The organism is Fibrobacter sp. UWH5 (genome assembly GCF_900142505.1).
GTDB lineage: Bacteria > Fibrobacterota > Fibrobacteria > Fibrobacterales > Fibrobacteraceae > Fibrobacter.
Window position 1 is genome coordinate 1 of record NZ_FRBB01000004.1, and the last position, 57,671, is coordinate 57,671.

Annotated in this window: 49 protein-coding genes (1 of these 49 running past the window's edge); 37 read left to right on the forward strand and 12 right to left on the reverse strand. The window is 49.9% G+C overall.

Going from position 1 to position 57,671, the window contains the following annotated elements; genetic code table 11:
- Positions 1 to 211: 211 nt before the first annotated feature.
- Together BUB38_RS05035 and BUB38_RS05040 are read left to right on the forward strand one after the other, a co-directional pair.
- The gene (locus tag BUB38_RS05035) at positions 212 to 1,561 is read left to right on the forward strand and encodes an ATP-binding protein (protein WP_073157969.1); all 1,350 of its coding nucleotides are present in this window, start codon (positions 212 to 214) and stop codon (positions 1,559 to 1,561) included.
- 281 nt (positions 1,562 to 1,842) lie between these two features.
- Complete coding sequence (locus BUB38_RS05040; protein ID WP_073157972.1) at positions 1,843 to 3,105, forward strand: ATP-binding protein; 1,263 nt, start codon at positions 1,843 to 1,845, stop codon at positions 3,103 to 3,105.
- A gap of 102 nt (positions 3,106 to 3,207) precedes the next feature.
- On the opposite strand, the gene BUB38_RS05045 is transcribed toward BUB38_RS05040, so the two are convergent.
- A complete protein-coding gene (locus BUB38_RS05045) occupies positions 3,208 to 3,774 on the reverse strand; it encodes a hypothetical protein (protein ID WP_073157975.1) in 567 nt (188 codons plus the stop codon).
- Positions 3,771 to 4,259: a hypothetical protein gene (locus tag BUB38_RS05050; RefSeq protein ID WP_139258253.1), complete on the reverse strand. Its 489-nt coding sequence runs from the start codon at positions 4,257 to 4,259 to the stop codon at positions 3,771 to 3,773. The genes BUB38_RS05045 and BUB38_RS05050 overlap by 4 nt, the downstream gene beginning before the upstream one ends.
- A gap of 148 nt (positions 4,260 to 4,407) precedes the next feature.
- Here BUB38_RS05050 and BUB38_RS05055 point away from each other — a divergent pair, with 148 nt between their 5' ends.
- Together BUB38_RS05055 and BUB38_RS05060 are read left to right on the forward strand one after the other, a co-directional pair.
- The gene (locus tag BUB38_RS05055; protein ID WP_073157981.1) at positions 4,408 to 4,731 is read left to right on the forward strand and encodes a type II toxin-antitoxin system RelB/DinJ family antitoxin; all 324 of its coding nucleotides are present in this window, start codon (positions 4,408 to 4,410) and stop codon (positions 4,729 to 4,731) included.
- Entirely contained in the window at positions 4,716 to 5,303 is a 588-nt protein-coding gene (locus BUB38_RS05060) for a PIN domain-containing protein (protein WP_073157984.1), read from the forward strand. Before BUB38_RS05055 ends, BUB38_RS05060 begins: the two co-directional genes overlap by 16 nt.
- Positions 5,304 to 5,407: 104 nt before the next feature.
- Here the strand turns inward: BUB38_RS05060 and BUB38_RS05065 are convergent, their stop codons facing one another.
- Positions 5,408 to 7,051, reverse strand: coding sequence for a bifunctional indole-3-glycerol phosphate synthase/phosphoribosylanthranilate isomerase (locus BUB38_RS05065; protein ID WP_073157987.1), 1,644 nt, complete (start codon positions 7,049 to 7,051; stop codon positions 5,408 to 5,410).
- Positions 7,052 to 7,446: 395 nt separating this feature from the next.
- On the opposite strand from BUB38_RS05065, the gene BUB38_RS16730 reads away from it, so the two are divergent.
- The 4 genes from BUB38_RS16730 to BUB38_RS05085 all read left to right on the forward strand — a co-directional run bounded on the left by BUB38_RS16730 (position 7,447) and on the right by BUB38_RS05085 (position 13,423).
- The gene (locus BUB38_RS16730) at positions 7,447 to 9,579 is read left to right on the forward strand and encodes a fibrobacter succinogenes major paralogous domain-containing protein (RefSeq protein ID WP_073157993.1); all 2,133 of its coding nucleotides are present in this window, start codon (positions 7,447 to 7,449) and stop codon (positions 9,577 to 9,579) included.
- Positions 9,580 to 10,121: 542 nt separating this feature from the next.
- Positions 10,122 to 11,324 carry an ATP-binding protein gene (locus BUB38_RS05075; RefSeq protein ID WP_073157998.1) on the forward strand — a complete coding sequence of 401 codons (1,203 nt, stop codon included), beginning with the start codon at positions 10,122 to 10,124 and terminating at the stop codon, positions 11,322 to 11,324.
- A 39-nt stretch (positions 11,325 to 11,363) separates the two neighbouring features.
- Positions 11,364 to 12,254 carry a fibrobacter succinogenes major paralogous domain-containing protein gene (locus BUB38_RS05080; protein ID WP_073158002.1) on the forward strand — a complete coding sequence of 297 codons (891 nt, stop codon included), beginning with the start codon at positions 11,364 to 11,366 and terminating at the stop codon, positions 12,252 to 12,254.
- 95 nt (positions 12,255 to 12,349) lie between these two features.
- Positions 12,350 to 13,423, forward strand: coding sequence for a Fic family protein (locus tag BUB38_RS05085; protein ID WP_073158440.1), 1,074 nt, complete (start codon positions 12,350 to 12,352; stop codon positions 13,421 to 13,423).
- Positions 13,424 to 13,542: 119 nt separating this feature from the next.
- Here BUB38_RS05085 and BUB38_RS05090 read toward each other — a convergent pair whose 3' ends face one another.
- Complete coding sequence (locus BUB38_RS05090; RefSeq protein WP_073158009.1) at positions 13,543 to 15,138, reverse strand: bifunctional anthranilate synthase component II/anthranilate phosphoribosyltransferase; 1,596 nt, start codon at positions 15,136 to 15,138, stop codon at positions 13,543 to 13,545.
- A 166-nt stretch (positions 15,139 to 15,304) separates the two neighbouring features.
- Positions 15,305 to 16,717, reverse strand: a complete 1,413-nt coding sequence (locus tag BUB38_RS05095; RefSeq protein ID WP_073158014.1) for an anthranilate synthase component I family protein — start codon at positions 16,715 to 16,717, stop codon at positions 15,305 to 15,307.
- 628 nt (positions 16,718 to 17,345) lie between these two features.
- On the opposite strand from BUB38_RS05095, the gene BUB38_RS05100 reads away from it, so the two are divergent.
- The 5 genes from BUB38_RS05100 (at position 17,346) to BUB38_RS16950 (ending at position 21,496) form a co-directional block, all read left to right on the forward strand.
- Positions 17,346 to 19,052 (forward strand): type II and III secretion system protein, encoded by a 1,707-nt coding sequence (locus BUB38_RS05100; protein ID WP_254794884.1) that lies wholly within the window; start codon positions 17,346 to 17,348, stop codon positions 19,050 to 19,052.
- Positions 19,049 to 20,113, forward strand: a complete 1,065-nt coding sequence (locus BUB38_RS05105; protein WP_073158023.1) for a hypothetical protein — start codon at positions 19,049 to 19,051, stop codon at positions 20,111 to 20,113. Before BUB38_RS05100 ends, BUB38_RS05105 begins: the two co-directional genes overlap by 4 nt.
- An 86-nt stretch (positions 20,114 to 20,199) precedes the next feature.
- Positions 20,200 to 20,967: a hypothetical protein gene (locus tag BUB38_RS05110; RefSeq protein WP_139258257.1), complete on the forward strand. Its 768-nt coding sequence runs from the start codon at positions 20,200 to 20,202 to the stop codon at positions 20,965 to 20,967.
- Positions 20,964 to 21,278 (forward strand): type IV pilus modification PilV family protein, encoded by a 315-nt coding sequence (locus BUB38_RS05115; RefSeq protein WP_073158030.1) that lies wholly within the window; start codon positions 20,964 to 20,966, stop codon positions 21,276 to 21,278. Before BUB38_RS05110 ends, BUB38_RS05115 begins: the two co-directional genes overlap by 4 nt.
- Complete coding sequence (locus tag BUB38_RS16950) at positions 21,266 to 21,496, forward strand: prepilin-type N-terminal cleavage/methylation domain-containing protein (RefSeq protein ID WP_073158033.1); 231 nt, start codon at positions 21,266 to 21,268, stop codon at positions 21,494 to 21,496. Before BUB38_RS05115 ends, BUB38_RS16950 begins: the two co-directional genes overlap by 13 nt.
- Positions 21,497 to 21,564: 68 nt before the next feature.
- Here the strand turns inward: BUB38_RS16950 and BUB38_RS05125 are convergent, their stop codons facing one another.
- Positions 21,565 to 23,136, reverse strand: coding sequence for a glycosyltransferase (locus tag BUB38_RS05125; protein WP_170932275.1), 1,572 nt, complete (start codon positions 23,134 to 23,136; stop codon positions 21,565 to 21,567).
- A 160-nt stretch (positions 23,137 to 23,296) separates the two neighbouring features.
- On the opposite strand from BUB38_RS05125, the gene BUB38_RS05130 reads away from it, so the two are divergent.
- The 13 genes from BUB38_RS05130 (at position 23,297) to BUB38_RS05185 (ending at position 33,665) form a co-directional block, all read left to right on the forward strand.
- Entirely contained in the window at positions 23,297 to 23,797 is a 501-nt protein-coding gene (locus BUB38_RS05130; RefSeq protein ID WP_249269312.1) for a sulfurtransferase TusA family protein, read from the forward strand.
- 10 nt (positions 23,798 to 23,807) lie between these two features.
- Positions 23,808 to 24,392: a hypothetical protein gene (locus BUB38_RS05135; RefSeq protein WP_073158038.1), complete on the forward strand. Its 585-nt coding sequence runs from the start codon at positions 23,808 to 23,810 to the stop codon at positions 24,390 to 24,392.
- Between the two features lie 14 nt (positions 24,393 to 24,406).
- Positions 24,407 to 24,682: a hypothetical protein gene (locus tag BUB38_RS05140; RefSeq protein ID WP_073158041.1), complete on the forward strand. Its 276-nt coding sequence runs from the start codon at positions 24,407 to 24,409 to the stop codon at positions 24,680 to 24,682.
- Between the two features lie 88 nt (positions 24,683 to 24,770).
- The gene (locus BUB38_RS05145; protein WP_073158044.1) at positions 24,771 to 26,660 is read left to right on the forward strand and encodes a SulP family inorganic anion transporter; all 1,890 of its coding nucleotides are present in this window, start codon (positions 24,771 to 24,773) and stop codon (positions 26,658 to 26,660) included.
- A 202-nt stretch (positions 26,661 to 26,862) separates the two neighbouring features.
- The gene (locus BUB38_RS16855; RefSeq protein WP_254917597.1) at positions 26,863 to 26,997 is read left to right on the forward strand and encodes a hypothetical protein; all 135 of its coding nucleotides are present in this window, start codon (positions 26,863 to 26,865) and stop codon (positions 26,995 to 26,997) included.
- Between the two features lie 64 nt (positions 26,998 to 27,061).
- Positions 27,062 to 27,652, forward strand: a complete 591-nt coding sequence (purN, locus tag BUB38_RS05150) for a phosphoribosylglycinamide formyltransferase (RefSeq protein ID WP_073158047.1) — start codon at positions 27,062 to 27,064, stop codon at positions 27,650 to 27,652.
- Between the two features lie 100 nt (positions 27,653 to 27,752).
- On the forward strand, positions 27,753 to 28,484 hold the full coding sequence (locus tag BUB38_RS05155; RefSeq protein WP_073158049.1) for a ribonuclease HII: 732 nt from the start codon (positions 27,753 to 27,755) through the stop codon (positions 28,482 to 28,484).
- 233 nt (positions 28,485 to 28,717) lie between these two features.
- Positions 28,718 to 29,410 carry a MotA/TolQ/ExbB proton channel family protein gene (locus BUB38_RS05160; protein ID WP_139258260.1) on the forward strand — a complete coding sequence of 231 codons (693 nt, stop codon included), beginning with the start codon at positions 28,718 to 28,720 and terminating at the stop codon, positions 29,408 to 29,410.
- Positions 29,411 to 29,418: 8 nt separating this feature from the next.
- Complete coding sequence (locus tag BUB38_RS05165) at positions 29,419 to 29,829, forward strand: ExbD/TolR family protein (RefSeq protein ID WP_073158055.1); 411 nt, start codon at positions 29,419 to 29,421, stop codon at positions 29,827 to 29,829.
- An 11-nt stretch (positions 29,830 to 29,840) separates the two neighbouring features.
- Positions 29,841 to 30,617, forward strand: a complete 777-nt coding sequence (locus BUB38_RS05170) for an energy transducer TonB (RefSeq protein WP_254793676.1) — start codon at positions 29,841 to 29,843, stop codon at positions 30,615 to 30,617.
- Positions 30,618 to 30,636: 19 nt separating this feature from the next.
- Entirely contained in the window at positions 30,637 to 31,947 is a 1,311-nt protein-coding gene (locus BUB38_RS05175) for a translocation protein TolB (RefSeq protein ID WP_249269310.1), read from the forward strand.
- Between the two features lie 17 nt (positions 31,948 to 31,964).
- A complete protein-coding gene (locus tag BUB38_RS05180) occupies positions 31,965 to 32,564 on the forward strand; it encodes an OmpA family protein (RefSeq protein ID WP_073158058.1) in 600 nt (199 codons plus the stop codon).
- A 99-nt stretch (positions 32,565 to 32,663) separates the two neighbouring features.
- Entirely contained in the window at positions 32,664 to 33,665 is a 1,002-nt protein-coding gene (locus BUB38_RS05185) for a tetratricopeptide repeat protein (RefSeq protein WP_249505810.1), read from the forward strand.
- 392 nt (positions 33,666 to 34,057) lie between these two features.
- Here BUB38_RS05185 and murA read toward each other — a convergent pair whose 3' ends face one another.
- Positions 34,058 to 35,341: a UDP-N-acetylglucosamine 1-carboxyvinyltransferase gene (gene murA, locus BUB38_RS05190; protein ID WP_073158062.1), complete on the reverse strand. Its 1,284-nt coding sequence runs from the start codon at positions 35,339 to 35,341 to the stop codon at positions 34,058 to 34,060.
- Between the two features lie 5 nt (positions 35,342 to 35,346).
- Positions 35,347 to 36,183: an RDD family protein gene (locus BUB38_RS05195; protein ID WP_073158065.1), complete on the reverse strand. Its 837-nt coding sequence runs from the start codon at positions 36,181 to 36,183 to the stop codon at positions 35,347 to 35,349.
- 86 nt (positions 36,184 to 36,269) lie between these two features.
- Here BUB38_RS05195 and rapA point away from each other — a divergent pair, with 86 nt between their 5' ends.
- From rapA to BUB38_RS05220, 5 genes are all read left to right on the forward strand, one after another.
- Entirely contained in the window at positions 36,270 to 39,257 is a 2,988-nt protein-coding gene (rapA, locus tag BUB38_RS05200; protein ID WP_073158068.1) for an RNA polymerase-associated protein RapA, read from the forward strand.
- Positions 39,258 to 39,443: 186 nt separating this feature from the next.
- Entirely contained in the window at positions 39,444 to 40,583 is a 1,140-nt protein-coding gene (gene proB, locus BUB38_RS05205) for a glutamate 5-kinase (protein WP_073158072.1), read from the forward strand.
- A 15-nt stretch (positions 40,584 to 40,598) separates the two neighbouring features.
- Positions 40,599 to 41,306, forward strand: coding sequence for an SMC-Scp complex subunit ScpB (scpB, locus tag BUB38_RS05210; protein WP_073158075.1), 708 nt, complete (start codon positions 40,599 to 40,601; stop codon positions 41,304 to 41,306).
- A gap of 17 nt (positions 41,307 to 41,323) precedes the next feature.
- Complete coding sequence (gene mutS, locus BUB38_RS05215; RefSeq protein WP_175547645.1) at positions 41,324 to 43,957, forward strand: DNA mismatch repair protein MutS; 2,634 nt, start codon at positions 41,324 to 41,326, stop codon at positions 43,955 to 43,957.
- 105 nt (positions 43,958 to 44,062) lie between these two features.
- Complete coding sequence (locus BUB38_RS05220; RefSeq protein ID WP_073158081.1) at positions 44,063 to 44,566, forward strand: HD domain-containing protein; 504 nt, start codon at positions 44,063 to 44,065, stop codon at positions 44,564 to 44,566.
- Here BUB38_RS05220 and BUB38_RS05225 read toward each other — a convergent pair whose 3' ends face one another.
- The 3 genes from BUB38_RS05225 to BUB38_RS05235 form a co-directional block, all read right to left on the reverse strand.
- Positions 44,567 to 45,073 carry a RidA family protein gene (locus BUB38_RS05225; protein ID WP_073158084.1) on the reverse strand — a complete coding sequence of 169 codons (507 nt, stop codon included), beginning with the start codon at positions 45,071 to 45,073 and terminating at the stop codon, positions 44,567 to 44,569.
- 177 nt (positions 45,074 to 45,250) lie between these two features.
- The gene (locus BUB38_RS05230; protein WP_083541945.1) at positions 45,251 to 48,643 is read right to left on the reverse strand and encodes an MFS transporter; all 3,393 of its coding nucleotides are present in this window, start codon (positions 48,641 to 48,643) and stop codon (positions 45,251 to 45,253) included.
- 123 nt (positions 48,644 to 48,766) lie between these two features.
- Positions 48,767 to 50,440, reverse strand: coding sequence for a sodium-dependent transporter (locus tag BUB38_RS05235; RefSeq protein ID WP_073158086.1), 1,674 nt, complete (start codon positions 50,438 to 50,440; stop codon positions 48,767 to 48,769).
- A 228-nt stretch (positions 50,441 to 50,668) separates the two neighbouring features.
- Between BUB38_RS05235 and BUB38_RS05240 the strand changes: the two genes are divergently transcribed.
- The 4 genes from BUB38_RS05240 to radA all read left to right on the forward strand — a co-directional run bounded on the left by BUB38_RS05240 (position 50,669) and on the right by radA (position 54,654).
- Positions 50,669 to 51,403, forward strand: coding sequence for an SDR family NAD(P)-dependent oxidoreductase (locus BUB38_RS05240; RefSeq protein WP_073158089.1), 735 nt, complete (start codon positions 50,669 to 50,671; stop codon positions 51,401 to 51,403).
- A gap of 159 nt (positions 51,404 to 51,562) precedes the next feature.
- Positions 51,563 to 52,126, forward strand: a complete 564-nt coding sequence (locus BUB38_RS05245; RefSeq protein ID WP_073158092.1) for a deoxycytidylate deaminase — start codon at positions 51,563 to 51,565, stop codon at positions 52,124 to 52,126.
- 28 nt (positions 52,127 to 52,154) lie between these two features.
- On the forward strand, positions 52,155 to 53,033 hold the full coding sequence (locus BUB38_RS05250; protein ID WP_073158095.1) for a hypothetical protein: 879 nt from the start codon (positions 52,155 to 52,157) through the stop codon (positions 53,031 to 53,033).
- Between the two features lie 223 nt (positions 53,034 to 53,256).
- Positions 53,257 to 54,654, forward strand: a complete 1,398-nt coding sequence (radA, locus tag BUB38_RS05255) for a DNA repair protein RadA (protein WP_073158098.1) — start codon at positions 53,257 to 53,259, stop codon at positions 54,652 to 54,654.
- Between the two features lie 111 nt (positions 54,655 to 54,765).
- Here radA and BUB38_RS05260 read toward each other — a convergent pair whose 3' ends face one another.
- A complete protein-coding gene (locus tag BUB38_RS05260) occupies positions 54,766 to 56,178 on the reverse strand; it encodes a pentapeptide repeat-containing protein (RefSeq protein ID WP_083541948.1) in 1,413 nt (470 codons plus the stop codon).
- Positions 56,179 to 56,298: 120 nt separating this feature from the next.
- Here BUB38_RS05260 and BUB38_RS05265 point away from each other — a divergent pair, with 120 nt between their 5' ends.
- Positions 56,299 to 57,507 (forward strand): NAD(P)/FAD-dependent oxidoreductase, encoded by a 1,209-nt coding sequence (locus BUB38_RS05265; RefSeq protein WP_073158100.1) that lies wholly within the window; start codon positions 56,299 to 56,301, stop codon positions 57,505 to 57,507.
- 6 nt (positions 57,508 to 57,513) lie between these two features.
- Positions 57,514 to 57,671: the 5' end (the start) of a SufE family protein gene (locus BUB38_RS05270; protein WP_073158103.1), read on the forward strand. The gene runs 289 nt beyond the window's last position; 158 of the gene's 447 nt are visible here — the first part of the coding sequence; the start codon lies at positions 57,514 to 57,516; its stop codon lies beyond the right edge, outside the window.

Genomic DNA, 57,671 nt, shown 5'->3' on the forward strand with positions numbered 1-57,671 from the left:
TGATACCGAGGGAAAGGTGTAAACCATATCAGTGAAACTGTCAACTCGGTCAGTAAAAACACCCCAAAAGTGTCAACCTTTTTTAGGGAAGGTCATATCAAACCGATAAAAATAGGAAGAAGGTTGGAAAAATGGATAAAAAACTTGACAAATGAGTTGGAAAAACGGACAAAAGATGTTATTTTTAGGTTGGAAAAGGTAAAATTATCCCATGATAAACCGTAAAATTGATTCAATCCTGAAGAAACATTTCGAAAATAGTCGCAACGCATTGTTACTGACTGGAGCCCGGCAAATCGGCAAGACAAGTTCTATTAGAGCTTTTGGCCGTGCTGCGTTCAAGAATTTTGTAGAAATCAACTTCATCGAGTCCCCGGACGCCGCGGCGATTTTCATTGGTGCGTCCAATGCGCAGGATATTCTATTAAGGCTGAGCGCCTATACGCAGGTCCCATTAGAAAAAAACAAGACACTCGTGTTTCTCGATGAAATTCAGGCTTGCCCCGAAGCCATTACTGCCATAAAATTCCTCGTGGAAGAAGGGAACTTCCGCTATATTTTAAGCGGTTCACTCCTGGGCGTAGAATTGAAGGACGTACGCTCCATTCCTGTAGGTTTTTTGACCATTCAACAAATGTATCCCCTTAGCCTGGAGGAGTTTTACAGAGCCGTCGGCGTGCAAGATCTGGTATTGGATTCTCTTAAAGATTCTTTCAGGAACGGGCGTGAGGTCGATCCTTTCGTCCACAAAAAGATGATGGAAATTTTCAGGCTCTACCTGGTTGTCGGAGGCATGCCTGCCGTCGTGAACGAATATCTGAAAACGAACAACCTGCAGAACGTGCTTTCTATACAGCAAAGCATTATCGCCATGTATAAAAAGGACATTGCCAAGTATGACCCAAGGAACAAGCTGTATCTTGAAGAAATTTTCAACCTTATCCCTGCCGAACTGAACGCTCAGAATAAACGATTTATTCTAAAGAATCTCAATGAAAATATGAAATTCTCCCGTTACGAGAACAGCTTTATCTGGCTTAAGGAAGTTGGTGTTGCCATTCCCGTGTATAATGTTGACGAACCGAAAATTCCTTTGCTGCTTTCTCGCTCCCGGAACCTTTTTAAACTGTTCCAGAATGATGTCGGACTGCTTGCCTGCCAGTATGCAAGTGGAGTACAACTTAAAATTTTGAGCGGAGACGAGGCTATCAACTACGGATCCATTTATGAAAACGTGGTTGCCCAGGAACTGCTTTATCAGGGCTACGAACTATATTATTTTAACAATAAAAAACTTGGCGAGCTGGATTTTGTCATTCAGCGCGGCGGAACGGTGCTCCCTCTGGAAATCAAATCCGGCAAGGATTACAAGCGCCACAACGCACTCTCCAATGTTCTACGCACAGAGAACAATGGCATTGAAAAAGCCATGGTCTTCTGCAACGGCAACATAAAAAACGAAAGCGGAATTTGTTACATGCCCATCTACATGCTTATGTTCATGGAACAAGAGCAACAAAAAATGGGTACGTACAAAATAAATCTAGATGGACTAAGTTGATAATGCTTTAGGTGTTCCTTTCCCTCGCAAACTCCAACAACGGCACCCACTGCGCTGATGCCCGTGACCTGTTTTTTTTCTTTGGAGGAAAATCTGAAGAATAATAAAATCCTTGGCGTTGGACTGGCTTTTGGGGCACCTTAGTAAAGCCGAATTGATTGTAGATTGGCTTTGGCAGATTGGTACAAGCGCGTTGCTTTTTTATGCTTGATGAATAAATGCTAATTTTCCTACTGAAAACTTTTGTATATTTTAGAAAAAGTTTTCAGTAGAGGTTTTGAGTGATTTTAAGAGAAAAGTACATTGTTCCGATTCGTGACTTTTATAAATCTGATTTGATTAAGATTATCACAGGGATTCGCCGCTGCGGAAAGTCTGTGATTCTTAAGCAAGTTATGGATGAAATTTCAGTCAAGTCATCCAACTTGATTTATCTTAATTTTGAAAACGCAGTCAATGTTCCGGACATAAAGAACGGCAATGACTTGATTGATTACGTTCTGAAAAAGAAAAAACGCGGGCTTTGCTACGTTTTTCTGGATGAAGCGCAAACCATCGATGGATGGCAACTTGCGTGCAAGACCTTGCGCCTGAATCAATGTTCCGTATTCATTACAGGTTCAAATTCAAAACTTCTTTCAAGTGAATTTACCAAGGAACTAAGTGGCCGTTATGTTTCATTCCGGATTCGTCCCTTTGTTTACAAGGAAATTTTAAAGATTGCCAAGGAAAAGAGGAAAAAGGTTCCCATTTCCGATTACTTGATTTGGGGTGGTTTCCCAAATCGGTTCTACATGAAAAATCAAGAGGCTCAAGACTTATATCTTAATGACCTTAAGGAAACTATTGTCGTTAATGACCTGGTAAACCGCTACGGCATCAGAAAACGCTCACTCTTTGAAAGCCTTGTTACTTTTATACTGCGTTCCAATAGTCGCATTTTCTCGGCCAAGGCGATTCGTGATTACGTGAAACAGGAACATGATAAGTGCTCTGTCAACACAATCATGAAGTATATCGCTTACCTGAAGGACGCATACGTCATTTGTGGATTGCCACAATATTCCACCAAGGTAAAACGTGAACTTTCATTCTACGAGAAAATCTACAATGAAGATGTTGCCCTCAATTCTATCCATGCCTCCGCGGGTCGCTACGACATTACCCACAACCTGGAGAACATTGTCTACAATGAACTAATCTATATGGGCTACGAATTGTTTGTGTACAACAACAAGGGAAAAGAAATTGATTTCCTTGCCCAAAAGGGTAACAAAAGATACTTGATACAAGTTGCCTACAGCGTCACCGAAGAAAAGGCTTATGCTAGGGAGTTTGATGCTTTTAATGGAGTAGAAGGTGATTTTCAGAAAATCATTATCACAAACGATGATGTAGATTATTCCTCAAGCACCGTAAGGCATATCATGCTCAAGGATTTTTTGATGATGGATTCTCTGGATGTGATACCCAAGGCGGTGACTTTGGCAGAAGCGCAAGCCGCCTACAACGTGTGGTTGCAATACAAAAAAGAGCATTCCTAGAATGGAACGCTCTTTAGTAAATTGAAATTCCTACTGAAAACTTTTACTTGATTTTGAAAAAGTTTTCAGTAAAAAATGCCGTTCTTAAAAATTCGTGTGTTTCTACTTTTCAGTTTCTCGGCATTTGGGATTGTCTTTAAATATCGTAAACCATTCACTCTCTGGCTGGCGGTTGTCTGGCATGTGAATATGAATTCGTGAATCCCTGATTACGATATAATTGTTTAAGCACAATTCTTGCTTTCCATTCCAAAAGGCTTTAAAGGAAACGATATCCCCTTTCTTTATCGCATATTCGATATTCAAGGTTTGGTAAGGAACTCCTTTATTGTACCACACGATTTCGGTTGCCGGGTCGAATTCGTCTATAAGAACTTCGTAAGAGGGTATTGGATTCTTAAAGTCGAATCCTCCCGTTTTTAATGTGTATCTATAATCAAAATAATATTTGTAAGGAACGACGCTTTTGACAGGAGTATTTTTGTAAGCGACGATCTGGAAATCCTTTGGGGACACTCCTTCAGGAAAATCACCGACAACAACAAAAAATGGCTCAATCTCAATTTTTGAGGGTAGCCTATCTACATCTACATAGGACGATGAATCTGAGTTAAAGATCCCTCCACAAGAAGCAAGAAGAAATAGTGCTAATAAGAGTAAGGCTTTCATTTTACTTCAACCACCCATTCATCTCGTGATTTCAGAAAAGTTACATGCGTTGTTTTGTCAATAATGTTCTTTACAACGAACTCTTTTTTTTCTGCATCGCAATATGCCTGTATTCCGCGGTAGGCAATTCCTTCTCTGTACCAAATTACATAATAGTTGTAACCGCGATATCCTTCCCAAAGTTCATCGGGATTGCATGTCATTCGCCCGTATCGTGTAAATTGGATTTGCCTTACATTTTTATAAATCGTTGCGCTATGCCATTCCACATCCTTGTCGCTTAGAGGACAATCCCCAGGGCAGTCCTCTTGTGCGTAAACAACGACGGATTCTTTTTCTATGGTTGCATTTTTCGGCAGGGATTCGTTAATGCGGATTAGGTGTGATGGAGGCTGACAACCCATCAGGCTAAAACAGAGGAACATCCATAAAAGCGGTGGTATGAATTTTGGCATGTTGATGTTTTTAATTAAGCGGCGAAGCAACTCTTATAAAACTAGAAATTTTCAATATGGTTTAAGAATAGGTGCGTTTTTTTTGCCTTTTTTATACTGCGATAAAAATAAGTGTTTTATGATTACAATACATTGACAAATATATGCTATTATTATATATTCTATAATGAGGTTAAATATGGCGACGTCGTTATTACAAATTCGAATGGATGAAGATTTGAAAAACCAGGCCGCAGAATTGTTCGAAAGTCTCGGCATGGACATCCCTACTGCAATTCGTGTATTTTTCAAGCGTGCCCTTGTTGAAAAAGGATTGCCCTTTGATGTCAAAACCACTTCGTCAAAAGAGGCTGATGATCCAATGGGGCTTTTGTCTTCACTTCAGGCGTTGAATGCTAATGCTCAAAAAAATGGGACTATAGGCATGAGCGAAGAAGAAATTGAGGAAGAAATCAAGCAGATGCATGCTGAAAGAAGGAAGAAAAAATGCTCTACGCGGTAATAGACACCAATGTTCTTGTATCTGCAGCTTTAGCGAGAAATCAAATAGAATCTGTTCCTTATTTGATTTTGTTGGAAATTTTGAAAAAATCTTTTATCCCTATAGTTGATGAATCGATCGTTGAAGAATATAAAGAAGTTTTGTTTAGAACGAAATTTGGCTTTATTCACAAAGAAGCAGAAAATGTAATTGAAATCATCTTAAAGAATGCGCTCAAGGTTTCCATTCCATCGACCGGGAAGATTTTACCCGATATGGATGACGTCATCTTTTATGATGTTGCTTTTGCCAATCAGGACAAGGGTGCTTACATCGTAACCGGAAATACAAAGCATTTCCCTGATTGCGAATTTGCAGTAACTCCAAGGACTTTTTTGAACATGATTAATCCAACTATTCCATTGGTGGTAAACGACAACGGTGCTATTTACGATCCGACAGGATTGCTAGCGGCCTTCAAGGCTGCAAATGAAAATGCTCTTCGCAATGGTACTGCCGGCATGAGCGAAGAAGAAATCGAAGCCGAAATCAAACTGATGCACGAAGAACGGAGACGGAAAAGAAACGGTTAGTGTTCAAAATACGGCAGTGCGGATTAACATGCGTTAGAAAAATGAGAAAACTCCGGAGTTGTGATCTCTGGAGTTTGAATTTTTTGAATGCTTATTGAGAATTCTTACAAGCTATTCACTGCTTCGAACAGCTGCATCATCTTTTCTGCGTTCTTGATGCCGGGAGCGTCTTCAACGCCGCTGGACACGTCCACAAGTTCGGGGGAGAACTTTGCGCAAATGTCGCCGATGTTCTCGGGAGTGATGCCGCCGGCGAGCCAGAAGGGTGTTTCGCCTGCTTTTTCGCGAAGCAGTTCTTCAGGAATGCGCTGGCCAGATCCGCCGGGGATGCCATCTACCTTGGCGTCCAGAAGGATGCGGGGCTCGCCGTGCTTGCGGATGGCGGCGAAGTTTTCGAAGTCGGATTCTTCGCCGATGCGTAGTGCGTTATAGCAGGGGAGGGTGGCACTTTCCAATCCGGTGGCGCTTGCGTCGTCAAATGCGGGTGCTGCAAATCCGTGGAACTGCACTGCGTCCAGAACGCCTTCGGCCGCAAGCTTAATGGCGGTCTTGCCTTCTTCTGTGGTGGTCTCGGTAATGACGCCAACAAACAGAGGGCAAAGCTTTCCTTCCGCTTCGTATTCGCTACGGAGCAGCTGGGTGAAATCGCGGACAAACTTTTCGTTAGTCAGACGCTTGGTGTTGCTGAAAACGAAGCCCAGCATGTCGGCTCCCATTTCGGCGGCGGCAAAGCCGTCTTCTTCGCGGATGATGCCGCAAATCTTGACCATGGGAATCTTGTGGGCAGCACTTTCTGCGTCGGCGCTTTCCACACCTGCGTCAACCATAGCAGCGGCGTAAGCGGAGCGCTTGGCATCTCTACGTTCTGCGAAAGTCTTCCAGAAGTCACCGCGGCGGTTATCTTCGGCTGCAGCGAATGCTTCAACCAGCTTTGCGGCCAGGGGCGGGTTCTTTGCCACGGCTTCACCTACGAGAATTCCCTTGAAGCCCAGGCTGCGGGCGAATGCTGCGTCGGCAGGAGTGTGTACGCCACTTTCAAAAACAGCCTTTGCCGGCAACTTGTTGCGGATAGCCGCGGGAACCATGGGGTCGATGTGGAAGGTTGCCAAGTCTCGGCTGTTTACGCCTGCGACGATGGTGCGTGCGGCACTTTTCGCAGCATCTCCTGCTGCCTCCCTGTCCAACGTTTCTAAAACTAAGTTCAACTTTCTCAGATCATCCGGTTCACGGACTTCCACGAAGGCCTGCATCTCGAAACTTTGGGCACGGCGAGCCATCTTCAAAAGCTGTTCGTCATCCAGGATGCGGGCGATCAAAAGAACCGCGTCGGCACCGCAGCGGTAGGCGATATCGATTTCGTCTTCGAACAGCAAGAAGTCCTTGCGAAGAACGGCGCACTTCTTGGTGCCCAACTTTTCGTCAGTTGTGTCGCCATTGTCAACGGCCTTGGCCACGGTAATCAAGTCGGCCAAAGTACCTTTGAAGAAGTTGGTTTCCGTCAAAACGGAAATTGCCTGTGCGCCAGCAGCGGCATAAGTGCATGCCAAATCAGCAGGAACCAGATCCGGGGCAATGTCCCCCTTGGAGGGCGAAGCTCGCTTGACTTCCAGAATGGGACCAGGACGGCCCAGGAATTCGCAACGACCAACGGTGCGCTTTTCGGGAATGTCAAAACCAAAGGTGAGACCAAGGCGTTCAATGTCTGCACGTCTCTTGTCTACAATCTTCTTTAAAATATCTTCGCTCATTTATAGGTTCCAGGTTCGAGGCTCGAGGCGCGAGGTTCCAGGTTCGAGGCTTGTGGTTCGAAGTACTGGGCGCGGGGCTTGAAATTTTACCCGCAAAATTTAGAAAAATGAAAAATTGCGTTGGGAAATCGGCTTGCGTTGTTTTGTTGAAATAGTTATTTTACCGATTATCCGTGCTTGCCGTGCAGAAAAAATAAAGAGGTTTGTCAATGGAAGTTATTGACAACAAAATAATTTACTCCATTGTCAAGAACAGCCTAAGCGATTTTGTTGAATTTGCAGCGAGCATTGCCCGCTTGTAAGGGCTGAGTTAGCACTTATCTGTTGCGCTTATCTATAAAAAAAGCGTATATTTCTATTTATAGACAACCTCCATTTCGCCCTAGGAGTTTTATATGCGTAAAAAGATTTCGCTGATGCTTCCGCTGCTTTGTGCCCTGTTGGCCTTTTGGGCCTGCGGTGACGGCGAGTCCAATTCCGGGACCTCTGCAAATGGCAATTCTATAGTAAGTGTGAATAAAAAGTCCATCGCAGGCGTTAGCCAGAAGGGCCCGTTCGTGACGGGCTCTGCGGTTAAGCTTTATGAACTGGATGGCGAGACCTACGCACAGACCGGCAAGAACTTTACTGGCAAGATTACCAGCGACAACGGTGAGTTTGGCGTTTCCAGCGTTACCTTGGCTAGCCAGTATGCCTTGCTCGAAGCCAGCGGCTACTACCGTAACGAAGTCAGCGGCAAGAAGTCTGGCGGTACCATTACCCTGAACGCTCTTACAGACCTTAGTGACCGCGAAAAGGTGAACATCAACTTGCTGACTCACCTTGAATATGAACGCGCCCTTTACCTGGTGGGCACTGGCGTGAATGTTCCTGCTGCCAAGAAACAGGCTGAAGCAGAAATCTTCAACGCCTTTGGTATCCAGGGCGATTTTGCGAACTCCGAAGACCTGAACATCTTTAGCAAGGGCGAGGGCAATGCCGCCCTTTTGGCCTTCAGCATTTTGATGCAGGGTAATCGCAGCGAAGCGGAACTCACAGAGCTTTTGACCAAGTTCGCAACCGACATCGAGAAAGATGGCGAATGGAATGACGCGTCCACTAAGGCAAAAATTGCGGACTGGGCCAACGAACAGGACCTGAATGATGATCTTTCTTTGATTCGTTCCAACATCAATAGCTGGGGTCTGGGGTCTGCTCCGGATTTTGAAAAGTATGTGCGCAACTTCTGGTATGCAAACTACGGCCTTGAGGCTTGTAATGCCGAAAACCAGGGCGAAATTGCTGCAGCCACCAATGAACTGGTTAAAACCTACGGCACCAAAACCCGCTATTACTGTAATGGTGAAGCCTGGCTGGAAGCTAGTGACATTGATAAGGATACTTACCAGTGGACCGCCGGTGAAGATGGCGAAATCAAGCTGGGAAGCGTAACCAAATCCGTGAACTATGTTTACGACGGAGCTGAAACAGCTTGGCGAAAAGCCTCCTCGGTTGAGGTCGCCCTTGGTGGTTGTACCGAAACTCGCGAAGCCGACATTTCCCTGAATACGGGCAAGGTAAATGGAACCTGGTACATTTGCAAGAACCGTAAGTGGGAATCCACCGATGACATTACCGTGGATACTCAGGGATGGGTAAAAGGTAATGATGGCGACATCAAGAAGGGGGACTCCACCGATGTGATGTACAAATACGATGAAGCCCTGAATCAGTGGGTGGAAGTAAATGAGAACGATGTTAGCCTTAAGCTTATGGGCTGCACCACCAACCGCATCGGCGAAATCGGCAAGAGCGGTGAAGACAAGTACTATTGCTCTAGCAAGGGTTGGGTAAGTCTGATGGGTGACTGGACCTTTGACGTACCGAAGGAGGCTCGCCTGAATCCGGAAATCACCTACGGCACCATGACTGATAAACGCGACAATAAGACCTACAAGACTGTTAAGATCGGTGATCAGGTGTGGATTGCCGAGAACCTGAACTATGCCGATTCTACAAAAATGCCGAGCCTGAAGGGTAAGTCCTGGTGCTATAATAATAAGGCAGAGAATTGCGATGTAACCGGTCGCCTTTACACCTGGGCTGCAGCCATTGACTCTGTTGCCTTGACAAATGATGCTGATAATCCTCAGACTTGCGGCTACGGCAAGACTTGTACTCTGCCGGCTGTTGTGCAGGGTGTGTGTCCCAGCGGCTGGCATTTGCCGACATACGACGAATGGGAAACTTTGTTCAAGGCTGTTGGTGGTTCCAGCGCTGCTGGTAAGGCTCTTAAGTCGGGCAGTGGCTGGTACAGCAATGGCAACGGAACGGATACCTACGGCTTCTCCGCGCTCCCTGCAGGCAACAGGAACTACGGTGGCGGTTTCAGCGATGCCGGCAACGGCGCCTTCTTCTGGTCTGCTGGCGAGGAGAGCTATAGCCTCTACGCCTACAGCATGTTCTTGTACTACATCTACGAGTATGCCTACATGTACCACAACGATAAGAGCAACGGTATCTCAGTTCGTTGTCTCCAGAACAACTAGGAGGCGAATCCTGCACAGAAATGCTTGCATTTTTGTATAGGTGAGCCGAACTGTTGTGCACTTTGTGCCACTCTAACTAGAAGTGCGTAGCACCACTAGCACGCGCCAGCTATACAGCGAGACTTCGAACTTCAGTTCTTTAGTCGCTGTTATCCACTCTGTGGACAAAGCCGGCGCGTAGGTCCGTTCCAAAAGGGCGAAGCCCAAAGGGAACAGTCCCGGCGAAGCCGAAAAAAAATTCATCCCCCCGCCCTAATAGGTTGACTTGAATTGTGTTAAATTTTCTTGCTTCCCTTGCCAATCTTTTTATTTGGAGGATTTATGCCCAATGAAAATTCTTGAAGAAGTAGGGAAATTTTTATAAAGACTCCGTTATACTTTGCCAAATCTCTGTTTTTTGATGACTTTTGGCGAGTTTAAATACTGTGCTCGGATTTTCATAGAAAGATTCATTTTATTCAATTTGCTTGCTGTATTGAATAAAAACCAACCTTTTTGTTCAATATGGTTGCTTTGTTGACTAAAAATGCTATTTTTAAGGCATGAAAAGCGCCGTGCTCAATCAGCGAAAAGAACGGGATCGCCTTTTGGCGGAGCCTTACCTTACACGTCAAACAGTGTATGATTTTGATGCCTTGCTTCGGAGCCCGAACATAAAGTTGCTAACGGGGCCTCGTCGCGTGGGGAAATCCACCCAGGCTATTTTGATGCTGCGCGGGAAGAATTTTGCTTACCTGAATTTCGATGATAATGAATTGCTAAAAGGCTGGAACGAGGAACAGGCGGAAATGCTGCTGAACGAGGTGTACCCGAATTTTCAGTACCTTTTGCTTGACGAAGTCCAAAATGTAAGTGGCTGGGATGTTTGGGTCGGCAAGCTTTTTCGTCGTGGGTACAACCTGGTTATAACAGGTAGTAACGCCAACATGCTTTCGGGAGAAATGGCAACCGTGCTTACGGGCCGATATCTTGAAATCAAGATGCTACCTTTTAGTTTGTTTGAAACATGCTCGTTTAATCGGGAATTGACTAAGGACGATTATCTTAAAAACGGGGGTTATCCGGAAACGGTGTCGCAACGGGCCATAACGCAAACATACCTGCAGACACTGTTCGATTCCATTGTGTACAAGGATGTGGTTCGCAGGCACAAGATCCGAAATGTTACGGACCTGAACAATGTGGCTACATTCCTTCTTGCAAATTTTACGGGAACATTTAGCTACAACGATGTGGCGGACGACCTTGGCCTATCCAGTGTTGCCACAACAAAAAAGTTCATGGACTATTTGCATGAGCCATTCCTGTTCTATTATCTGGATAGATACAACAACAAATTAAAACTGATGAAAAAGGCTCCGCGCAAGGTCTATGTGGTTGACAATGGCTTTGTTTCGTCGAGGGCGTTTAACCTTAGCGAAAATCTGGGAAAACTTCTGGAAAATCAAGTCTTTATTGAATTGCTTCGCCGTGGGTACGATACCGAAAAATCCTTGTTCTACTACCATTCCCGTAATGACAAGGGAACGGATTTTGTAGTTCGTGAAGGTAACAAGGTAAAGCAGCTAATTCAAGTTTGTTACGAGATGTCGAACGAAAAAACAGAAAAGCGAGAGGTGGGTAGCCTTGTGGAATGCGCCGGCGAACTGAAGTGCGATAACCTTACCATTGTAACATGGAATGATGAACGGCTCATTGAAAAGAACGGGTATGCTATTAAGGTTGTTCCCGTGGAAAAATTTTGAATGTTTTTTATCTTGTAGGTGATTCAAGGAGAAGTTTCGATGAGAAAGCTGTTTTATGGAATAAGCGTTGTGGCCATGGCTTTGGGTATGGTGGCCTGTGACGATAGCGTTTCTTCTGCAAATAACGAAGATGCGGACAAGGAATCTTCATCGTCTGTTATTTCGGAGGACGCTTCATCTTCCAGTGTCAAACCGGGCTCCTCCAGCAGTAAGAATGACGACCCGAAGTCCAGTAGTAGTCGCGGTCTTTTTGATATGACGAAGGATGAATTTCTGAACCCGGAAATCACCTACGGCACCATGACTGATAAACGCGACAATAAGACCTACAAGACAGTTAAGATCGGCGATCAGGTGTGGATGGCCGAGAACCTGAACTACGCAGATTCTACAAAGACGCCGAGCCTGAAGGGCAAGTCCTGGTGCTATGAAAATGCCGCAGATTCTTGTGCTAAGTATGGTCGCCTTTACACTTGGGCGGCGGCCATTGACTCCGTTGCTTTGGCGAACGATGTTGATAATCCTCAGACTTGCGGTTATGGTAAGACCTGTACGCTGCCGACAGTTGTTCAAGGCGTGTGCCCCAGTGGCTGGCATTTGCCGACATACGGTGAATGGCGGACATTGCTCGAGGCTGTTGGTGGCTTTAGCACCGCTGGTGAGATTCTTAAGTCTGGCAGCGGTTGGTTCAGCAATGGCAACGGTACGGATGATTACGGCTTCTCCGCGCTCCCTGCAGGCAGCAGATACAGCAATGGCTATTTCTTCAATGCCGGCAGCTACGCCACATTCTGGTCTGCCTCTCAGAACGAGAACTATAGCGACTACGCCTATAGCGTGGACTTGAGCTACGACATCGAGGATGCCTTCATGTACGACTACATTAAGGACTACGGTTACTCCGTTCGTTGTCTCCAGAACTCTAACTAAACTTTTATCTAAAATAGATCATTTAGAACGAAAAGTTTGTAAAAAGGTGGTTGTTTGACTACCTTTTTTTACGAAATTTTGCTACTTTAGATGGCGTGAGATACCTAACATTAGAAAAAGCCATTGATGCGTGGAGAAAACTCCAGCCTATTTCAGATGAAAATAGGGCCCGTCTTGCTCGTCGTTTTTCCGTTGACTTCAACTATAACAGCAACCATATCGAGGGGAACACCCTTACTTATGGACAGACGGAAATCCTTTTGCTGTTCGGGAAGGTTATTGGTGAAGCGAATGTGCGGAGCGTTCAGGAGATGGTGGCCAGCGAAGTTTCTCTCAAGATGATGGTGGCTGAAGCTAAAATCAAGGAAACTCCACTTACACAAAATTTTATACGAGGCCTGCATCATACTCTACTGCGGGAGGATTATTCCGTTCATCGTGAACTGCCTGGTGGAATGCAAGTCGGGTATGTGGTTCACGCAGGGCAATACAAGACTCGCCCAAATAGTGTCATTACGCGTTATGGAGATCGGTTCGACTATGCGTCACCAGAAGAAACTCCTGCACTGATGACGGATTTGGTGGATTGGTATAATGCTGCAGAAAAAGAGGGGAAGTTGTCTCCTGTGGAATTGGCTGCGCTGTTCCATTATCGGTATATTAGAATCCATCCATTCGAAGATGGAAATGGTCGAATCGCTCGTTTGCTAGTCAATTACATTTTGGCGAAACATGATATTCCCATGGTAGTTGTTCGCAGTCGAAAGAAAGACGAATATCTAGAAGCCTTGCATGCAGCCGATTTTGCTGTAGGTGCTGCGCCGACATTAGGCGCGAATGCCTCGTTGCGAACTATAGCTCCATTTCTCAAGTATTTTAAGAATATGGTGGCGCAAGAAATTGATGGCGATGTTCGCTTTCTTACAAAGTGTGGTGAAAATATCTGGTGGTATGATGGCGAGTGCGTTGAATTTCGCACCCCGAATTATGGCCGTATTTTGAACCTTATGCAAAGTGAACCGGTTTTGACGCTAGCCGATATTCAGCGAAAAATTGGTATTCGAATTTCTGCGGTTAACAAGCTGGTTCAGCACCTTCTTGATTGCCATTATATTGAACGCGGGAAAGATGTTGGCAAATGGCATGTGTTTATCGTGCCGTCAGTTTAGAGGCGTTGCCTAATCTCCTGTTTTTGATGACTTTTGGCGAGTAAAAAAAACTCCCCGACCATTGTGGTGGGGAGCTTTTTTTAATGCCAGATTCTCGCTTACGCGAGAATGACTCGAGACTAGCTATTAGAAGCTTCCTTTACAGCTTCGATGGTCTTCAGCACGGAGCCGTCTTCGATTGCCTTCATGGCCATGTCGTAGCCTTCCTTGATGGTGGCGGCCTTCTTGCTGATGTAGAGGGCGGCGCCAGCATTCAGGGCGCAGGCGTACTTGATGCCCGGGCGGCCCTTGCCGTTCAGGAGGTCCATTGCCAGCTTGAAGTTTTCTTCGCCGGTACCACCTGCCAAGTCGTCTTCGTCCACAGCGGGAACGCCGAAGTCCTTGGGGTCGATGCGGTATTCCTTGTAAACGCCGTCTTCCAGGATTTCTGCGATGGTGGTGGGAACGCAAGGAGAAATTTCGTCGTAGCCGTCGTCGCTCAAGGCTACCATGACGCGCTTTGCACCCAGAGCATGAGCAGCCTTGGTAAACGGTTCCAAAACGGCCTTGCTGTAAACGCCCAGGCAGAGGTACTTGGCTTCTGCAGGGTTGGTGAGAGGTCCGATAAGGTTCATGATGGTCTTGATGCCGAGGCACTGGCGGACAGGACCTGCGAAACGCATGGCGCTGTGATAGACGGGAGCCATGAGGAAGGCGAAGCCGGTCTTCTGCAGAACTTCTGCAGCCTTTTCCGGAGTCATATCCAGCTTGAAGCCTGCAGCGGTGTAGAAGTTTGCAGCACCGGACTTACTGGAAACGGCGCGGTTGCCGTGCTTTGCAATCTTACAACCGCAGGTAGCTGCAATAAGGCCAGACATGGAGCTCACATTGAAGCTGCCCTTACCATCGCCACCGGTACCCACGATGTCGGTAAGTTCGTCACCAGACATTGGGAACTTACGCTTCTTGCGGCTAAGCACAGCGGCGCAGCCGGCGATTTCATCAGAAACTGGGCCCTTGCAGGAAAGTGCTGTAAGGATTGCTGCCATCTGGCGTTCATCCATAATGCCATCGGTCAAGTCGTCCATGAACATCTCAGCAGTTTCGCGAGTCAGGTCCTTGCCTTCCATGAGGGTGTTCAATACGCCGCGAATGTTCTGCGGTTCACGACGGTAGTTGAGGAATGCCTTGAAGAAATCGGCTTCCCTGTCGCTGGCGATGGATTCCGGATGGAACTGCACACCTTCGATATCCAAGGTCTTGTGACGAATGCCCATAATGTCGCCGTCTGTGGCGCGGGCGGTCACTTCGAATTCCGGCGGGAGGGTGGTTTCGTCAATGACAAGGCTGTGGTAGCGGGTGAAGGAATTCTTTGCGCCCATGGTGCGGAAGAGACCCTTACCGTCCAGGTTGATTTCTTCGACGATGCCGTGCTTGATGAACTTTGCGCCAACGATCTTTGCACCGAAAGCGTAGCCAATAGCCTGGTGACCAAGGCAGATGCCGAGAATGGGGAGCTTGCCTGCGAAGTGCCTGATGGCTTCAACAGAGATGCCTGCATCTTCAGGGCGACCCGGGCCCGGGCTCACAATGAGGCGGCTGGGGTTCAGTGCTTCGATGTCTGCGATGGTGCATTCCTTGCTGCGGAGCACGCGGATTTCTTCGTTAGTGATCTTGGCCAGAGCCTGATACACGTTGTAAGTGAAAGAATCGTAGTTGTCAATTAAAACGATCATGATAAATCCTTTAGGTTCGAGGTTTGAGGTCGTTCGCCCCACAAGGGGGCTCTCTTTGAGGGCGGCCTTCGGCCTTTGAGTTTTAAGTTACGCGGCGTAGCCGCCATTATCTAGCTCAAAGCGCCTTCGGCGCGACCTCGTAGCTGAAAGCGTAGCGACCTCGCGCCTACTTGCTTCCTTCCAGGACTGCGCGGACAGCACCCAGCTTTTCGTTAGTTTCTTCAAATTCGCGTTCTGCGTTGGAGGCGGCCACAATGCCACCGCCAGCCTGCAAGGTGATCTTCTTACCCTGCTTGAGGCAGCAACGGATAGAAATACAGAAGTCCAGGTCGCCATCGGATTCAATGTAACCTACAGCGCCTGCATAGAAACGGCGCTTGACCTTTTCGAGGCCAGAAAGGATTTCGATAGCGCTGATCTTGGGAGCGCCGCTGACGGTACCTGCAGGGAAGCTGGAACGAAGTACTTCAATGGACTTCTTGCCTGCGCTAACCTTGCCCTGAACGTCAGAGACCAGGTGGATCACGTGGCTGTACTTTTCGCATTCCATGAATTTCATGGCTTCCACAGTGCCAGCGGCACAGACGCGACCCAAATCGTTACGAGCCAAGTCAACCAGCATCAAGTGTTCTGCACGTTCCTTCGGATCGTTCTTCAGTTCCTTCATCAGTTCGTAATCTTCCTTTTCGTCCTTACCGCGGCGGCGTGTGCCGGCAATAGGATGGATGGTTGCGATACCATCACGGACGCGTACCAAGCTTTCTGGAGATGCTCCGATAAACTGGTGGGTACCGTAATCCAGGTAGAACATGTAAGGAGACGGGTTCACGGAACGGAGGCGGCGGTAAATGTCCAGAGCCTCGATGTCGCTTTCGAACTGGATGCGGCGGGAAGGCACGGCCTGAACGATGTCGCCAGCCACAATGTGCTTCTGCAGTTCTTCCACCTTCTGGGTGTATTCTTCCTTGGACTTGGAAAGATCGGTAACGGTAACGCCCTTGGCCACTTCCGGTTCCGGAGCCAGGTAGCTGAAGTCCAGGTCGGCCAGGCGCTTCTTTACGTTTTCGATAGCGGCAGGCAGGTCCACCTGATGTTCTTCGTAGTTCAATGCGAACAGGTGAAGCTTTTCAGTGTAGTGGTCGAACACGATGTAGATGTGACCCACCATGAATTCGGCTTCAGGAATGTTCAATTCGTCAACCTGTGGTGCCAAGTGAATGGTATCGCAGCGGGCGCAGAATTCATAACCCAGGTAGCCCACGCCAGAAGAAGGAATCGGCATCTGGTTAGGCGGCACGGTGTTTTCGCCGGAAATGATCATGAGGGCGTCGAGAATGTCGCCTTCGCCTTCCTTCAGGAATACGCTTTCCTTGCCGTCAACGACAATGGAAACGTCATGCTCGTTCTGGCGGAGACGGAAGGCTTCGTCGACCATCAAGGTCGAGTAGCGGCTACGGCCATGAGCGAAAGAAGCGGATTCAAAGATTGCCTTTGCTCCCAGCTTTTTGCCCAGGGAGAAAGGTGTGTAGCGTTCGCCGGGGAGGGCGACGTAGATGCTGTCGGTACGAGGTTCCTTCATGTTCAATCCTTCGTTTTTCGTCGTCACCCTGAGTGAAGCGAAGGGTCCAGCATAGCATGGATTCTTTCACTGCGTTCAGAATGACGCACTTATTAAAATTCTTTTGGCGAGGCTTCACGACCCAAGACTGGGTTGTGGTTCCGACCCGGAGGATTTTAAATATAAAGGGGAAAAATTTAAGGCCTCCAGGGAGTCTGGAAGCCTTGCCGCTTTGCTCTTACGCTTTAAACGCGCGATACAATTTGCAAATACCAGACTCTATGTTAGAGTCCGCGCCACCATCGGCCGTCGAATGCAACTGTAAGAGCATAAATCATCTTCATGTCCAAAATTTATGAATATCCCTACCTGTTGGCAAGGGATTTTTCGTAAAAAAGGGGCTGTAAAAACGTAAAAAATGTGCCGGTTGCTTTTTTTATCCAGTTAGCGTTAAATTGTCTGCAGTTTTATATATTATCTCCATCACTTCAAATTGGAGTGCTTTCTCTATATCCCTGGCCGGGCGCCCTTGTGGGCGGTATAAGCCTAACCAAATTGGGATTTCTTGCATCCTTTAAAAGTACTGTTCTGGGCCCTTTGGGGGGCTTTCAGCGGCGTTGCCTTTGCGCAGGCGGTCGCTTTGGATTTTGTGGACACGCCGATTGCAGATGTGGTCCGTTCTGTTTCGCGGGCCTATGATACGCCGATCCTGGTAGATGGAAATCTGGATATCCGTGTCACTTTTCACCTTGAGGGAGTGGGGGTGTTAGATGGACTAGCGGCCCTGTGTGAGGCTCATGGGCTAGAGCTGGCCCAGTCGGGAGAGGTGTTTCATGTGCGGCAGGCCCGCATTCGCGGGGAGCACCTGTTCTCTATGCATGATTCCCTGATTTCGATTTCGGTTAAGCAGAAGGGGATCGCAGACTTTATAAGGGAATTTGGAAATAACACGGGAATGAACGTCCTGATGATGGAAGGGGTACAGGGGGAAGTGAACGGCAATCTTCAAGGTGTAACGGCCGAAGAAGCTTTGCGTCTGCTGATGAAGTCTAATGGTTTCAAGTTGGTGCGGGACGGGGCTGCTTTTCGCGTAGAAAAAGCCGGTGATGCAGAATCTGAAAGCGTTACTGCCGATGGGGTTTCTGGAACTTTCGGTCATGCGGAGGTGGGGCAAGTCTTTTTGCAGAAGGATAGTTTGTGGGGAGATTCCTGCTATTCCATTGACGCCAATGAGGCTCCTCTAGAACGTGTGCTAAAGGAATTGTCCGATGTGGCGAACCTAGACCTGGCGCTTTATGGTGAAATGGCCGAAGTGGTTCGCCTCCGTTTGAAAAACGTACCGTTGGAGACGTTGCTGTCGGCTATTTTCAAGGACCGCCGTCTAGGATACTCCCTGGATCGTAAAACCCTGTATGTGGCAGGAACGGGACGTCTAGAGACGTTATCAATAACGCGGCTCTATACTCTGAAACATGTGCATACGGAACGGGCGCTGGGGCTCCTTTCCAAGTTTCCCCATAGTTCCGGTTTTGTGGCTGTAGAGGTAAAGGAGCAGAACAGCTTGCTGTTGAATGGCTCCGGCGAAGATATTCGCTTGGCTGAAGATTTGCTGTCCCAGGTAGATGTTCCTGCCTTGCAAGTGACATTGTCTTGTCTGATTGTAGAATTTAAACGGGGGAAAAGTTTTGAAATCGGGATTCATGGTGGGGCGGCCCGTAAGACAGGGGAGAAAAATGTGGGCTTCCGTGGGTTCTGGGATTTTACAGATTCCCGTTGGCAAAAGTCGGGGGCCTTTGGAAAGGTGGGCGTGTTGCCGGACCGTTTTGAAATGGAATTGGCCGCCCTCGAAGAAAATAATTCTGCGGAAGTGTTGGCTCGGCCTAGGCTAGCCACGATTAACGGTAATAAAGCCGAATTGAATGTGACCAATACCGTCTACTATCTAGTGAGTCAAGTTTCGGCAGATGGCTATCCCATTACGGATTACCGCTCCTTTAATGATGGAATTTCTCTAGAAATCACGCCGACGGTCACGCAGGACGGAAGTATTACCCTGGAAGTTTCGCCAGAAATAAAGACCGCTGGACGTAGTACCGGAGATGGTCCACGAGACATTAGTACCCGCAATCTAAAAACGGTTGTGGTGTTGAAGGATGGGGAAACTTTTTGTCTTGGCGGGCTAATCCGCAAGAACAAAACGGAGGTGCGGTCGGCTGTCCCCTTTTTAGGAAGTTTGCCGTTGGTGGGTCGATTGTTCAGCTATGTGTCGGAGGAAGAAGAGGAAAATGAACTTGCCATTTTTATAACGCCTCACATAGAAGACCTGAATTATCTTGAAGGTGGGCATGTTCCATGATCGGGTGGTATTTGGCTGCGAATTGTGAATTGCTGACCTGGGAATGGACGACGACTTACGACAAGTCTCCCACGGTGCAGGAATTGCATGAATCCTTTGAAATGGATTTCCCCTTGACGTGTGAAAGGTTGCGGATGGCTGGTAGGCGCTATTGGCTGTTTCCCCTGATATCCTTTAATTCGGCTGAAGGCCGTCGTTTCCGTTATCTGGCCGTTCTTGGTTGCGAAGATCTAGAACCTTGTAAAGGGATTGTTGGATGGAGGAAAAACTTGGGCTTGGTTCGGATGCTTCCAAAAAGTTTTTGGATTTATGGGGCCGCCGATGAAATCCTGCGAGGTAGTCAACTAATGGGCAAGGACTGGGGTGGGAATGGGCTGTTCTATTTTTTGGAAGGAGGGGCGCTCACTGTATTGATTTTCTTTGAAGGGCGTCTTTGCCATTGGCTAGAGGAAACCGGCTATGAAAAAGATGATTCTTTGAAAAATCGACTTGAAACCTTGAGGGGCTTTGTGAAGCAAGACGCTCTTTTTAGTCGATATGAAACTATGGAATTCATACGGATTGAGTGTCCGAAAGATGTGTCGCAAACGGTCTGGAAAAACGGCTTGTTTAAAAGGGCTGCCATGGATCCCTTGGGGCGAGAAATCAATTTGTGTGATGATAATCGGTTTGTTGGATTGTCGATGTACGCCATCTTTTTTGTTGTGTTCGCATTTCTTTTAATTGGAGCGTGGCTGTGGTGGATCGGCTCCTCGAAAAAATCAATTCCCCTGGAAGATGTGGTTCCTCCGGAATTGACTACGGTTCCTGAATTGCCTATGGTGTCTGAAGAAACAGTCTCTGAAAAAGTGACGGAGTTAAAACCCTACATGGGGACTGTGACTATGAAATGCGATTCTTCTGTGCGGGTACAGGGGGTTGTGTCTGGGAAGTTGTTTATTTCGGATGGAAAAACTTTTTTTAGGGGAGATTCTCTTGGAGGGCTTGTTGTGCGGGACGTTCTAAAAAATGGGGTTCTCTTTTCTTGCAGAAATAAACAGTTTTTTGTGGAGGTTAAATGAAGGGGGCTGTGTTGCCCGTCGTGGTGGTAATCTTGTTATGTGTCGGTTTTATGGTCTCCGCCTTGCTGTCTATGCCAGGGGGTGTCTTGCGAAAGGCGAAATCTCTAGAAAAGGATCTGCAGACCTTGTATGATAGTGAATCTAGAATGCTAATGCACTTGGAGGGGTTCGTCGATACTAGTGTTGATTGTGCTCCGGCAGGCCCATGGGTGGAACTATCGACTCCTGTGGATTCTCTTCGGCGTCTAAAGGTTTTGGCGGGACGTCGTTTGGATTCTTCAGAAATTTCTTCGCAGATACCGCGCCTGCTGAAGAAAAATATCGTCGAAAATTTTCGGACAAATCTCAACCGGGAAATCCTGCTGAAAAAGAACCTCGTCATAAAATCGGGCAACCGCCGTCTGATGGGACCTGCAGAAAATATTTCCCTGTTTGTTCAGGACGGAGATTTGCTGGTGGACTATTTCGGATCCGCCCAATCCTGTAATTTTAAGTCCACGGGGAGTATCTCTGTTCGAGGTTCCGCAATGTTTGATACTTTGCGATTGTATGCTGCCGGGATGATAGCTTTGTCTGGCCATGTCAGGGCTGGGTGGCTTGAAACCTATAGTTCTGATCAGCAGGAAGTTTCTGGAAATGTTCGTTTTTCTGGAGCCCTCCTGGCAGATGGTCCCGTTGTTTTGCGACAGCGCGCCTTGGGGGAATATCCTTCTGCCTTGATGTCGTTGAACGATTCTGTGGAATATGCTCCCCGGAATATATCCGCTCCATTGTTGCTTCCTGCCAGAGATTTGGCTTCGGACGGCAATTCGTTTTTGTCTGGCCTTGAGCCGTTTCGCTGGAGCCTGCAATGAACCTAAACTCTTGCCGAGGCTTTACCTTAATGGAGGTCTGGACAGCGATTGTGGTCATGTCTGTCGGGATGTTGGCGGTTGACCGTATGTTCGACTTCTTTAATCGAATGAAGACGGCTGAACGCAATCAAACTCTGGCCTTTGAATCGGCTGTCACTAAGGTTGAAAGCTTTGTTTTAAATCCGCCTCCCTGCAATCAGCTTGACTCGGTGTTGCCAGGAACCGGTCTCGCGTGGGCTGATGTTCTTGTAACTCCAGAACCTCCTGCTCATCCGGTTCATTTTAGAAGGCTTGTCCAATGCAAACGATAATCCGTCTGCAGAAAAATAGAGGCTTTATCTTGATGGAATTGATGGTTGCCGTGTCTGTTGCGTCCGTCGTTACATTGTCTGCATTTTTGTTTTATGTCAGATATCATGAAGCGACGTTACACCTTCAACGAAAATACATCACGGAATCTCGAATTCAGATAGAACAAATGAATGGGGTTCTTCCCTATGGTAAGGGGCGATGTTATCAAAGACGGTAAATGCCTGATGCTAGAAAAAAAGAAACCCCGGCGAAAAGCCGGGGTTTAATCTCTAGGTGGGTTAGCTGTTAGCCTTGACCCTTGTCCACGTCTTCAACGAAATGATTTTCGTCCTTGCGAGCCTTGTGAACTTCAACCAGGTTGCCCAGGTAATGCATAAAGCTCAGAACGCCAACAGAAAGGAAACCGATGGAGTAGAGGGCGAGGAACGGTCCGATAATGAACTTCTGTGCGCCGATGTATTCCAGCATACCGAAGATACAGTAGACGCCAACGCCCAGTTCAAGGATTGCCTGCCAGGGGAACTTCTGCTTGTAGTGGCTGGTAGCCTTCTTCTTCTGGCCGACACCGCTCTTGGGGGTGCGGACGAAGCCACTCTTGCGGCCGGTGATTGCGGCGAACACTGCCTTGGAGTTGCTGACTGCGATACCTACACCCAGTGCCATAAGGATCGGCATGCTGAGAAGGCGGACCTTCCAACCGGTATAGCCGGAGCAACGCTGTGCAACGAAGTAAAGAACAGAAGGAGCGATTGCAGCGAGGAAGATGAATGTGAAGCCTACTGTGTAAACCCAGACCGGCAGGTTAGCTACGGGCTGGAAGAATGCCAGCAGGGGCCATGCGCAAAGTGCAGTGAACAACATGCAGGGGTGAATAGAATAGTGAGTCGTATGAAGGATTGCACCAATCTTTACGCGAGTCGGAACGTTGGACTTGAGAACGCGGGGCAGAATCTTGATTGCGGTCTGGATAGAGCCCTTTGCCCAACGGAACTGCTGAGCCTTGAAGGAGTTGATATCGTTGGGGAGTTCTGCAGGAACGATCACGTCGAACACGAACTTCATCTTCCAACCAGCAAGCTGAGAACGGTAAGAAAGGTCCATGTCTTCGGTCAAGGTATCGCCTTCCCAGCCGCCACCGCCATAGATGGCCTGCTTGCGCCAGACACCTGCGGTACCGTTAAAGTTCATAAAGAGCTTGCCCCAGCTACGTGCAGACTGTTCCACCACGAAGTGGCCGTCGATACCGATAGACTGAGCGAGAGTAAGACCGGATTCGGTGCGGTTCAGATGACCCCAGCGACCCTGGACCAGGCCCACCTGTTCGTCCATGACCATGTAGGGGATGGTCTTCAGGAGGAAGTCCTTCTCCGGTACGAAGTCGGCGTCGAAGATTGCAAGGAATTCACCCTTGGCGACAGCCATGGCTTCCTTAAGAGCGCCGGCCTTGAATTCCTGACGGTTGGTGCGGTGGATGAGCTTGATGTCGTAGCCCTTGGCTGCCAGTTCTTCCACCTTCTTCTTGGCGACTTCATAGCATTCGTCGGTGGAGTCGTCCAGCACCTGGATTTCGTGCTTGTCCTTGGGGTAGTCTATGGCGCATACGGCCTCAAGGAGTCGTTCGACACAGTTAGCTTCGTTGAATACGGGAAGCTGGGTGGTGACTTGAGGCAGGTCTGCCATGCTGTGTTCGCGATAGAACTGCAAGATTTTCTTGCGGTCGGAAAGGCGTGTGGTACGGCTGTTCTTGAGGAACAGGTAGATGCTGTAGTAGCAGCTGAAGCCGTAGATGACGAGTCCAACACCCGCGATCACGTAGACCGCGAACATGATGTCCAGTAGGATTGTACTGATTGCCATAATAACCGTATAACCTGTATTAAAATAATGGCCTTTTTCAAGGTTTGGGGCCAAATATAGAAACCCAATGTGAAGTTTGCTACATTATATTGTGATTATCTGGTGTTTTTTACCTAAAATTTGGTCAAATATGGCTGGCGAATTGGAAAAAAGTCCTATCATGAAATGGTTGACCGCCAATCAGGGGCTGTCTAATTTTGATGAATCCTTAAAAAAGTTGCTGGCTTTTGCCTGCGCCGACTGGATTCGTCGTGGTTCCGGCAGGGTGGTTCCGCCGGAAGAGGCTCTTGCCATGGTGGTTGCCGCCAATTTGCCCGGAATTCCCATGGGACCATGGCTAGAGGACCCATGTGCCAATGGTATTAAAATTGCCGAATTTTGCGAAAAAATAAAGGTTTTGGAACTGCCGAAGGAACTTTGTTCTGATTTTCCTGAACTTTTGGACTTGCGCGGGGTGGTATGCCCCAGAAACGCGGCCCGCAGTCGGCTGGTGCTTGCCGGAGCTCCCAAGGGGACCCGTATGACCATCTATCTAGATGAGGGGTCGCCCATCGAAAACGTACCCCAGTCCTTGGTCGCCGATGGCCATATTGTGGAAAATCGCGAAAAAAAAGGAAATTTTTGGTCTATAAGTGTGGTTTGCGGCGGTGCAATTGTGTAGATTATAACATGTGGAAAACCGTATATTGATATTAGGCGATGAATTTCTGGGAGAACAGGGCGAGGCGGCAAACCGTTGCTCCGAAATGATCCTGTGTCGAGAAGCTAATCGGCCTATCCAGTTTTCCATCAATGCGCCTGCCCCCCAGAGCATGGCTCAGCTTTTGACCCGGGCTTCTTCCGACATTATCGGCAAAAAGGCTGGCCGCCTTATCATAGGTCTTGGACTTCGCGAACTGAAGCGGGGCGGTGTAGACTATAATGGCGTTTTTGATCGGTATAGCGCATTGGCTAGCGAACTCCTGAACAAGACAACCGCTCCACTGCATTTTTTGACTATTCCCGAAGACATGTTTCCTCCGGAACCGGCGCAGTTGACGGCCCTGAACGAACGAATTTTTGAATTGGCCGGACGAAACGAGAAGCGGGTCTTTGTAGAAGATTTCGCAGCCCATGCCGCAAAATACAAGGAAAAGCAGCTGGAAAGGGGCAAGTTTGGACGTAGCCTCTACACAGAAGAGGGAAGGGCTACCCCCTTGTGCAATATGCTGCTGGGCTTATTCATGTATGATTTTATAATTAGAGAAATAAAATAAGAAAAGGTGGAATAATGGAAATCAAGACTGAAAAGATGCGTACTCCCCGTGAACCTGCCGTTCCCCAGATGGGTATCTGCGACAAGTGCAAGACTGAAGCCCTCCTTAAGAAGTTCCGTTTCAAGGAAACTTCTATTTCTGACGGCGCGGCAAGCTTTGGTACCGTGGTCAAGCGTCTCTGCGAAAATTGCGCTCCCAAGTCAAAGGCTCAGAAAGAGGCTGACGTTCCTTCCATGTCTAGCAAGGAAATCAGGAATCTGATGCGCTCCGTGAAGAAGAGCCTCCGCTAGAGGGCGGCTTCAAATAGGTAATTTTTACCCTTAACGAAATTCTTGGATTTAATTAAATTTGGGCCGCTTTTTAAAGGGAGAAGCCCAAATGTCTAACGTTAATGCCAAAGAATCCGTCAAGAAATTCTTGACCGAATCTGTAGCAACTGTTACCCCCGAACTTGTAAAGTCCATTAAGAGGGGATATACCAAGCAAAATCTTATTAGCGACTTGATGTCCGGCGTTATCGTCGGCATCCTGGCATTGCCTCTGGCAATCGCTTTCGCTATCGCTTCCGGCGTGGGTCCTGAACAGGGCCTCTACACTGCCATCATTGCTGGTTTCACCATCAGCCTTTTGGGTGGTTCCCGTTTCCAGATTGGCGGTCCCACTGGTGCCTTCATCGTGATCGTGTACGGCATCGTTAGCCAGTATGGTTACGATGGCCTCGCTTCCGCAACGCTCCTAGCCGGTATCATTCTTATTGTCTTCGGCCTTGCCAAGTTTGGTGCCATCATCAAGTTCATCCCGTATCCGGTGACTGTGGGCTTTACTGCCGGTATCGCCGTGATCATCGCCCTGGGTCAGGTTCCCAACTTCTTCGGTCTGAAGTTCCTGGCTAAGGACCCTGCCGACGCCGTGGGCAAGATCAAGCTCTATGTTTCCTCTTTCGACACTGTAAACGTATACTCCGTGATTATCGGTGTTATCGCCTTGGCCGTCTGCATTCTTTGGCCGAAGATCACCACCAAGGTTCCGGGTTCCCTCATCGCCATTATCGTTGCTACCGTCATTGTCAAGGTGCTTGGCTGGGACGACCCCATTAACGGCCACGGCGTCATGACCATCGGTATGAAGAACCATATCCCGTCTGGTTTCCCCACTCCGCATCTCCCGAACATCAGCCTTTCCATGATGCGCGAAGTGTTCCAGCCTGCTTTGACTATCGCTATTCTCGGTGCTATCGAATCCCTGCTTTCTGCTGTGGTGGCCGACGGTATGACTTCTACCAAGCATCGCTCCAACACTGAACTTTTCGGTCAGGGCGTGGCTAACCTTCTTTCTCCCATGTTCGGTGGTATTCCGGCTACTGGCGCTATTGCCCGTACTGCAACCAACATCCGTAATGGTGCCGTTTCCCCGATTTCCGGTCTCGTTCATGCTGTTGTGCTCCTGCTCATCATGCTGGTTCTGGGTAAGTATGCCGAAATGATTCCTATGGCTGCCCTTGCCGCAGTGCTTTTCCAGGTGGCATTCAATATGTGCGGCTATCGCGCTGTGATCAAGATGTTCAAGCTTCCCAAGAGCGACGTGATCGTTATGCTGGTGGCTTTCTTCCTGACCGTGATTATCGATCTGACTGTGGCTATCGAAGTGGGCGTTCTCCTTGCTGCCATCCTCTTCATCAAGCGCATGAGTGAAGTTGCCGAAGTGGATGCCGTTACCGATGCAATCCGTGCCGATGACGAAGAAGTCTCACACACCGAATTTGCCCGTCAGGTTCCCAAGGGCGTTGTGGTTTATGAACTTGCCGGTTCCCTGTTCTTTGGTGCTGTAGACAAGTTCAAGGAAACCCTGAACCGCATTGCAGTGAAGCCCAAGATCCTCATCTTACGCATGCGTAGCGTTTCCAGCATCGATGCAGCCGGTATCAACATGATCGAAGACCTGCTGAACCACTGCAAGGCCGACGGTACCCAGCTGCTCCTTTCCGGTGTGCACGCCCAGCCGGTGGTGGCCCTGACCCGCGCAGGTGTGCTGAAGCAGCTTGGCGAAGAAAACGCCTTGGGTAACATCGATGCCGCCTTGAACCGTGCCCGCGAACTTCTGGGCCTGCCTGTGGTTGACGCTTCCGTAGATCCGAACCCCACTGTGAGCTGGGAAAAGGGTCTCGACAAGCCCTGGCTGCCTGAAGAATCCAACGCAGCCGTGGCCGAAGGTACTCCCGAAGTCATCGCAGAAAAGGTTGCTGAAGAACCTGTCTGGAAGCTGAAATAATTAGATCCTATCTATGAATTTTAAGAGTCGTAGGGCTTTGCCCTGCGACTTTTTTGTTCTCAAAAAATATGTTGAGAATTGCTGTTGTGAATTATCTCACACTGAAAATTTTTATGGGCTTGTGTTCCTAGGAGGAGAGCCTTTCCTTTTCTATATTTGGCCTCGCTTAGGGAAGTTTTGGTTGGGCACTATAGGAGCTATAATGTATAAGTACTTGACTGCAGAACCGAAAAAAGTGAAAAAGAAAAAGTCCTTCAAGAAGACTCCTTTCGGTATTTTTATGGAAAATTACATCATGGTTTTGTTTGCCGTGATTGTTCTTGTCCATCTGTTCTAGTCAAATTCTATAGTTTTTGTGGTTAATGCGGCCTTGAGTCGCATTTTTTTTTATCTTTGGCACCATGTTTAAGATTGGCGTTATGGCTTCCGGTGGAGGAAGCAATTTTAAAGCGATTATAGATCGAATTGGCGAGGGCGATCTGGAGGCCCAGTGTAAGTTCCTCATTACCAATAATGGTGGCTGTGGTGCTGTTGACCACGCTAAGACTTACGGTGTCCCCGTGTTCCATATTTCTGGCAAGACCCATCCGGACCAGGCGGAATATGAAGCCGCCCTCCTGGAAGTGATTGACAAGTATGATATCGACTTGTTGATTCTGGCTGGTTATATGAAGGCAATTCCTACCAGCATTTTGAGACGTCTGCCCGACCGTGTGCTGAACATCCATCCGTCTCTGTTGCCGAAGTTTGGTGGTCGAGGCTTCTACGGGCATTTCGTACACGAGGCTGTTCTTGCCGCAGGCGAAACGGAATCTGGTCCTACCATCCATCTGGTATCCGAAGAAATTGACGCCGGTCGCATTCTTGCCCAGCGAAAGGTGCCTGTTATGCCTGACGATACTCCGGAAGTTCTTGCTGCCCGTGTGCTTGTTCAGGAACACGACCTGTACTGGCGTACCATCAAGGAATACGGCGAAGCGCTGGTAAAATAGTTGTCAGCAATCAGTTGTGAGTTTTGAGCTTCAATAATCGCGGCGAAGCCGCCTGACTTTAGCTCGCAGCTCATGGCTCGTAATACACCGCACGTAGCTTATGAAATTTAAACTGCCGGCATTTCTGGATGGAATCGAATCGCCTATCGATGGTGAAGTTGCCCTTCGTGAGAACTTCGCAGGATCCATCATTGCCGGTGTTGATGAGGTGGGTCGAGGGCCGTTGGCTGGCCCTGTGGTTGCCTGTGTTGCCGTTCTCAAATCGCCTGACGCCTTGATTTCGCTGAACGACTCCAAGAAACTGACCCGCCCCAAGCGCGAAGCTATGTTCGAAGCGGTGAAGGAGGCTTGCGCCTGCTATGCCATTGCCAGTGCCAGCGTTGCCGAAATTGATGAAATCAATATTCTAGAGGCTGACTTTTTGGCCATGCGCCGCGCCTTGCAGGCTCTGGGAATGCCTGGTATTCAGGAATCTGCCCCCCAGATCCCCATTGAAGTCAAGGGTTCCTTCGCTGAGGTTTCATCCCTCTCGTCTATATTAGTAGCAGTAGACGGTAACTTGAAGATCCGAGGTATTCCTCAGGATAACCAGCTGCCTATTGTAAAGGGTGACGGCCGTGTTGCCAGTATATCTGCCGCTTCTATCCTGGCGAAGGTGTTCCGTGACCGTTACATGGATGACCTGGAGAAGAAATATCCGGGTTATGGCTTCGACAAGCATGCTGGGTATGGTACCAAGGCTCATCTTGATGCGATCCGAAAGCTTGGCTATACCCCTGAACACCGCATGAGTTTCCATCCCAAGTCTTTGCAGTTGGAACTTCCGTTATAATTTTTATTTGTAAAAGTTTGACTTTTATTTGTTTTGACGGACCCATTTATTTTGTAAGAAATTGTAAATGTTGGGTCTTGGCACCTTCTTTTTTGTATTTTCTCTTTAATTTGTGGTGAAAACTGACATTTTGCCATGGTTTTATGTCTTAATGAAGATGTAAAACTTAAAAAATTTCTATCTTATTGATAGTCAAAGATTTATGTAATCCTTTTTTATGAAGGGAGGCTATTTTGAATAACTCAGTTCCTCTGTTTCAAATGATTGCCCAGTCGGACATCGCTACCATTGTTGTGCTCTGCATTCTTGCAGTCATGTCCTTGGGTTCCTGGGGCATTATTCTGGTCAAGTATGTGGTGAACAAGAAGAATCAGCGGGCCAATGTGGTGTTCTTCCGCAAGTTCATTAACGTTCAGCAGTTTGTGGAACTGCAGACCCTGTGCGAAACCGCCGACGAAAGTGCCCTGAAGAGCCTTACTTCCGAAGTACTTAAGGAAGCTTCCAAGTTCAGTAACTTCGTGAGTTATGACTCCATCCAGCACCGCGCGTCCTTGCTGGAAGATACCATCCAGCGTTCTATCGAAGGTCTGCGCCTGGCCGAAGACCGCTATCTGAGCTTCCTGGCAACCTGCTCCAACCTGGCTCCCTTCTTCGGACTGCTGGGTACGGTCTGGGGCATTATGGTGGCCTTCTTCCAGATCGGTCAGCACGGTTCTGCCGACTTGACTGTGGTGGCTCCCGGTATCGCTATGGCTTTGATTACTACGGTTGGCGGCCTTGTGGTGGCTATTCCCGCATCTGCCGGCTACAACTACTTTACCTCCCATAACGGTCAGAACGAAATTTCCTATTACAACTTTGGTTCCCAGGTGCTGAGCTTATTCAAGCGCGGTGACTTGCTGGCTCTTGAAGAAGTGGCCGGCTAGGAGGCGTCGTGAAGCGCAGTCGCGGTAAAGAACTTAAGCAGGAAATGAACCTGACGAACATGATTGATATCGTGTTCGCCATCTTGATCGTGTTCATTATTTCTGCTCCCCTCATGAGCCAGGGTGTCAAGGTGGACTTGCCCAAGGCCGAGGCTCCGACTATGGAGCAGGAAAAACTTTTGAAGGTTTCCATCACCAAGAAGGAAGAAATCTACATCGCAGACATGATGGTGGATTTCCATAGTTTCAACAACGTGTTCAAGTCTTTGTGGAATGGGGAAATGGCTGTGGTCATTAACTCCGACGAAGAAGTGAAGTACGGCCTTGTGATGAAGGTGGTGACCCAGGTGCAGAAGCTGGGCGTTACAAAGCTTGGCTTCTTGACCATGAACCCGAAAGAAAAACCGGGTAAAAGGTAAGGATTATTTTAGTGAGCGAACGTAAGGAACAAATCCGCTACTTCTCTAGCGAAGGCGATGGAATGATGGTGCGAATCATCATTTGCGCCGTTGTGTTCCATATGGTGATCGCAGGAATTTGTATTGGTATTCACTTTGTGAATTTCAAGCAGGAACCGGAACCCATTCCCGTGTTCGAGATGGTGCAGGTGCAACAGCCTACGAAGGCTCGCCCCAGACCGCCTCGTCCTAAGCCCCCAGAAATTCCGCCTGATCCGCCTAAGGAACAGCCTAAGCCCGACGTGAAACCTAAGCCTGAGCCGAAGCCCAAGGTAAATAAGGAACTTCCGCCGGACATCAAACCCGAAGAAGAAAAGAAGCCGGAACCCGAGCCGGAAGAAAAACCGGAACCGCAGCCGGAACCGGAACCCGAGCCGGAGCCGGTAGATGACTTTGACGTGGATGACCTGGATTTGCCGGCCGCTGTAGAAGCGCCCAGCTTGAATCCTGTGGGTTCTGTTGACATGGACCCGTTGATGCAGGTCTACCTGGAACAGCTGAAACGCATTATCATGGCGAACTTCAATCCTCCCAATAGTTTGTCTGTGAAGAAGAGCGTGAAGACCACGGTGCAGTTTACCATTGACCGTTTTGGTGGCATTACTGGAATTACGCTGAAGCGTTCTTCGGGTAACAAGACCTGGGATCATTTGTCTGTTCGTGCGGTCTCGATTTCCAAGGCTCCGGAGCTTCCGCTTAATTTTAGAGCTCCCAGCTTGACGTTGCATTTTAACTTTACGCCGAATTAATATAGAGGTGTGATCGGATATGATTGAAAAAATCAAGGCTATCTCTAAGTTTCTGTCCTGGGCTCTGGTACTGTTCTTTGCGTACCTGCTGTTTTCCCCGGTCGCAAGCTTTGCTGCCATTGATACCATTGCGGTAGACGTTGGTATTTCGGTGTTCAAGACTATGCCCATTGGCATTGTGCCTTTTACCGAAACCAAGGGTGCCATTGAGTGGATCGAGGAAAAACCTCATCAGATCATTACCCGAGATGCAGAACTCTCTGGACGTTTCGAAGTGATTGCTTCTGACAAGTTCAACTTGGCCTTGTTCAGTAAGAATCGTGCCAAGCACTACATTACCGGTAAGGTGACTCCGGCTGAAGGTGGCAAGCTCCGTCTGGAATGCTTCCTTTATGTGGCTCAGACCAAGGACATGATGCTGGGCGAAGCCTATACTATCAGTCAGCAGGACCTTCGCCGTGCCATGCACAAGTTCTTTGACCAGGTCATTTACCGTTTGTGGGGCGAACGTGGTGTTGCCTCCACCAAGCTGGCCTATGTATCCAAGATCGATGGAGTCAAGCAGGTTGTGGTTTCTGACTACGATGGTTTCCATCGTTCCCAGATTACTCGCGATACGACCATCAGCATGATGCCTGTATGGACCCGCGGCAATAAGGGCTTGATCTTTGTGAACTTCCAGACTCACCGCCCCAAGCTTTATTCCAAGACGTTTGGCGGACCTATTAAGTCTTTGTTCCCTCATCTAGATCAGACGTATAGTCCTGCTGTAAATCCCAAAACTGGCGAATTACTTTTCTCCAGTACCGTAGACGGTAAGACGGATCTGTATATCGGTAATCCTGAAACGGGGAAGGCCAGGAAGTTTGCCTATCTGAAGAGTAACCAGACAAGCCCCGCCTGGAGCCCCTTTGCCAGCGAAGTCCTGTTTACCAGTGACCGTGGCGGTGGACCTCAGATTTTTGTGATGGGCAAGGATGGCAGCGATATGCGCCGCGTGACTTTCATGGGCCGTTACAATGAACGTGCCAGCTGGTCTCCTGAAGGGGATCGCATTGCCTATACTTCCATGGATAATGGCAAGATGAATATTTATACCTGCGCCCTGGATGGCTCTGACATTGTACAGCTGACCAACAACGCAGGCAACAACGAGCATCCCACCTGGTCTCCCGATGGTAAGCTCATCGCTTTCGCAAGTAACCGCAGCGGAAGCTATCAGATTTATATCATGAGGAAGGACGGATCCAACGTGACCCGTATTACCAACTCCGGCGAAAACACCGCGCCTACCTGGTCCTTCTTCTATGAAGACGATAATAAACAATAAACAAAAGAAGGTGCAAAATGAAGAACTTCGTTAAACTCGCCCTGGTGGTTACTACCGCCTCCCTCGCCCTTGTCGCTTGCTCCAAGAAGCAGCCCCCTGTAACGGATCCCGCTGCAGAACAGGCTCCCGCTGCAGAAGCAGCTCCCGCTGTTGAATCTGCTCCCGTGAACCAGGATTCCCTGGCTGCAGAACAGGCTCGCCTTGAAGCTGAACGCCTTGCTGCAGAACGTGCCCGCCTTGAAGCAGAACGTGCCCGTCTGGAACAGCTGATCAACCAGATCATGAGCGAAGACGTCTACTTTGACTTTGACCGTTCCGAACTGACTGAAAAGGCTAAGGAATTGCTGGCTCAGGTTGGCGAACTCCTGATCAAGGAAGAACGCTTCACCATCACTATCGAAGGCCATACCGATGCTCGCGGTACCGAAGATTACAACTTTACCCTGGGTGCAAAGCGCGCCATGAAGGTGAAGGAATTCCTGGCTGCTTACGGCATCGACAACAAGCGCATGGAATCTGTTAGCTACGGTAAGGAAGCTCCCAAGGCTGAAGGTTCCTCTGAAGAAGCCTATTCTCAGAACCGTCGCGCTAACTTCCGCGTGAATATTAAGGACTAGAGCCGGGTGTCGCGAGCAAGCTTGCTTGCTCATGATTGAGGCCAATGAATAATGTGGACTTGAACGTTTATTTTTCGCTGGTTTTATAGCGAGGTGTATATGAAACGATTGGCTTTGGGTATTGCTGTTGTCGCGCTGGCACTCACTGGCTGTAGTCAGGTGACCATGCTCCGCACTCAGGAAATGAAGGCTGTTGGCACGGACGTGCAGACTACCGTGCAGAAGAATGCTGCCTATACCGTAGAAACTCTGGGCGCTCAGAATGATTCCCTGCGTGCAGAACTGGACTCGGCTTTGGCTCGTCTGGAAGCGGCCTCCCTGGCTCAAAAGCGTATGCAGGCTGAAATTACCATGCTTTCTCGTCGAGTGTCCGACGAATCTGAACGCAATGACTCTAGACAGGAAGAAATTCTGTATCGTCTGGACATGCTGTTGGGTAAGTCTGACAAGATCCTTGCCAAGAAGGTTGTGGTCAGCGGCGCTCCGGCTCCTGTTTCTATGGACAGCCTGGAACGCGAAGCTGAAAAGCTTGTGGAAGCGGAAGCCATGTTCAATACTGCCCGCAGCGACTATCACCGTAGCGAATATAAGCTGGCCTACTCCGGCTTTAAGCAGGTCTATGAACAGATGAAGACCGGCGAACTTGCCGAAAATTCTCTGTACTGGATGGCTCTCTGCCTGATTGAAGTAAATCAGATGGATAAGGCCAAGAAGGTTTTCGCCCGTATGTCCGAAGCATTCCCCGATGGTCAGAAGACTTGCCCGGCGATGTTCAAGCTGGCTAGCATCTACAGCGATGAATGCGATATCGATATGCAGAAGCAGTATCTGCAGAAGATTCTTTCTAACAAGTCTTGCGAAACTACCGGCGAGTTCGAACAGGCCGCCGAAATGCTCCAGGAAATCCTGGAAAAGGAAGACAAGGTTAAGGAAGGCGCTCCTGTAGAAGCTTGCGTGCCTAAGGAAGTACCCCTGGAAGCTCAGCCCGTTGCGGAAAAAGCACCTGCCGCAGCCCCCGCTGACCCCTCCGCCGCTCCTGCCGTAGAATCCGCAAATCCCGCCGCGGCCCCCGCACCTGCTGCCCCCGCTGCAAATCCGTAGAATTTTACCTACATAAAAATGAAAAAAGTCCGACGCAGCCCGCTGCGCCGGATTTTTTTTGCCTTAAGGTTTTGAATGGGGTGCGGAAGTGGAATTCGCGTGTGTGGGAGTTTTTTTTCGGGGTTTACTAACCTAATGTCGAATGTAAGAAAGTTTGGTTAGTAAGAAATTAGTTTATATATAGTGTTTTCTTGAAAATTGGAATATATATACTAACCAAACATCGTTTTTTTGTCAATTTGGTTAGTAAGACAAAAACAAAAAACCTCTTCCGTTGGGAAAAGGTATTCGTTTTTTACTAACCAAACGGCGCCTTTGGACCAATTTGGTCAGTAATTTGGTCAATTGGGTGAATGAATCAAGGGTGGAATAGCTCCTCCCTTGCATCATTATCAGAAATTATCGTCTTCTTCGTCGTCGGAGTGACGGATCACTACGCCGCCGATCTTAGCGACTTTATTTTCGAAGTCTTCGTAACCGCGGTCCAGATGGTACACGCGGCTGACGGTACTTTCGCCTTCGGAAATGAATGCGGCCAGAACCAGTGCGGCTGTTGCACGCAGGTCGCTACCCATGATATCGGTACCTTCCAGCTTGGTGCCGCCCTTGATGATGGCGGTGTTGCCGTTCACCTGGATGTCTGCGCCAAGACGCTGCAGTTCTGCCACGTGCTTGAAGCGGTCGTTGTAGACTGTATCCTGGATGGTGCTGTTGCCCGGGATGGAAACGAGAGTTGCCATCAGCGGAGCCTGCATGTCGGTGGGGTAGCCGGGGTAGGGGAGGGTGGTGACGTTGATAGGCTTCAGTTCTACGCCGCGGGCGTCAACCTGAGCCCAGTCGTTGCCCACTTCCACCTTGCAGCCCATATCGCGGAAGGCGTCCAGGGTGCTGGCGATATGTTCGGGGAAGACCTTGGTGACCTTGATGCATCCGCGGGTGATGGCGGCTGCGCAAAGGAAGGTGCCTGCTTCGATACGGTCGGGAATGGTAAAGCACTTGCCCGGACGGAGAGCTTCCACGCCCTGCACGGTAAGGGTGCGGGTTCCGCGGCCCTGGATCTTGGCACCCATGGAGTTGAGGAAGTCCACCAGGTTGTCAATTTCGGGTTCAAGGGCGGCATTCTGAAGAACGCTGGTGCCCTTGGCGAGAGTGGCTGCCATCAACACGTTGACGGTGGCGCCTACAGAAGAAATGGGGAAGTTGAAGTTACCGCCGGGGAGACGTCCTTCACAGGTTGCTTCTACATAACCGCGGGTCAATGTGATTTTTGCACCTAGGGCTTCAAGACCCTTCAAATGCAAGTCCACGGGGCGGGGGCCCCAGGCGCATCCACCGGGGAGAGAAACGCGGCAACGTCCGAAGCGGGCCACCAGAGGTCCCAACACATAGAAGCTGGCGCGCATAGTCTTTACCAGTTCGTAGGGGGCTTCCAGATGGTCGGCACCGCGGGTGTCGATTTTAAGCTGGTGGGATTCACCGCTGATACGGCAACCGATAACGCGGAGCACGTCAGACATGGTCTTCATGTCTTTCAGGTGGGGGACGTTTGTAATTTCGGAAACGCCGTCGGCCAGGAGAGCGGCTGCCATCACGGCAAGCACGGCATTCTTTGCGCCGGAAATTTCGACTTCACCTTCGAGAGGTTTTACCGCCTGGTGAACTTCAAAACGATACATATAAACTATTTCTCCTGATCGTCGTCGGGACGAACTTTGATTTTAACACTTGTGTCGTGAACCACGTAGGTTCTTGCAATCCAGTCATGAAGGGATCTGCGCTTGGGGTCAATCATGACCACCAGATAGCCGATGCCGTAGAACATCAAGGTGAACTGGGTGAAAAGGCTTGCCACATAACGCAATGTGCTGAGAACCCAGCTAACCTTTGCGATTCCGCTGACGGTACTGATGCTGTAGGCGGGTTCCACATGGATCTTGAACAACTTCTTGCCGGGGGTGGCGGACTTTATTGCGGTAAAGACGATGAAGTAAATGCCCTGCACGATACCCCAGATGGATAGGAACAGATGGGTGCCGGGGGCTTCCAGGATCTTGCTCATGGCGTCTTCGGCGGTGGGGTCTGCGATGTAGGCGTTCATTGCTTCGGAAATGGCGTTCAGGTCGGCCAGCTGCATTGCGCTCAGGACCATGAGGATGACGATTCCGAATGCAGAAAGGATGAGGTTGTCGACAAAATAGGCGGCGGCGCGGACGAAGAATCCGGCGTAGCGCTTGGAGGCCTTATGTTCTGCCAGGATGGCTTCTAGGGCTGCCTTGATTTGCTCTTCGTCGGAAAGGACGGAACCTTCTGCGGATTCCCCCTTTTCAAAAAGGTTAGCATTGTTCTTTGCTTCTTCCGTATCTTCCCAGCGGACCCAGTCCTTCATACCTGAGTGCCATACCAGAGTCTGGGGCTTTACCGTTTCGGATTTGACAAGATCCATTAATTCATCGATAGAATAAGGACCCTTGCGCCTGTCTCCGTCGGTTATGCTTTCATCAATATAATACCAAATCATACTGGGTACAATGTAGCAAAAAAAGCGGATATTGTCGGGCGTAGTAGGGAAGCCGAAATTTTGAAAAAAAACTAAATTGGGGGCTTATGATGAATTTTAAGGTTGGCCAACGCTACGTAAGTCAATCGGAACCTGCTCTGGGACTCGGCATAGTCACGGAAGTTCAGGACCGTATTGTGAAGATTTCTTTCCCTGCTGTGAATGATGTTCGTCTTTACCGTTCCATGGGTGCCCCGGTGGACCGTTTCCTGCTTGCCGTGGGTGAAACTGCGAAGAGCGAAAAGGGTGTTTCCTTTACGGTGGAAAATGTGGTGGAAGTGGATGGGCTGGTGGTCTATGAAGGTCGCGCCGGTCGTTCCATGAAGGAATCCGAACTGAATGGCAAGATTTCCATTGCTAGGCCCGCCGACTTGTTCCGTGCCCTGCAGGAAAACCGCATTTCCGATAGCGACCAGTTCCTCCGCCGCGAACAGTCCATGAAGCTGTATTGCAAGTGGCAGTCTTCGCCGGTACGCGGTATGATTGGCCCCCGTGTAAGCCAGATTCCCCACCAGTACTATCTGTGCCAGCGCGCCTGTTCCAGCTCCGCTCTGCCCCGTCTGATGCTTTCTGACGAAGTGGGCCTGGGTAAGACTATCGAAGCCGGCATGATCTGGCATGCCCTGAAGGCCCGCGGACGCGTGACCCGTACCTTGGTGATTGTTCCCGAAACTCTGAAGCATCAGTGGCTGGTGGAAATGAAGCGCCGCTTCAACCATCTGTTTACTTTGGTGGATGAAGGCTACCTGAAGGGCTTGTTTGTGGCTGACGAAGACGATAAGCCCAATCCGTTCTCCCAGGCCAACGACATCATCTGTTCCATCGACTTCTTGATCAAGCAGCCGGCCCTGATCGAAGACTTGCTGAAGGTCAAGTGGGACATGACCATTATCGATGAAGCTCACCACCTGGTTTGCGAAGATGGATTTACCAGCCACGAATACTTGCTGGCCAATGCGGTGATCCAGCGCTCCAAGGGTGTGTTGCTCTTGACCGGTACTCCGCTGCAGTTCCATCCGGAATCCCAGTTTAACCGACTGAAGATGTTGGACCCGGTCCGCTTTGCGGATTACAATAATTTTATCAAGGATCAGGATGCGTACCGCAAACTGGTGAATGAACTGAACAAGTTGCCTACCGATCCTGGTCAGCAGATGAGCTGGGACGACCTGAACGAAATTGTTCCCAAGAAGTCCATGATCCGCCCCTGGCTTGAACAGGAAAGCGCCAAGTCCATGTCTGCCGATGAATGGATCCGCCGTATCGTGGATGCCGTGGGTACTGGCTCCGTGGTGTTCCGCAATACCCGTAAGGGCGTGGGCGGATTCCCCAAGCGCGTGTTGGACGAAATCCCGTTGGAACCTAACGAACGTTATCGCGAAATGGTGAACGTGGCTGCCGAGAACGACCTGGATATGTCTACGGACATTCAGGAAAACGGTTTGCTTTGCACCAGCTACTCCGATGCCTGGTGCATGGACGAACGCTATGTGTGGTTGAAGCAGTTCCTGAAGGAACATAAGGACGACAAGGTCCTGCTGATTTGCGAATCCATTCAGGTGGTTCTTGCTCTTGAGACCTTGCTGACGGAATACATGGGCGAAGGCGCCTTCTCCATGTTCCATGAAAATATGACCATCATGGCCCGCGATAAGGCCGCCGCAAACTTTAGCCGTGAAAACGGCGCTAACCTTCTGATCGCTTCTGAAATAGGTTCCGAAGGCCGTAACTTCCAGTTTGCCCATCACTTGATCTTGTTTGACTTGCCGCTGGACGCTTCCTTGGTGGAACAGCGTATCGGTCGACTGGACCGCATTGGCCAGACTGAAAACATTATCATCCATGTGCCTTACGTAAAGGGTTCCGGTCAGGAAGTCATGTTCCGCTGGTACCACAACGGCTTGAATGCTTTCGGCACTCCCATGATGAGCGGTGGCGAACTGTTCCTGAAGTACACCGACGAGTTGATTGCCGCCTTGGCAGAACCCCAGGAATTCCTGCAGCACTTCATGGACAATGTCATTCCCCAGGTGAAGAAGGATTGCGACACCATGCGCAAGAACATCGAGAAGGGGCGTGACCGCTTGCTGGAATTCAACTCCCGCAATCCGGCGAAGGCAAAGGAAATTACCGACGAAATCCAGCGCGTGGATGCTGAACCTGAACTTGAAACTTTGGTGTTCTCTTCGTTGATGAACCGCGGACTTGAAATTGAAAAGAGCAAGATTCCGGGTTGCTATGTGGTGACCATGGGAACTCAGGTGGAAGCCGGTTCTGTGCCGGGGATGCCCGAATCTGTGGGCGGTGTGCCTGGTAGCAGTGGCGGTGGCGGACGTGTGGTCCAGAATGTGGGCGACTTCTCTGAAGGTGGTGGCGGTGACGAAGATGCTCGTTACTCCGATGCCTCCAGCCTGACCGTTACCTTTGACCGTAATGTAGCCATGATCCATGACGAAGTGGATTTTGTTAGCTTGGAACATCCGCTGTCTCAGGGTGTGATTGACTTTGAAACTACTTTGGACAATGGCGCTGTGTCTTGCAATATGTGGCAGAACTCCGGTATGCGCGGCCTGCTCATGCAGTACAACTTTGCTGTAGACTTCTCCATTTCTGAAGAATGGGGCGTGTCTGACATTGCGGGTCCCAAGTACATTAGCGTTCTGGTGAACCCCAATGGCGAAGACTTGTCTAGCAAGCTTGAAGATCTTGCCAAGGCTACCTTTAAGGATGTGGCCGTGCCTCAGGGAAATCCGGCTGTGAACATGACTCTGAAGTACTTTGGTAAGGAAGGCTTGGCTATTGCCCGTCGTGAGGTGACTGCCAAGGCTAAGGAACTTGCCGAACAGGCTGCAGAAGCTGTGGAAGCTCGTGCCGAACAGGAATACCAGCGCATGAACCACTTGCTGACTATGCGTGGCAAGGCTGGCAACAACGAACAGTTGAAGCAGCTCCGCAAGAATGCCCAGGAATGGAAGAAGATTATTTCTAACCCGCAGCTCCGCCTGGATGCCATCCGCCTACTGGTCTGCAGATAATAGGTATGAGGAATGAGGTCGGGCCTTGCGGCCCTCTGAGGCATGAGGTCAACCGGGAAAGAATTTTGAGAGATGTAAAGAGATTTGTAATTTAACCTGAAAGCGAGCGACGCGAGCGACCTGATACCTCAAAGCGAACGTAGTGAGCGACCTGAAAACTGAAAGCACCAAAGGTGCGACCTGAATATGAGTGAATTAAGAAAGAACATTTTGAATGAAGCCCACCGCATTGTGGTAAAGATTGGTTCCCGCATTCTGGTGGATTCCGAAAAGGGTGGCGTCCGTACCCGCTATATCCAGAAGCTGGCTGATTCCGTTGCCCGCCTCATGGAAGCCGGCAAGGAAGTGGTGATTGTGACTTCCGGTGCTGTGGGTACCGGCATGAGTCAGCTGGGCTATAAGGAAAAGCCTACGGTCATTGCTGAAAAGCAGGCTTGCGCTGCAGTGGGTCAGATTGACTTGATGTACGCCTACCGCGAAATGTTCCGCTGGTGCCAGCTTTCTGTGGGCCAGATTCTTTTGTCTGCAGATGACTTCCGCGATCGCGGCCGTTACAAGAACTTGCAGAACACCATCAAGGCCATGCTTGCCCGTAAGATTGTTCCTATCATCAACGAGAACGACTCCCTGGCTGTGGCTGAAATCAAGGTGGGCGATAACGATAAGCTGTCTTCTGACGTGGCCCTGTTCCTGGATGCAGACTTGCTGCTGATCTTTACGGACGAAGACGGTCTCTTTGACGATAATCCCAAGAAGAATCCCAATGCCCGCCTGCTGCGTTTCGTTCCCGAAATTACTCCCGCTGTTCTCGCTCTGGCTGGTAAGCCCGGCGAAGCCGGTTCTGCTGTAAGTACCGGCGGTATGCGCAGTAAGCTTGAAGCTATCCGTAATGTAACCAAGAGCGGCTGCAATGCGTTCCTGGCTTGCGGTATGCGCGTGCTTCCCCACGAAGTGATTCTCGAACAGGCTGAAGGTACTTTATTTGTAGGCTCCAAGAAAAAGTTGAACAGCCGTCAGCGTTGGCTCAGCTTTATTACCACTCCCCGCGGAAGTGTCGTGGTGGACGAAGGTGGCGTAAAGGCCTTGCGCGAAAAGCATTCCAGCCTGCTGCCCGTTGGTGTTGTCGCTGTGAAGAAACATTTTGACAAGGGCGACCTTATTGAAGTCCTGAGCGAATCTGGCGAAGCTGTGGCCCGCGGTGTCGCAAAGTTCGATAGTGAAACTTTGAAGCTTGTACTCCACAAGAAGACTTCCGAAATCCATGCCTTGCTGGGTAAGGACGTTGCCGACGAACTGGTTCACAAGAACGACCTGGTGGTGTTTTAATAAGAGAGTTGAATTATGGCAGAAGATCAGAACTTAGACGAATTGGCCGAAGAATCGGCGGAACTCCCGAAAGTTGAAAGTCAGGAAGATCTGGCTCGCATTATCCAGGCATTGGTTTTTGCCTCTACTGATGTGGTGACTTTGAAGAAGCTTCGCGAAATCCTGGGCGACTTCCTGGATGCTCGCCTAGTGTCTGACGCACTTATTGCTGCCAACGATTCCCTGAACAAGATCAATTCACCTTTTGAAATTGTGGAACAGGCCGGTGGTTATCGCTTCCGTACTCGCGCCAAGTATTATCCTTGGGTCCGCAAGTTGTTCCCCGAAGCAAATGCCCGCCGCTTAAGCCAGGCTGCACTTGAAACTCTCGCTGTGATTGCTTACCAGCAGCCCATTACCAAGGCGGCCATTGAACAGGTTCGTGGCGTGTCTTCTGTAGATGGCCCGATCCGTAACTTGCTGGATAAGGGTTTCATCGCCCTGGGTTCCCGCGCCGAAACTGTGGGTAACCCTTACACCTACGTGACCACCCAGGAATTTATGAAGTACTTCGGAATCAACCGCATTCCCGAAGACTTGCCCCGCCTCCGCGAATTTAGCGAACTTCTGGAAGCCGGCGCCCTGGTGCCTCAATACGCCAAGCCTGAATCCATTGCCAACGATGAACCTCAGGAACCTGAGGATAATCCGGATCAGGTTGAACTTTCTATGGGAGATCTGTAATGGCCTGCACTCCTTTAATGCAACAGTATTACGATATCAAGGCCCAGAATCCGGGCTGTATTCTGTTCTTTAGAATGGGTGACTTCTTTGAACTTTTTGAAGAAGACGCTGTTATCGCCTCCAAGATTTTAGGCATTACCTTGACCAGCCGCAATAACGGTGCATCTGGAGCCACACCCCTTTGCGGATTCCCTCACCACGCCGCTGAACGTTACGTTCCCAAGATGGTGGCCGCAGGCTATCGAGTGGCTATCTGTGAACAGGTCGAAGATCCTAAACTGGCCAAGGGTATCGTCAAGCGCGACATTGTTGAAATCATCAGTGCCGGTACCGCTATGAACGAAGCTAACCTGGATGCTAAGGAAGCAAATTACCTTTGCGCCTACATCCCTGCGAAGGCTGCCGTTGCGGAAACCGTCGACGGAAAGTGTGCCGACTTGGCCGCCTTTGCCATCGCCGATGTGACTACCGGTTATTTGGCCACAAGTAAAAGTTCCATTCAGGCTTTTGAATGTGAATTCTGCCGCCGCATGCCCAAGGAAATCGTTGTTCCCGAAGGAACCGTGATTCCCGATGGTGTCATGGATTTGGTAAAGTCCGAAAATATTCTGGTGACTGAACTGCCCGCTTTCCAGTTCGGTGAAGAGGCTGCCCGCGATACGCTGTTTAGCCATTTCAAGGTGGAAGCTCTGGATGGCCTTGGTCTTGATGGCCGCCCCGAAGAAACTTCTGTGACTGGGGCCATGCTCCAGTATTTGATGTTCCAGAAAAAGTCTGAGCTGTCTCATTTTACGGCTCTGGAAATTTTGAATCTGGATGACTACATGACATTGGATCCGTCCACCTTGCGTAACCTGGAACTGGTGCGCCCGCTGAACGCCGATGACATGAGCAGCACCCTTTGCTATGTGCTGGACTTTACCGTTACTGCCATGGGTGGTAGAACTTTGAAGGACTGGGTGAGCCATCCGCTGATTTCTGTAGACCGCATCAAGGCTCGCGAAGAAGCCGTCGATGAACTGGTGAACAATCCGGTAGCCCTTGACGAGTTGAAGGAATCTCTCACTTCTATTCTGGATATGGAACGCCTGATGGGCCGCGTAGGCTCTGGCCGTGCCAATGCCCGTGACCTTGCGGGTATGGGCCGCTCCCTTTCTCAGGCCGCCAAGGTGGCCGATGTTCTGGAAGGTTTGCGTTCTCCCATTTTCGAACCCATGCGTGAGGCTTTGATCCGCGCCCAGGGCAGGGGAGAGGAACTTCTCAACCAGTTTAACGAAGACTTGCCCTTGACTGTCCGCGAAGGCGGCATGATCCGCGAAGGCGCCAATGCAGAACTGGACGCCATGAATGCTGACATTAAGGATAGACGTCAGTGGATTGCGTCCCTTGAAACTCGCGAAAAGGAACGTCTTGGAATTCCCAGTCTTAAGGTGGGCTACAACAAGGTTTTCGGTTACTACATCGAAGTGACCCGCGCCGCCATGGCCAAGGCCACCAATCCTATTCCCGACGAATATATCCGTAAGCAGACTACGGTGAATGCCGAACGTTACATCACTCCGGAAATGAAGGAATGCGAATCCATCATCAGCAATGCCGAAGTGAACATTCACGCTCTGGAATACAAGATTTTCTGCGAACTCCGCGACCGCGTCAACTCCTGGCGTGCAGAACTTCAGGAAATCGCCAACGCCATTGCCCGCGTGGATACGCTTTACAGTTTTGCCCGCGCCGCCCGCAAGTACAACTATGTTTGCCCTGAAGTCTTTGAAGGTTCCGGCATCGAAATCAAGGGTGGTTTCCATCCGGTGATCGTTGCGGTAAATCCTGACCTGGATTTCATCAGCAACGATGTAACGCTTTCTCCCGAGGCGACCCGGCTGATGCTGATTACTGGCCCCAACATGGCCGGTAAATCAACTTACCTGCGTCAGACTGGCTTGATTGTCCTGATGGCACAGATCGGTTGCTTTGTGCCTGCGGAAAGTGCCCGCATTGGCGTTGTGGACCGTATCTTTACCCGCGTAGGTGCCAGCGACCGCCTGAGCCGAGGCCTTTCTACCTTCATGGTGGAAATGATCGAGACTGCGAACATCCTGCGTAACGCCACCGCCCACAGCCTGGTGCTGCTTGACGAAATCGGCCGCGGTACCAGTACCTTCGACGGTCTCTCCATCGCCTGGGCCATCGTGGAGACTTTGCACGACGAGCCGGCCCGCGCTGCCCTGACGCTCTTTGCAACTCACTACCACGAATTGACTGGCCTGGTGGAAGACCTTGAACATGCTGGCAACTACCAGGTGGCCGTTCAGGAAAAGGGCGATAAACTCTTGTTCCTCCATAAGATTCTCGAAGGGGCTTGCGACTCTAGCTACGGTATCCATGTGGCAGAAATGGCAGGCCTTCCCAATAACGTGCTGCGCCGTGCCCGCAAGATCTTGCTCCGCCTAGAAAAGCACAAGATCGACCCCAGCGACGAAGCCGCCAACAAGAAACTGAAGGAAAAGCCCCAGGTGGACCTGTTTGCAACCCCTGTAGACGAATCCGCCCAGCTTCTGAAGGAAGAAATCCGCCGCCTCCGCCCCGAAGAAATGACCCCCATGCAGGCGCTCCAATACCTGATGGACATGAAGGACCACTACGGGAAATAGCGTAGAGCGTAAAGGTTAAAGGGAAAAGGTTTTTGCATATCCTGCAAACACCTTTTCTTTTACAAAGAATGTGTGGCAACTGAAAAAATTGCTATTAGTTGTTGTATGATCGATTTCGCTGCATTACAGGACTACGTTTTCGAGGATCGGGTTTACGATTCCAATATCCACGGATTGGCCCATTGGCGCCAGGTGGAGTTTAACGGACTTTTGTTAGCTAAAAAGACCAAGGCCGATGTCACTGTGGTTCGTCTGTTTGCGCTCTTTCATGATTCCAAGCGGGAAAGTGACGGCTACGATAGCAAGCATGGCGGCCGCGGGGCTGAATTTGCTCTAAAATGTCGCGAAGAAAAACTGTTCGAAATTACGGACGAACAGTTTGAAAAACTGTATCACGCCTGCAAGCACCATACTACGGAACGTAGTAGCGGTGACCCGACGATCGATACTTGCTACGATGCCGACCGTCTGGATTTGGGCCGCGTAGATTTTCTTTTGGATCCACAAAAAATGGCGACCTCGGCGGGCGCCCTTATTGCAACCAAATCCCGCAAGGAAAACGTTCCGACGCAAAAAATGCGAGATTGGTTGCTTCGATTTGAATTCTAGTTACTTTTCAATCCAGCCGTAGCGACCTTCGAACTTGGTTTCGCTCTTGATCACCTGGAAAGTACAGCTGACTTCTACGCCGGCGTTCTTGGGCAGGGCGGCCACACCTACTGCGGTGCGGGCGTGCTTGCCGTTATCACCCAGAATCTGTACGGCCAGTTCGCTGGCTCCGTTCAAAATTGCGGGCTGTTCCTTGAATTCCGGGTTAGACTGCACAAAGCCCTGGAGCTGAACCAGCTTCAAGGTTTCGCCGTCCTGCAGTAAGCTCATGGCGGCGGCAAGGTTGTTCAGCAGGCAGATGGCTGCGCCTTCCTTGGCCTTTTCCGGAGAAAGGGCGTCGGGCACAATGCCGGTGTATGCAGAAAAATCACCGTTCACGGAGGGCAGCTGGCCCGACACGAAAATCACATCGCCTGCACGAGTGGCGGGTACGTATGCGGCCAGAGGGGCTGCAACGGCGGGAAGGGTCAAACCCAGTTCTTCGACTTTCTTAACGATGTTCTGCATAAGGATCTCCTTGACTTTTACCTCTAAATAATACAAACTTTCCTTTTCTGAGTTTTTCTTTTTCTTTATAAAGTTTGCTTTTTTTTATTTGCGGTTCCCCATAAAAAACTCATAGAAAAAGGCGAATCTTTCGATCCGCCTTTTCTATAGCTCTTGTTGTAGGAATACCCAGAAGATTTACTTCTTGGTGCCTTCCATCAGTTCGATGGCCAACTTCTTCATGTTGGTGAAGTCCCACTTGCCGGAACCCAGCTTGGGGATGCTGTCCACCTTGAATACGGAACCGGGGATCATAAGGGGCGGGATGCCGGACTTACGGATGTTGCGGGATAGTTCTTCGACGTCGAACTGGCCGTTTACCAGCAGCACGATTCGTTCGCCCTTCACGGAGTCAGGAACTGCGGTGACTGCGAATTCCATGCCTTCCAGGAGCTTGGTTTCGGCGAGGCGCAATTCCACGGCGGTCAGGGAAATCATTTCACCGCCCAGCTTGGCAAAGCGGCTGTAGCGACCGAGAATCTGTACGAATCCGTCGGGAGTGTGGGTGCCCTTGTCGCCGGTCTTGTACCAGCGGCGGCCATCCTTTTCGAAGACCACGCTTGCGGTCTTTTCGGGATCCTTCAGGTAACCCTTCATGACCTGGGGACCGCTGACCACGATCATGCCCTCTGCGGTGGGTTCCAGGAATTCGTTGGTTTCGGGATCGATAATGGCGGTGATGGAACCAGGGATGCCGAGGCCGATACTGGAGGTATCGTTGCACTTGCCCATGGTCAGGAAGTCATCCAGCAACACGTTGGGTGCGTTCAGGGTGGCCAAGGGGGAGAGCTCGGTACAACCGTAAGCTTCGTAGATGTCCTTGCCGAATTTCAGCTTGAAGGCTTCGCGCATTTCGGGGCGGAGCTTTTCGGCACCGGCCACGATGTAACGCAGGGAGTCCAGACACATGGGGTGGACCCAGCGGTTGATAACGATGGCGCGCAGGAAGGTGGGGGTACCCATCAGGATGGTAGTCTTGTACTGGGCACAGACGCGAGCCAAAGTCTTGATGTCGGTGGGATCGGGGCAGAGCACCATGGGAACACCGTTCAGCATGGGTGCCATGAAGGTCATGGTAAAGCCGAAGGAGTGGAACAGCGGCAAGAGGCAGGTCATGACATCGCCACGATGCATCTTGATGATGTAGTCCATCTGCTGGGCGTTGGAGACGATGTTCTTGTGGGTCAGCTGAACGCCCTTGGGGGTACCTTCGGAACCCGAACTGAAGAGGATCAAGGCATCGTCGTTAGGCTTTGCGGAAGTAAACCACAGGAACTTGAGCCACTTGGCGGGGAGGAACTTGATCTTTGCGGCATCGAGTATTCTTCCGATGGAACCCAACTTTTCTTCTTCGTCGTCAAGATAGATCATCTTGCAACGGTTGGCGATTTCTTCGAAAGCGGGGTTCTTGCTGGAAAGCTTGGTCAAGAAGGCGCGGGTGGTGACCACCGTAGAAATTTCGGCCTTTTCGATACAACCCAACACAGTGTCTACGGGGGCGGTATAGTTCAGGTTGACGGAGGTCTTGCCAGTGCCGAGAATAGACATGATGCCTAGGGCGGCGTCACGGCTGGTGGGGAGCATAAAGCCGATGTGGCGTTCTCCCTTGGAAACGGAACGGATTTTGCCGCCGAAACGGTGGCAGAGGCGGAGCATGCCGTGGCCGGAAACGTGTTTGCCTGCAGGGTCGATGAGAATGGGACGGTTGCGGCGTTTGCGCATGGCCCTGAACCACAGCGGAACGATGGGCTTGGAGTGATCCATGGCTACGTTCCACACGTCGGCGCTCAGTGCCTGCAAGTCGGCGCGGATCTGTTCTTCGGTTGCCGTTTCGGTCAGAGCCTTGGAGAAGCCTACGCTAACGATGCGGTTGTAATATTGGGGGCGGTTGACGCATTCCGAGGCGTGGCTGTAGCGGCTGCCCCAGAGACCCTGAATATAGAAGGGAATGATCTGTGCGCCGGTATCTTTGACGGCGGCGGAATAATCAAGAGTAAACTTTGAAATAAACGGCGACTTGGAAACTTCACCTTCGGGGAAGATTACCACCACTTCTCCATTGAGCAAGGCCTGACGGATTTCTTCCATGGCGGGCTTGGGATCGCGGCGGTTAATGGGAATCAGGAACTTGCCGTGGAACAGCCAGCGCTGGTACCAGTCCGCAAAGGTATTTCTGTTGCTTGCGATGCGGAGGGGGCGCGGGCTTGCCATCTGGAGTACTGCCCAGTCGATGTAGCTGAAGTGGGGGCCGACTAGAAGGGCGGGGCCACTTTCGGGAATGTTCACGCTTCCCTTTACCATGATACGGTAACGGAAAACATAGCTGAAAGCAAAGCGGAGGCCAGCTCGCAGAAGTGTCATGGGATTACTCCGCAATGTTAGGATGAAGGTGATGATGAACATTACAGACAGAATCAGGAAGCAGTGGTAAATCTGACAGTCGGTAAAGATGAGGAGCAGTGTCTGACCGCCTGTGAGTACTGTAAGAACAATCATCTGGATCATGTTGGATACAGAATGAATTCGTCCTGCCGTGTTGGTCTTGGCCAGATTCTGGGTTGTTGTTCTAAGAATGACAAAGGCGGCACCAGTGCTGATTCCAAGAATGCTGTAGAGGATGCCCTGCAGCCAGTCAATATGAACGAAGGGAATCAGGAACATGACCAGAGCCGATGCGATTGCGGCAAAGGGAATGATGCCTGTTTCTACGAACCCCTTGGAAGAACGACTTGCCATGACGGCGCCGACGATAATACCTGCTGCAGTCAGCGTTACTGTAAATACAAATCCTGCCAGGGTCAGGCTGAAAGCGTTGTTAGCGCTGCCGCTGGACATGTGCTGTGCCAGAAGCATCAGAATCTGGATGACACCCCAGAAGGCAGAAAGACCGAGAATGGCCAGGCGGGCGCTGGGAATCTTCCAGGTGGCGGTAAAGACGCGACTTGCGGAACGATACTTGATGGACTCGTCGCGGCGTCCCACGCGGACAAAGAAACTGAAAATGGTTGTGGCGACGGAGGCGCCCAGGTAGATAAAGAGAATCTGATTGAAACCGATAAAACCGAGGTAGGCGGCCAGTGCAACTCCCAGTACGTAGTAAATCATGAACCAGGCGTTTGCCTTTACAAGATCGCTTCCGTCAAAGACTTTCTGCATGGCGCTGAGTCGGGCTGGCACATGGAGCGCATAGCCGATGCCGTAGACTCCAACTAAGCCAAATGCAACCCAGTTGCAATCCGTAACGTAGCAGACCGAAATGGCGATAAGGGCTGCTGCTGCAATGATGCTGGACCAACCCATGGCTCTGCTCTCGGATTGCTTGCTCACAAAGTAGCTTGCAATGGGCATCATGAAGATGCTGGGCACGAACATCCCCACCTGCAAAAGCAGACTTCTCCAGAGGAACGCAGTATCCTGGTAATTGGCACTGAGCCAGGCCTGGAAGTGAACGAAGATTCCCATCTGGGTAAATGCGCCGAAGAATACGGCGAAGAAGAAAGGAATAGCTCCGTGGTATTTATACAGTTTCATAAAAACTCGAGGTGGGTGTTTATTTCTTTTTGAAGACCTTGGCGAAACAGAACGCGCAGAGGGCTATGATGGCTGTCCAGGAGCCAATCATGAAAATGAGACCGCCGGTAGTGAGTTCCATTGTTAGACCTCCATGTTTGACGAACGTTCAGTGTCGGAATTTCCCACAGACATGTTCTGTTTGTGGTGGTTCTTGGGGGGCTGGTCTGCGGGATCACCCTTGCGCCAAGCAAAGTAGATGAGCACGTTCAAGAGAATGGTCAGGACCAGCAAGAAAATACGGATGCCCCAGGTAAAGGAAATCTGACTCATTTCGCAACCCAGGAAAGTGACCATGGCGTCTGCAGGTACGTTCTGCAGGCTGACTACGGCCCAACCGTCGTGGATCAGCCAGGCGACCAGCACTACGGCCAAGTAGATCGGGCATACAAATCGGATAATGAATCTGAAGAACTTGGGAAGCTTGATGGCGGCACCTTCGTTCATCAGGGCGAAGGCCTCGCTCTCCGGATTGCCGTTTTCGTCCTTGACGGTTGCGGACTTGCGTCTGCCCAAGACAATGGAGAAGACGATTGCCTGGATGGTGCCGATAAATACCAGCAGGAAGCTGCCTCCCCAGAAATCGAATTCATCTACGGCACCGGCTGCAAGACCGAAGATGCCTACGAGACCGCCCAGGAAGGTTACGATACTGACAGATGTGATTGCGCCCTTGCGGGTCTGCTTCAAGTCGTCTTCGCAGAAACTGATCAGGGGCTGGATAATGGAGATGGCGCTAGTGACGCCGGCAATGAACAGCATGGCGAACCACAGAGTCTGGAAGAATCCGCCAAAGGGCAGCTGACCGAATACGAAAGGCATGGTCTGGAAGCCCAGGCCGAAGGTTCCGAGCTTTGCGCATTCTTCGATGTTGTTGCCTGCAATAAGAACGGCCATGGGAATCACGATGGTGCCGCCCAGGATGATTTCTGCAAAACCGTTGGTGGCGCCTGCGGTAAGAGACGAGAGAACCAGGTCTTCCTTGGGTCTGAGGTAGCTGGCGTAGCAGAAAACGATACCCATGCCCAGACTCATGGTAAAGAACACCTGACCAGAAGCGGCGAGCCATACCGTGGGGTTGGTAATTTCAGACAGGTTCGGATTCCACACAAAGGCGAGACCCTTACCGATGCCGTCAATTGTCAGAACGCGTCCCACCAGAATCAAACCCATAATCAGCAAAATTGGCATGGTAATCTTGTTGACTCGTTCGATACCCTTGCGCACACCGAAGGAAAGCAGTGCCATGTTGCAGGCGAAAGTAATCAGGAAGAAAACGATGGCGGCAGGGAAGGGACCCAGCTGGGTGTTCAGCATAATATAGTTGCCGAAGAATTCCTTCATGGGGCCATATCCACCCTTAACCACATCCATCAAGATTCCGGTTGCAGAATAATAGGTGAATGCCAGAATCCAGGACTGGATGAACATATAATAGAAGGTAATGAACAGCGGAGGCAGAATGCAGAGGGAGCCCAAGTGCTTTGCCCAGGGTTTCTGACCTAGAATATAGTGGAAACCGCCCGGAGCCGTACCATGACGCCTACCGCCGGCAGCGCGGCCCAGAGTCCATTCCATCCAGGACAGAGGAATTCCCAAAAGCAGGAATGCTATCAGGTAAGGGATGATAAAGGAGCCGCCGCCATTTGTTGCAGCCTGAACGGGGAATCGTAAAAAGTTTCCTAAACCAACGGCAGAACCGGCAACGGCGAGAATAACGCCAATCTTTGAGCCCCAGTTGTCTCTAGAATTGTTCATCGTATATGTCCCTAAATAAATTTGGGGTTCAATCTAGAAAAATGTGCCTCTTGTCACATTTAGGTAATAGCTACGTATGCGTTTTTGTAGTGAAATATTGCCCCTTTTACAAGTGTATACAAGATTTGCGTAAAATATTCCCGATTTCTATGATTTTTTGAATATTTTTTGAGCATACAAGACCGGTTTGACAAAAAAGACTGGCTTTTTAAAAAAGGGATTGGACAAATGATTGACGTTAAGGGTAAATGGACCTTGATTACTGGCGGTTGCCGCGGTGTAGGACGTCTAACTGCCATTGAAATGGCCAAGTTGGGCGCAAATATCATTCTTCAGGGTCGTTGCAAGGCTAATGCCGACAAGGTTATCGAAGAACTGAAACCCTATGGTGTTGAAGTCCGCGCTGTTGGCTGCAATCTTGAATCTGAGTCAGAAATTGACACTGCCCTTGCTGAAATCGACTCCTGGGGCGTTCAGGTAGACCTGGTTTTCAATAATGCCGGTCTTATGAGCCATTATTTCCAGGATTATCTGTCCAATACCATGGAAGATTTCCACCACGCCATGGCTGTGAACTTCTACGCTCCCATCAAGATTGCCTATCATTTCTTGCCGGGTATGATCAAGCGTGGTTTTGGCCGTATGCAGCTCACTACCAGCGGTATCGCCAATGAACCGGAATTGATGGGTTATGCCTGCGCAAAGGCCGCCCTGACCAAGTTCGTCAAGGATTTCGCTGTCAAGCTGAACGGAACCGACGTCATGATGAACGTCATGGATCCGGGTTGGCTCCGTACCGACCTGGGTGGCCCCGCAGCTCCCAACGCTCCCGAAACGGTTATCCCCGGCTCCATGGTGGGTGTCCTCCTGGACGACAAGAAGAGCGGTCGCTGGTTTAGCGCACAGGAATTTACCGGCATGTCTCTTGAAGACGCTGTCAAGAAAGGCGCAGACGTTCAATAAAAGTTCCTCCTAACCCCCAAAAAAGCTGGTGGTGGCTTCGGCTGCCACCAGTTTTTTATTGTCTTCCTGAGTTCCGCAAGGTGTTGATAAATGCGTTTTTGCTGTCATCCTGTGCGTTAGCGAAGGATCCAGTAAAACTTTTATTATATATTTAGCGCCATGAACAAGGAACCTTCCCGTACACAGCTTCGCGACGAAGTCTACACCCAGATGATGGTGGCCCAGGCTCGTCTTTCCAAGGATCAGAACACTCAGATGGGAGCTATCCTGGTATCTCCCGAGGGGCGCGTCATCAGCACTGGTTACAATGGTGCTCCTGCCGGTTTTGACGACGAAACAGTCCCCTACACTCGCGAAAAGCAGTTGTTGGCCTACGACCTGCTGGATGCTGATTCCGGTGAACTCCTGAGCCATCACGAGTTCGAGGCTAATAAGTATCCCTTCATGGTACATGCCGAAATCAATGCCCTGCATTATGCCCGCGGTAAGGTACCTGCAGGTTCCAAGCTGTACGTGATTGGATTCCCCTGTGAAAGGTGTGCTCTGGATGTAAGCCTTTCCGGTGTTTCTGAAGTCTTTGTCACGAAGGACGATTACGATCCTAAGTCCACCTTGAACAACAGCCGCGACACCGCCTACTACATGTTCGCCCAGGCCCACATTGTTGTGACTCTGTGCGGTAAACGTATTCGCCCTGTTGTTTCAAAGCCTGCGAAGGCGTAAAAAATTTTCTTTTTTTCGGAGGTTAGTCATGAGGAAGTTATTTCTTCTTTCTTTATTCTGTGCAGCGACTGTTTTTGCGCAGCAAGATGATTCGGATGCCCTGGATTTCGCAGACGAAAACAGTGCGTCTGTTTCTGCACCGGCTCCGTCAACGTATGCGGAACCTGCATCTGCGTCATCCCCTTCCAAGTGCTCGGTTTATTCTCCGTGTGCAAACACCGCTGAATCCAACACGGCATCCGGTCAACTTGTAGCCCAGGTGCAGACGGCTCCTGCCAGAAGCGCCTTCTTCCTTGACCTTACCTTGGGTATTATGTGGAATAGTTACAGTCGTGAAACGGTGTATCGTAGCTATGCCAGCTATTACAATGATTATTATAATCGTGATCAGATGGAGCGGGAATACTCTGGTTTGGGTCCGATACTTGGTTTGAAAATTGGTGGCAACATTCGTGGCTGGGCTGCACCTCATTTTGTAATGGAATTTGGCAGATCTTATGGTGAAACAGAAGAAGAATACTATGATTCCGATGAGAACGAGTATCGTAAGGCCAAGACCAGCGCCTTTAGATTTTTCATTGGTGGTGGTGTGACATGTTTCCTTAGCAATGACCCGCAGTCTGCTTCAAGCGGCGTTTTCCTGGGGCTGGATTTCGGTTTCGTTTTGTCTGCTGCCCAGAAGCACATTTCCTGGGATGACGTTGAGGATGTGGGGGGCATTGATGACGTGGCCGTCGGAATCAAGTTTGAAACAGGATATGTGTGGAGAATGGCGGATCACTTCAATATTGGTTTCACATGGTCCCTGAGTATTGATGACGCTGTTGATGATAACGATAGCGATTATCGCAGGGAAGAATCTTCCATGTATACCGTTGGGTTCGCTCTCACTATCATGAGAAAGTAATGGTGAACAAGTTTTCTGTGTTGGCGGTTTCGTAGGCTATGTCGCCACTGCCGTCATGTCGTTGGATGATAATAGCTGGGCTGGATTTGGTTCAGGTTTCCAGGTTGAAATTCCTGCGTCTCACCCGAGGTTAATGGGGGAGAGTCGGGCAAAGTTCCGCTAATTGTTAAGAAAAAAGTCCGTTGACAGAAAATGTCAACGGACTTTTGTTATATTGGTGCACATGGTAGCAGTAAGTAAGTCTAAGAAAGAAATTGAGTTCCTCTGTACGGAATGCGGCAATACTACGCCGAAGTGGGCCGGAAAGTGCCCGTTCTGTGGTGCCTGGAGCACCCTCAAGGAACATGCTATAGAAAAGCTGGATGTGGCTGCCGGTCGAGGTGGCCGCGGTTTGGGAGGCCCCGTGCATAAGGTGGTGGCCCTGCGAGATGTGGCCACGGAAGATACGAAACGTCTGAGTACTGCAAACACGGAATTCGACCGGGTCCTTGGAGGCGGCTTTGCTCCAGGCAGTCTTGTTCTGATTGGTGGCGATCCCGGAATTGGTAAATCGACTCTTGTGTTGACGACTCTCGCTACCATGAATGCGGCTGGCGTCAAGGCGCTGTACGTCAGTGGCGAAGAAAGCGCCTGTCAGGTTAAACTCCGTAGCGAACGTCTGAACGTGGCTGGCTCCGATATGCTACTGCTCTGTGAGACCAGCCTCGAAAAGATTATTCAGCAGGCAAACGAAATCAAACCGCAAATATTGGTAATCGACTCCATTCAGACTGTGTATAAGGGTGATCTTTCAGGAACGCCCGGGTCCGCGGCGCAACTTCGTGAATGTACTCTGGACTTGATGGTCTGGGCGAAAAACTCAGGCTGCATTACCATCTTGATTGGCCATGTTACCAAGGACGGCCAGATTGCTGGCCCCCGTATTCTGGAACATATGGTGGATACCGTGGTCTATTTCGAAGGCGACCGGAATCATCAATACCGTCTTCTTCGAACCATAAAGAATCGTTTTGGCGCTACCGACGAAATCGGCGTCTTTGAAATGACGAGCCACGGGCTGGCTTCCGTCCCGAATCCTAGCAAGGTGTTCTTGCAGGAAGGCGTTCCGCCTACTCCGGGGAGTGTCGTGTGCTGTACCATGGAAGGGTCAAGGGCGCTGCTCTTTGAAACTCAGGCCCTTGTGAATCAGACTACCTTTGCGGTTCCTCAGCGGGTGGCGGCGGGTATCGATGCCAAGAGGCTCACTATCATACTGGCCCTGCTTGAAAAGTTTGGCGGTATCACAATCGGGGCGTCCGATGTATTTGCAAGCATTGCCGGGGGCATGAAGGTGAACGATACTTCGTCGGATTTGGCCTTGGCTCTAGCTATAGCCAGCAACCACTTGGGAATTCCGTTATCCCGTCAGACTATTGCCATCGGTGAACTAGGTCTGTCTGGCGAAATCCGCAGCGTAAGTCTGCTGGATCAGCGTCTTAAAGAGGCCGGTCGACTGGGAATGTCCGAAGCGATCGTTCCTGCGTCTGGAGCGGATCCGTCCCGCGAGGGTGGTCGCTCCCTTAAGGTGGTCCGCGTAAAGACCTTGGGTGAGGCCATAGCCTGGCTGATGGATAAAAAGTAGATGTAAAAAGCCAATGCTGCTTTGACTGTGAACATCAAAAAAACACCCTGCGATGCAGGGTGTTTTTAAGTTCTATAAAATCCGCTTTGGTTTTAAGAAGCAAAGAAGAAATTAGTCTTCGTCGTCGGATTTTCTCTTCTTCTTTTTCTTCTTGGGCATTGCGTCGTCTGCTACAGAAGACTTCTTGCCTTCGACCTTGATGTCAGCAGCCTTTTCGCCGCGCTTGGTGAAGCCGTACTGACGAGGATCGAAACCGGAGGGGAAGACAGTCTTGTTATCGTAGATCACCTTCTTGGCGGTGAACTTTTCGATCTTAGCGCCATCCAGGTTTGCACCGGAGAAGTCAACGTCGTTCATCTTGGTGTCGGCGTCGATCTTGATGCCCTGCATGTTGGCATTGGTGAAGTTAACCATTTCCAGCTTAGCGCCGGCGAAGCTTACGCCGCCCATCTGAGCGAGGATGAAGTCGGAACGTTCGATGGTGGAGTTGGCGAAGTTGGCCTTGGTCAGGTCAGCCTTGTCGAAAATGTTCTTACGGACGTAAGCACCGTCGAAGACAGCCTTCAGGAGTTCAGCTTCCTTAAAGTCGTTCTTGCTAACTTCGGTGTCGAAGAAAGAGGTCTTGCTCATCTTGGACTTGTTGAATTCGCTCTTGGAAACGGAGCCCTTGTCGAATACAACACCGGTCAGGTCCTGGCCGCTGAACTTCATGTTCTTGACGGTGGACTGAGCGAACTTGGCCTTCTGGAGCTGGGCCTTAGAAAGGTCAACATCGTTAAAGGTGGTCAGAGAAAGGTCTGCGTCCTGCAGATTGACGTTCTTGAAGTCTGCACCGCTGAATTCAGCCTGGGAAAGACCGGCCTTGGCGAAGTTAACGTCAACCAGGTCCACGCCCTTGAAGTTTGCTGCAATCAGGTTACAGGCGGTAAAGTCGGTCTTGACCATGGTGGTCTTGCGGAGGTCTGCACCAGCCATCAAGGAACGAGAGAAGTTGGTGTTGGTCAGGTTGGCCTTGTAGAAGTTTGCACCGGTAAGGTCAACGTCCATGACAGAAGCCTGAGTGAGGTCAGACTTTTCGAAATTGGTGTTTTCGTCTACCTTCATAGCGTCCAGACGGGCATTCTTCATGTTGGTCTGGGGGAACTGGCTACCCAGGAGGGTTGCACGGTAGAGGTTTGCGCCTGCAAGGTTTGCACCTTCGAAAGAGGAGTTACGAATGTCTGCGCCGCTGATGACGACCTTTTCGAGGTTGGCGTCTTCGAAGCTAGCGTCGCTAATCACAGCGTTCTGGAAAGAAACTTCCTGGAGGCTTGCCTTTGTAAAGTTGGGGCCTTCGCCAGTAGCACGGCGGAAGTCGGTGGTGTTCTTGACTGCCTTAGCCTTGCTGAAGTTGAAGCCATCGATACGCTTGTTACTGAAAGAAACGTTCAGATCCTTGCCTGCCCAGTTGTCCTGTGCGAATACGTTCAGTGCAAGTGCACTAACAAGGCAAAGGCCAAACTTTGAAACTCTCTTCATATTCATATATAACATTCCCTTTGAGGATAAACCAGATAACGGATAGCCCTAAAATAACTAAATAATTTGCAAAACTGCAAGACTTTTAAAAAAACTCTATAAATAAAAGCTAACTTGTAGGGCGAAATGAGCAATTTTTCGTCAAAACAGTACGATGTGGTGGTCTGTGGGGCCGGTCCTGCAGGCTTGATGGCTGCCTGCACCCTTGGACGTCTGGTTCAAAAGGAGACTTCCGGTGCTAGACGGGTCTTGCTTCTAGATAAAAAGGAACCTTGGAAAGAGCCTATTTTCTGTGCCGAAGCGGTATCTTCTCGGCGTCTGAAGGCCCTTTGGCCTGTGGATTCCTCCTTTGTTCGCGGAAACCTGTCCGGGATTTATTTTACCTCTCCCAAACGTTACCGCGCCGAGTTTTATAGTAAGGATTGTGGTTATCAGCTGAATCGCTCCGCTCTGCACAAGAATATTGCCGACGAATGCGTCAAGGCTGGTGTGGAATGTCATTTTGACTCCGTGGTCAAGAAGCTGGATCGCACCGAAAACGGTTGGAATGTGGTGGTATCTTCCAAGGGTGTCGAAGAAACCCTAAGTTCTACCCTTATTATAGACTGCTCTGGCCCCGGTGCCAAGCTGACCCGTGGAATCCCCTGCCTCGAGGGCATGGAAGACGGTGCCACTGATCTTGAACCTGCAGTCTTTGCGGTGGCCGAGGGCATTCCTCATAGCCGTGAACATATTGAATTGTTCTTCGGTAGTGAATTTAAGGACGGCTACGGCTGGATCTTCCCCCGTGACGGCAAGGAAGTAAATATTGGTTTTGTGCTGGGGAAGGACGTTCGTAACGAGGGTTCCCTCCGCCAGAAACTTCTTGATTTTATCGCTCGCGACTATCCTGGCTCTACGGTCAAGGCTGTCTACGGGGGCATGATTGCCTGCGGACAGTCCCATAAGCCGATCGCCAAGTGCGGTCTCTTTAAGGCCGGCGATTCTGCCAGCTGCGTCAATCCCATTAGCCGTTCCGGCATTACGGAATCCCTCCTTTGCGGTAAGATTGTGGCCGAGGCTGCCATGGAATGGTTGCAGGATTCTGGCGAAAACCGTGAAGCGATCGAGGCCCGCGCCCACCAGCGCTGGATGCAGGAAATGGGCAAGTCCCATATGCAGATTGCCCGCGGAAAGCCTGGCTTCAACAAGATTACAGACGAGCAGTTCGACAAGGCTGCCTTGCGTCTGTCCAAGTTGCCTAAAGAGAAGCAGACTCTGTTCCGCATATTCTTTAACGTCCTGTGGGCAAGTCCGTCCTTAGTCTGGAAACTCAGGTCATTCCTCCACTGGTAGTCTAGTATGTCTGAAATTATCGAAAAACGTCTCGAGGAAGTTCGAACCAAGTTCGCTGGCTTCACCGATCCCGATGACAAGTGGAAGTTCATCCTTGATCTGGCTAAGGCCCACAAGGGGATGGACGCCGCTCTTAAGGCAGAAAAGTTCATTATTTCTGGTTG

Coding starts and splice junctions, on each gene's coding strand:
- BUB38_RS05035 (WP_073157969.1), top strand. CDS start 212: ATGATAAACCGTAAAATTGATTCAATCCTGAAGAAACATTTCGAAAAT.
- BUB38_RS05045 (WP_073157975.1), bottom strand. CDS start 3,774: ATGAAAGCCTTACTCTTATTAGCACTATTTCTTCTTGCTTCTTGTGGA.
- BUB38_RS05055 (WP_073157981.1), top strand. CDS start 4,408: ATGGCGACGTCGTTATTACAAATTCGAATGGATGAAGATTTGAAAAAC.
- BUB38_RS05060 (WP_073157984.1), top strand. CDS start 4,716: ATGCTCTACGCGGTAATAGACACCAATGTTCTTGTATCTGCAGCTTTA.
- BUB38_RS05065 (WP_073157987.1), bottom strand. CDS start 7,051: ATGAGCGAAGATATTTTAAAGAAGATTGTAGACAAGAGACGTGCAGAC.
- BUB38_RS16730 (WP_073157993.1), top strand. CDS start 7,447: ATGCGTAAAAAGATTTCGCTGATGCTTCCGCTGCTTTGTGCCCTGTTG.
- BUB38_RS05075 (WP_073157998.1), top strand. CDS start 10,122: ATGAAAAGCGCCGTGCTCAATCAGCGAAAAGAACGGGATCGCCTTTTG.
- BUB38_RS05080 (WP_073158002.1), top strand. CDS start 11,364: ATGAGAAAGCTGTTTTATGGAATAAGCGTTGTGGCCATGGCTTTGGGT.
- BUB38_RS05090 (WP_073158009.1), bottom strand. CDS start 15,138: ATGATCGTTTTAATTGACAACTACGATTCTTTCACTTACAACGTGTAT.
- BUB38_RS05095 (WP_073158014.1), bottom strand. CDS start 16,717: ATGAAGGAACCTCGTACCGACAGCATCTACGTCGCCCTCCCCGGCGAA.
- BUB38_RS05105 (WP_073158023.1), top strand. CDS start 19,049: ATGATCGGGTGGTATTTGGCTGCGAATTGTGAATTGCTGACCTGGGAA.
- BUB38_RS05115 (WP_073158030.1), top strand. CDS start 20,964: ATGAACCTAAACTCTTGCCGAGGCTTTACCTTAATGGAGGTCTGGACA.
- BUB38_RS16950 (WP_073158033.1), top strand. CDS start 21,266: ATGCAAACGATAATCCGTCTGCAGAAAAATAGAGGCTTTATCTTGATG.
- BUB38_RS05125 (WP_170932275.1), bottom strand. CDS start 23,136: ATGGCAATCAGTACAATCCTACTGGACATCATGTTCGCGGTCTACGTG.
- BUB38_RS05130 (WP_249269312.1), top strand. CDS start 23,297: ATGAAATGGTTGACCGCCAATCAGGGGCTGTCTAATTTTGATGAATCC.
- BUB38_RS05140 (WP_073158041.1), top strand. CDS start 24,407: ATGGAAATCAAGACTGAAAAGATGCGTACTCCCCGTGAACCTGCCGTT.
- BUB38_RS05145 (WP_073158044.1), top strand. CDS start 24,771: ATGTCTAACGTTAATGCCAAAGAATCCGTCAAGAAATTCTTGACCGAA.
- BUB38_RS16855 (WP_254917597.1), top strand. CDS start 26,863: ATGTATAAGTACTTGACTGCAGAACCGAAAAAAGTGAAAAAGAAAAAG.
- purN (WP_073158047.1), top strand. CDS start 27,062: ATGTTTAAGATTGGCGTTATGGCTTCCGGTGGAGGAAGCAATTTTAAA.
- BUB38_RS05155 (WP_073158049.1), top strand. CDS start 27,753: ATGAAATTTAAACTGCCGGCATTTCTGGATGGAATCGAATCGCCTATC.
- BUB38_RS05175 (WP_249269310.1), top strand. CDS start 30,637: ATGATTGAAAAAATCAAGGCTATCTCTAAGTTTCTGTCCTGGGCTCTG.
- BUB38_RS05180 (WP_073158058.1), top strand. CDS start 31,965: ATGAAGAACTTCGTTAAACTCGCCCTGGTGGTTACTACCGCCTCCCTC.
- BUB38_RS05185 (WP_249505810.1), top strand. CDS start 32,664: ATGAAACGATTGGCTTTGGGTATTGCTGTTGTCGCGCTGGCACTCACT.
- murA (WP_073158062.1), bottom strand. CDS start 35,341: ATGTATCGTTTTGAAGTTCACCAGGCGGTAAAACCTCTCGAAGGTGAA.
- BUB38_RS05195 (WP_073158065.1), bottom strand. CDS start 36,183: ATGATTTGGTATTATATTGATGAAAGCATAACCGACGGAGACAGGCGC.
- rapA (WP_073158068.1), top strand. CDS start 36,270: ATGATGAATTTTAAGGTTGGCCAACGCTACGTAAGTCAATCGGAACCT.
- proB (WP_073158072.1), top strand. CDS start 39,444: ATGAGTGAATTAAGAAAGAACATTTTGAATGAAGCCCACCGCATTGTG.
- scpB (WP_073158075.1), top strand. CDS start 40,599: ATGGCAGAAGATCAGAACTTAGACGAATTGGCCGAAGAATCGGCGGAA.
- mutS (WP_175547645.1), top strand. CDS start 41,324: ATGCAACAGTATTACGATATCAAGGCCCAGAATCCGGGCTGTATTCTG.
- BUB38_RS05220 (WP_073158081.1), top strand. CDS start 44,063: ATGATCGATTTCGCTGCATTACAGGACTACGTTTTCGAGGATCGGGTT.
- BUB38_RS05225 (WP_073158084.1), bottom strand. CDS start 45,073: ATGCAGAACATCGTTAAGAAAGTCGAAGAACTGGGTTTGACCCTTCCC.
- BUB38_RS05230 (WP_083541945.1), bottom strand. CDS start 48,643: ATGAAACTGTATAAATACCACGGAGCTATTCCTTTCTTCTTCGCCGTA.
- BUB38_RS05235 (WP_073158086.1), bottom strand. CDS start 50,440: ATGAACAATTCTAGAGACAACTGGGGCTCAAAGATTGGCGTTATTCTC.
- BUB38_RS05240 (WP_073158089.1), top strand. CDS start 50,669: ATGATTGACGTTAAGGGTAAATGGACCTTGATTACTGGCGGTTGCCGC.
- BUB38_RS05245 (WP_073158092.1), top strand. CDS start 51,563: ATGAACAAGGAACCTTCCCGTACACAGCTTCGCGACGAAGTCTACACC.
- BUB38_RS05250 (WP_073158095.1), top strand. CDS start 52,155: ATGAGGAAGTTATTTCTTCTTTCTTTATTCTGTGCAGCGACTGTTTTT.
- radA (WP_073158098.1), top strand. CDS start 53,257: ATGGTAGCAGTAAGTAAGTCTAAGAAAGAAATTGAGTTCCTCTGTACG.
- BUB38_RS05260 (WP_083541948.1), bottom strand. CDS start 56,178: ATGAATATGAAGAGAGTTTCAAAGTTTGGCCTTTGCCTTGTTAGTGCA.
- BUB38_RS05265 (WP_073158100.1), top strand. CDS start 56,299: ATGAGCAATTTTTCGTCAAAACAGTACGATGTGGTGGTCTGTGGGGCC.